This is a genomic window from Promicromonospora soli, assembly GCF_014653785.1.
GTDB classification, from domain to species: domain Bacteria; phylum Actinomycetota; class Actinomycetes; order Actinomycetales; family Cellulomonadaceae; genus Promicromonospora; species Promicromonospora soli.
Genome location: NZ_BNAS01000005.1, coordinates 187,090 through 240,166 on the forward strand (window position 1 = coordinate 187,090; position 53,077 = coordinate 240,166).

The window sequence follows — 53,077 nt, forward strand, 5'->3', positions numbered from 1 at the left end:
ATGGTGACCCGAGCCTCTGACACACCGCCGTTCAACGAGGAGTACCCATGCCGTTCGCCGACGAGCTCATCAGTGACAGCACGGCCACCGCCCTGACCGAGGCTGTGCGGGCCGCTGCCCCGGACGTGGTCCTGCGCGCGCTACCGGAGACGGTCGGCCGGCTCGGCGACCTCTCGTTGCGCGAGCGGGCGGACCTCCTGCGTGACGCGCTGCTCGCCGACCTGCCGGGCTCGTACGAGGACCTCGCCCTCGTGGTCCGGACGGCACGCGCCGGCGCGGCGCCGTTCGGCGGCTGGCTGATCTGGCCGGTCACCAGCGCCGTCGCAGCCCGGGCCGTCGAGGAGAACACGGATGCGGCCTTCGACGACGCCATGGCGCTACTGGCCGATCTCACCGGCCGCCTCTCCGCCGAGTTCGCGATTCGCACGCTCCTGCGGCACGACCTGGATCGCGCCATCGGCGCGGTCGCGGCCTGGGCCGGCTCCGACGACGTCGACGTACGCCGCCTGGCCAGCGAGGGCACCCGCCCGTACCTGCCCTGGGCCGTCCGGGTGCCGGAGATCCTGGCCCGTCCCGACGTGACGGTGCCCGTCCTCGACGCCCTGTACCGGGACGAGAGCGACTACGTGCGCCGGTCGGTCGCGAACCACCTCAACGACCTCAGCCGCGACCACCCGGAGCTCGTTGTCGCGACGGCCGGGCGCTGGCTCGCGGATCCAGCCACGACGACGCCGGGCCTCGTCCGGCACGCGCTCCGGACGCTCATCAAGCGCGGGCACCCGGGCGCCCTCGAGCTGCTCGGGTTCGGCCCCGCCTCCCTCGAGATCGACGGCCCGGTGCTCGGCGCCGCCCGGGTACCGTTCGGCGGCACCGTCCGGTTCACGGCAGCGGTCCGCAATGTCAGCGCCGAGCAGGCCCGGCTGTCCATCGACTACGTGGTGCACCACCGGAAGGCGAACGGCTCGCAGACCGCCAAGACGTTCAAGCTGACGACCCGGACGCTCGCGCCGGGTGAGCAGCTCCAGATCAGCCGCGAGCACTCGTTCCGGCCGATCACCACGCGCCGCTACTACCCGGGCCCGCACGCCGTCACGCTGCAGATCAACGGCGTGGCCACGGACCGGGCGACGTTCGAGCTGGACGCGCCGACCGGCGTCTGACGGAGAAACCCGGCCTGTCAGCGCAGCGACGTCCGCACGATGCCGGCGACCACCTCGGCGAGGTCCGCCGGGATCGGGGTGTCGCCGCCCAGGTACCGCCGCACGGCGCCATAGGGCAGGTCGACGACGACCAGGAGGATCTCGGTGATCGGCACCGACGTCTCGGCCCGTAGCCGACGCGTCAGCCCCCGGATCGACTGGTTCCAGCGCACGCTCTCGGCCGCCTCCGCCTGGCGAGCCGCGTCAGGCCACGCGTCGGCGTCGAACCGGGACCGGCCCGCGAGCAGCACGTGCGCGTGCGCGGGTTCCGCCTCGCACCACCGCACGGTGTAGGCGGCGAGCGCGGCCGCCGCCTCGACCGGGTCGCCCTCGAACAGCGGGTACGCGTCGCGGTGGTAGCTCTCGATCGCGCGGTTCCACAGGGCGGCGAGCAGCGCCGGACGGTCGGGGAAGCGGTAGTAGAGCGATCCGCTCGGCACACCGGCCTCGCGGATGACCGCCGCCATCGTGACCTTCGCCAGGCCCTCCGCCCCGAGGATCCGGCCCGCCGCGTCGAGGATCGTAGAGGTGTCGTGGGTCGGGCGGGGCATGCGTTGACGGTACTCCAGCACCTGGTTAGAGTCCCGTCTCTAGAGACAAATCTCTACAAACACATCGCAGAGAGGAAGCCCCGATGACGCTGACCCAGGACGAGGTCTACGCGGCGGCGCCGTTCGTCAGGACGCTCGGCATTCGGCTCGACGAGATCGCGCCGGAGGCCGTCGTCGGGCGCCTGCCGTTCGCGCAGCCGCTGTCGACGGTCGGCGGCGGCCTGCACGGCGGGGCCCTGATGGGGCTGGCCGACGGCACGGCCGCCGTCTGCGCCTCGGTCAACGGCGAGCCGGGCGCCCTGCCCGCGACCGTCGACTCCACCACCCACTTCCTGCGTCCCGTCGTGGGGCAGGCCACCGCCACGGCCAGACCGATCACGTCGAGCAGCAGGCAGGTTCTCGTCGAGGTCAAGGTCACCGACGAGTCGGGCGCGCTGTGTGTGCACGTGCTCCAGACCGTGCGGCTGGTCTACCCGGCGTAGTCGGGACCGCGCCCGGGAGGGGTCCCGACACCCGGAGTCACCCGCTGTTCTCCCACGTCACCGTGCACTAGCGTCGTTCCAGCACAGCGCAACGGACGGGCTTGTCAGTCGATGGGGGAGAGCGACAGGTGCACACCGGGCAGATTGTCGGCGGCCGGTACCGGCTTGAGGAGCGACTCGGGGCGGGCGGCCACGGAGAGGTGTGGCGCGCCGCCGACCTGAGGCTGCACGAGCGGCCGGTGGCGCTCAAGCGCACGCGCTACGACGGCGATGACGACGGCGCCGACCGGGTCCGCCGCGAGGCCGAGGTCCTCGCGCGGATCAACCACCCGCACGTGGTCGCCGTGCACGACGTGGTCGACGACGACGGCGAGGTGTGGGTGGTCATGGAGTATGTGGCCGGGCGGCCGCTCTCCGAGTCCGGACGGGTATCGGTCGAGGAGGCCGCGCGCTACGGTGCCCAGCTCGCCGGCGGCCTGGAGGCGGTGCACACACACCGCGTCCTGCACCGAGACGTCAAGCCCGCGAACGTCCTGGTGACGAACGACGGGTTCGCGAAGCTCGCCGACTTCGGCATCTCCCGCCCGCTGCACAACGACGAGACGGTCACCGCCACCGGCGCACTCACCGGAACTCCGGGTTATCTCGCGCCCGAGGTGGCCAAGGGCGGGCGGTTCACCGAGGCCGCCGACGTCTGGTCGCTCGGCGCCACCCTGTACTACACGCTCGAGTGCACTTCGCCGTTCGGCGACGACAACGCGCACGCCCTGCTGTGGAAGACCGTCTCCGAGGAGGTCCAGCCGCCCACGAGGGCCGGCGCCATGGCGCCGGTCTTGCTGCGCATGCTGGCCAAGAAGCCCGGCGACCGGCCGCGGCTCCGGCAGGCGCGGCAGGAGCTGGCGGTGCTGGCCGGCGACCCGACGGCGGGCGTCGGACCGGAGCCGACGAGGCGGACCCGGCGTCCCGGGTGGGCCCCCGCGGCCGGCGCCGCCGTCGTGCTGGTGGCAGTGATAGCCACGGCCGTGTGGTTCTCCCTGGACCGCGGCCAGGCGCAGGGTGACGGGGCGCCCGTCGCGGGCCCGAGCGCGGGCAGCGGCGATGGTGCAACCGGCTCCCCCGCCGGCGCGACCGGGGAGAGCGCCGGCATCGTCGGCGTCCCCGCGACCGCCGACCCGTGCGCTCTCCTGGACGCCGGGGCGCTCGGCGCGTTCGGCCTGACCCGGCTCGACACCGACAACGGCGAGCTGAACCGCTGCGACATCTTCGTGACGGGCGCCGACGGCGCCGTGACCGAGGTGAGCATCAAGATCTGGCACAACAACGAGGAGCCGGCCGAGCCGAACCGGCGGGTCGGCAGGATCACCGTGGTGAACGACGAGAGCGAGCTGCCCGAGGAGTGCAGCCGCGAGCTCTTCCTACCCGGCGGCGACTACAACATCTCGCTCGACGCCGAGCGGCAGTCGGGCGACGTCGACGACCTGTGCGCCCTCGCCGACGCGACCCTGAACCACACCACCGCGGTGCTGGGCGAGGGCGAGATCCCCCGCCGTGAGCAGGTCCCCGCCGCAGGCTCGCTCTACACGCAGAGCGTGTGCGACCTGCTCGCCGGGGAGCCGCTCGAGCGTCTGCCCGGCGTCGACGCAGCCCGCCCCGTCGTCGGGTTCGCCGAGTGGGAGTGCCGGTGGACGACCGACGACGGCAAGGGGCTGCGCGTGCTGTTCCAGCACAGCGACCCCCTCACGGCGGACGACGGCGAGCGCTTCGTCTTCAGCGGGCACGAGGTGTTCAACGAGGGCGACTCGTGGTCCGAGGACTCGTGCCTGGTCTCCGTGGTGAACCGCGTCGCACCCAGCGCCGACGGCGACGACGACACCGTCGCGGAGCTGGTCCGGTTCCAGCTCGAGGCCGGCGGTGACGAGACTGTCGACGAACTCTGCGCTCTCGCCCTGGACATCGTCGAACCGGTGGCCGCCGCGCTACCCGCGACGTCCTGACCGGAAGGCGTCGGGAGGGGTCCCGGGGTTGGCATGCCAGGCTCGCGACGGGAGCACTTGGAGGTCGCCATGACAGACATCCCGCAGATGGAGGGCACGGAACCGCTCTCCGCCAGCCACGCGAGCCTGGCCTTCGGCGTTCCGACGTCGAAGCCGGGCACGATCTACGCCCTCTCCGTGTCCGGCGGCATCCGGCTCGGGGCACGGGAAGAGCGCACCGTGGTGTTCGGGCGCAACCGCCCCGAGGTGCACGTGTGCGTCGGCGAGGACGATCTGCGGATCAGCCGCAACCAGGGCACGGTCACGTTCCGCGAGGGCCAGTGGTGGCTCGCCAACACCGGGCACCGGGCGCTCCAGCTCCCGCGTTCCATGACGCTCTTCCCCGAGGACGATCCCTACCCCGTCGACGCGGGGTACACGCCGGTGTTCGTCAACGGCACGGCGCGACGCCGACACCTCCTCGAGCTGTACGTGGCCGGCGAGGACGGGCGCCTGCCTCGCCCGGCGCCCGACGCCGCGACGCTGCGGGACAAGCCGTGGAAGCTCCGCGCCGACGAGCGGCTGGCGCTGATCTCGCTCGCGCAGAAGTACCTGCTGCACGAGGCCTACCCGCAGCCCTGCACCTGGCAGCAGGTCGCCGTCGACCTCAGCGCGCTGCGGCCGGGCGAGCAGTGGAGCGGCAAGCGCGTCGAGCACCTCGTGTCGGGCGTCCGGCATCGGCTGTCCCGCGCGGGCGTGCCCGGGCTGACCCGCGAGGAGGTCGGGGAGCCGGTGGGCAACATGCTCAACCACAACCTGATCACGGAGCTGCTGCAGACCCGCACCCTGGTGCCGCCGGACGTCCTGCTGCTCGAAGACCTCTGACCCGACCGCTGCCACCGTTGGTCGAGCTTGTCGAGACCCTGGGTCTCGACAAGCTCGACCAACGAGCGCGAGCGCGGCGAACGCTCAGCTCTGGTAGTTCTCGAACATCCCGCGGATCTCCGCGGACGTCACCGACGAGCGCTTCCAGCCGGGTGGGCTGAAGTAGCTCGTGTACGACTCGACCAGGATGCTCGGCGGGCACGGCTCGCCGAACTCGTCCGAGAAGTCCGCGACCTTCCGGCCGGTCCGGACCTCGTAGAGCTGCACGTCGAACCGGCTGGCGTAGAAGCTCACGTCGGACCCGAAGGGGTTCAGGTCGTCCTCGTACAGGCAGGTGTCCTGGTAGCTCCCCTTCCGGGGCCCGTCGACGCACGCCACGAGCACCATGTCGTCCAGGTCGTGCGCCCGCCAGGAGCGCGGGAAGCCGTGCGTGGCCGGGCTGATGCCGAACACCCGCATCGGGTTCGTGCCGCCACCCCGGTACGGCGACGCGTCCCGGTACGGCTGAGGGTTCGAGCAGTACCGGCCGGCGCTCAGCAGGTCCCGGACATTCCGGCGCTGCAGGCCGGTGACCACGTCGTACAGCTCGCCGGAGGCGGCGTCCGCCCTCCGGTCGGTGCGGAAGTCGCGCAGGAACGCCTCGTAGGTGTGGCGTGCCACCTTCAGCCGGCCCGTGGCCGCCAGGGTCCGCGCGCACTCGAGGACGCGCCTCGGCACCTCGCCCGACGCCGCGGCGACCGGCCCGGCCAGCTCCGGCGCCGACCAGTCCTGGCCGTCGACCCACTCGACGACGTCCCGGGCCGCGCAGTCGTCCGGGTCCTCGGCGAGGTCGGCCAGGAAGGCCTCCGCGACGGACTCCACCGGGCCTGCCTGGCTCGGGGTCGTGTCCAGCGTCGTCGTGAGCTGTTCGAAGCCGGCCTCCAGCGCCCGCTCGTCGACCTGGCCGGAGACGTACGCGTCGTCGAGCAGGTACTCGGCCCGTCGGGGCCCTGCCCCCTCCCACAGCGCGCTGGGGTGTTCCATGTAAGTCGCGACGGCCGCGGCGGCCTCCTCCGGCTGCGGCGGGTCCTGCTCGCCGAGCGCGAGCGCGTCGAGCAGGAGCCCGCACGCCTCCAGGTCCGCCGCACCCTCAAGCGCCTTCGAGCCGTAGACCACACGGTCGGTGGGCCCGAGGCGGTCCAGCAGCTTGGTCGCCCGCTCGCAGTCACCCGCAGCGTGGGCGTCGGCGGCGTCGTGCACCGTCTGCGCCGTGCCGACCCGCAGCCCGACGACGGTCGCGGCCAGCGCCACCACGACGGCGCCCGCCACGATGCGCCGGGGCCACGACCGCGTCCGCCCCGGGCCCTCCGTGATGACTGCCGCTGCTCCGACGGCGGCCGCCGGCCCGGCCGCCGAGCGTGCGCGGCGCGCGAGCCACCAAGCGTGCGCGACCATGGCCGCCCACCACACCGCGAGCGCCGTCACCGCCGCGGCCGAACCGGCGGCGGCCGCGAGAACGATGACCAGCAGCGCGGTGCCGGCCAGCGCGAGCAGGGCGAGGCCCCAGCGCCGCAGATATATGTAGCCGAGGCCGAGCAGGGTCGCGTTGCCGAGCAGCACCGCGACCAGGTCGGGTTCGGGCCGTTCGTTCCGTGCGGGGTACGGGCCGTTCTCGGGGTCCATGGGGCGCTCCTTCGGTCGTCAGGTCCGCACCCAGTGGAACGTGGACCGACGGGGACCCCTCCCGGAGGACGACTTGGTTGCGGGCGTGATCGTTGCGCCTAAAACAGGCATGTCATCGCAACGATCACGCCCACAACCAAGGACTCAGACGGCGGCGATCGCCTCCGCGATCGGCGTACCGCCGTTGCCGAAGGCGATGGTGCGCCCGACCGTGCTGTCGTCCGCCAGGACCGCGGCGATCACCCCGGCGACGTCGGCGCGCGAGACGCGGCCGTCGCCGGGGTTCGCCACCTCGATGAGTCCCGTGGGCTCGTCCAGCGTGAGCGGGCCCGGAGCGACGATCGTGTAGTCGAGCCCGGAGGCGCGCAGGTGCTCGTCGGCCGCGGTCTTCGCCTCCGCGTAGGCGAAGAACGAGCTGTCCTCGGGCACGCCGTGGTCCGGCCCCGCGCCGAGGTAGGACACCATCACGTAGCGATCGACACCCGCCGCCTTCGCGGCGTCCATGGAGCGGACGGCGGCATCCCGGTCCACGGCATAGGTGCGCGCCGGGTTGCCGCCGCCTGCGCCCGCCGACCAGACGATGGCGTCATGCCCCTGCACGACGTCGGCGAGCCCGGCGGCGTCGAGGTGCTCGACGTCGGCGATCAACGGGATCGCTCCCGTGGCGGCAACCTCGTCCTGGTGGTCGGGATTGCGGATCACGCTGGTGACGACGTCACCTCGCTCCACGAGCAGGGGCGCGAGCCGGAGCGCGATCTTTCCGTGGCCGCCGATGATCAGGACGCGGGACATGGTGCTTCCTTCCGTCAGGTTCGGCTCCAGGCTATGCCGGACGACGGCGCGACTCCCTCGGCTGTCGCGGAGTGGCTCGATCTGACGGTGGCTGAAAAACGCTCCGCACCGCGGACGGGTGTCCGCGGTGCGGAGCGGGTGCTCCGGCCTACGTCAGTAGGCGGGACCACGCGGAGGCGGCGGCGTCGGAGGCGTCGTCGGGGGCGGCGTCGTAGGAGGCGGCGTCGTAGGCGGCGGCGTCGTCGGAGGCGTCGTCGTGTGCGCACCTGTTGACATCGACGGCGAGGCCGGCGATGCCTCAATCCTGCGCTCCAGCCTCTCCAGCGACCGGTGCGCGACGTCGCGACCACCCAGGCCGTAGGCCAGGGCGGCGGCCAGAGCCGCACCGACGACGATCGAGCCGAACGCCAGGTTGATGATCGAGTCCGCGAGGCCCATGTACTGCAGGCCGATAAACACGAACAAGACGATCGTGGCGTATCGGACGATCGTGGCGGCTGTGCTCGAGCCGATCGCGCGGCTGACGAGGTTGGCCAGGAAGAAGCCCGCGGCGATGATCGCGCCGCCGAACAGGACCCGGCCGGCCAGTCCGAGCACCTCGTTGAGGATGTCGGTGATCTCCCCGAAGCCCAGCAGTTGCGCGGCCATGATCGCGAAGAAGACCATCACCGCGACCTGGGCGATCTTCCCGATGATCGTCGACGGGCTGACGCGACCGGTCGAGACCCCGATATCCCGGGCCGCGCGGTCGGTGCCGATGCCCTGCAGCGTGCTCTCCAGCAGGTCGCCGACGAACTTCGCGATGAGGTAGCCGATAGCGAGGATGATCAGCGCCGCGATGATCGCCGGGATCGCCTCGAGGATCAGCGTGAGCATTTCCGTGGCAGGATCGGAGATCGCCGAGATGCCGAGGACCTGCAGCGCCGCGATGGCCACGACGACGATGATCACAGCGAACACCAGGTTGGCGACGACCGAACCAATGCGGGCGTTGGTCTCGCGGTCCTCGAGCTCGGTGGCGCTTTCCGTGGTGGTGTATTCGCCCGTCACCGGGTCGACAGTGCTCTCTTCGGTCCCTGTTGTCCGGGCGGCTGCGGACCTGGCCCGGCCGAAGACGCGGGCGAAGTTGACGGCCCCGAGGGCGGCCACCAGGATCTGCTTGACAATCTTGGCAATGAGGTAGCCGATGAAGAACACGACCGCCGCACCAATGATGTTCGGCAGATAGTCCATGATCGTCTCGAGCATGCCCTGAAGCGGACCTAGCACCTGTTCGAGCTGGAGCACCTGGAGCACGGCGATCAGGCCGAACAACCAGATCAGGAGCGCGACGATCTGCCCGATCGAGTTCCCGACTGCGCGGCCGTCGGCCCCCTCACGCTGCAGGAATCCGATACGCGCCACCAGTTTGGCGACGGCCCATCGGACCAAGCGGGCGACGATCCACGTGACGACGAGGATCAGGATGACGATGAGTACCGTCCCTAAGATCCCGGCCCAGTCATAATCTTCTGCGATGTCCATCTCGACGTCCTCCCTGGAACGGATCACGGCGCCCGTTCAGGCATCGATGCACAGCGGCACGCCGCACAAGATGGACGTTACCCACGTTTCTCTCGCTCGCTACTTGTAGCGCGAAAGGACGATCTCGATGAATTAACTGGTCAACCCGAATGGGCGCCGCTCACACACGCTGACGCGTCTCCCGCTCCCGGACCAGTTCCTCGACAGCGCTCGGCAAGGTCGACTCGAAGTCGATCAGCTTCACCCAGGTGGGGGTCACGACGATCCGGACCATGCCGTCGTAGAGCGAACGGATCTCCTTCTCCCACTCGACCCGCTGTTCAGCCGTCATCTCGTAGCTCGTATTCATCGTCAGGTACTCGTCCGGGATGCCGTCCACCACGTCCAGCTCCGCCCGACCGCGAATCAGCAGAATCTTGGGCGGGTGCACCTCGGTGTCGATCGTCAGGGCAACCATCGGATTCTCGCGCAGTGACGGAAGCTTCGGAGCGTTCTTCGTCGTGCACATGACGATCTCCGAGCCGTTCCAGACGAACGCGATCGGAACGTTGCGGGGCGTGCCGTCCTTGGCGACATAGGCCAGCCGGGTGATGTCGCGGGCCAGCAGCTCTTGGCTGTGCGGCCGATTCAGGATCTCGGCGATCTCGTTCTGGTTCATGGTGACTCCAGCTGTCGGGGCGGCTCTCCTTGGCCGCTGATAACCCTGGGACGGAGCCGGCGTCACGTTCTCGACATCCGAGACCTGGCGGCTGCGGCGGAGTGCCGGCGCGCCCGGCCCGGCTTACGACTCCAGCTTGGTGATCTCGAACGACATCGCGCGCGACGACGCTGCGGTGACGTGCACGCTGACGAGCCGGTCGGCGTCGGACGTCACGCAGACGTACCTGTCGAGCAGCGTCGCGACCTCGCGAATGCTTTCGTCGAACTGCGTCTGGCTGCTGCATATGTCGTAGGTCGGCTCATCGTCAAGGACCGAGAGCCTGTCGCCGCGGAGGTAGTCGGAGTAACACAGGTCGCCGCCGTCGCCGTAGTCGATGGCCCCCCAGTCGGCCTCTTCGCTGTCGAGGTCGATGCACGTGTAGTTGTTGATAGTGATCTCGCCGTCGGGCGCCGCGGTGGAATCAGAACCCGCGGACGTCTCCGACTCGGCCTGCTTGGCGGAAAGCTCGTCGATCTTCTCGACAAGAGCCTCGTTCTGGGCCTCGAGCGACCTCTTCGACGCCGTGAGGTCCGCCACCTGCTCCTGCAGGTCGGTCGACGTGGGGCTGCCGGACAGCACGGGCACCTCCACCGTCCCGGTGAACAGGCCGATCACCGCTGCCAGAACGACAGCCCCTGCGCCGATCCAGGCAACCCGAAGGCTCGTGGAAGAGTCCGATGACACCGAAGCTGCCCCTAGGTCAGTTTGCACCAATTGTCGCGACCATCTTAGGAGATCGCGCAGGTACCTGGCGCAAACGGCCGGGCGGCGGTTCTCGTCCGGGTTCAGCCCTCGTCGTCGAACCTCGCGCGCGCCCGCTCGACGTCGGGCATGTTCTCGGCGCTCCAGTCGAACAGCGCGTCGATCAGGTCCTGGATGGTCCTGCCGACCTGCGAGATGCGGTACTCGACGGCGATCGGGCGCGAGCTCGTGATCACGCGATCGACCATCCCGTTGCGCTCGAGACGCCGAAGCGTCGCCGTGAGCGACTTCTGCGTCACGACGGGAATCGCTCGACGCAGCTCGTTGAACCGCAGAGGCTGCTCGCACAGCTCCTCGAGCACCTGCAGCGACCACTTGTCCAGCACCTGGTCGAGCAGCTCGCGGTGCTGCGGGGCGATCTGGATGCGCTCTGCGGGCTCCGTGGTATCCGGCATGAAACCTAGTCTAGTTGAAGTTCCCTTCGTACACCACGTATACATGAGATACCTGCTAGCCAACCAGTGAAGGGACCACCCATGGCCGTCCAGCTACTTACCCCCGAGGGCATGCTTCAGCCCGTTCCCTACCACCACGTCTCCATCGGCACGGGCAGCCGCCAGGTGCACGTGGCCGGCCAGATCGCGCGCGACGCCGAGGGGAACCACATCGCGACCGACGACCTCGCCGGCCAGGTGGCACAGGCCCTGCGCAACACGGCGCGCGGCCTCGCCGGCGCCGGCGCGACCTTTTCCGACGTCGTGCGGCTGCGGTTCTTCGTCACGCACTGGAGCCCCGAGAAGATCGACGACTTCATGGCGGGCCTGGCTGCCGTCACCGAGGAGCTCGGGATCCCGCAGCCGCTCCCGCCCGTCTCGCTCATCGGCGTCGACTACCTGTTCGAACCCGACGTGCTCGTCGAGGTCGAGGCGTTCGCGGTCCTGGACTAGGTCTGATGTCCGCTTCCAGAACGCGATCTGGCATGCTCCAGCCGCTGGTTCCATGCCAGATCGCGTGCTGGCTGCGGACCAACCGCCGGCGTCGGTCTCAGACGCTCAGACTTGGAGCACCCTGTCCGCGGCGACGAGCACGTGAGCAACGCTCGGGATGGCCCCGGCCCGAAACGCCTCGAGACCGTCGGCATCCCGGATGAGGACGGTCGGCGTCGAGCGGATGTCGAGCGATTCGGCCAGGTCCGTCTCGTGAGCGACATCGTGCTCGACCACCGTCGCGCCGGGGATCAGGCGCGCGGCCTCCGTGACGACGGCGCGCGCGTGATGGCACGGGCCGCAGAAGGCGGACGTGAACAGCTCGAACTGCACGGTGGACATCCCGCATCCCATCATCTTGACGGCCTAATCAACTTATCCTATGGTTCTTGACCATGACGTCAAGTAACGCGTTCGCGGAGCCGGTCCTCGTGGCCGAAGCCCCGCCGAAGCAGACCCCCGAGACCGTCGACGGCGGCTCGACCACCCCGTCACCGTTCGAGCTCCTCCCCACGGGCGAGGCGTTCGGCGTCTGCGGCCTGGACGGAGAGTGCTCCTGATGGCGGGCGAGGCGTTCGGCCAGGCCGCTGACCGGCTCGTGGTCGATGTGTGGAGCGACGTGATGTGCCCGTTCTGCTACATGGGCGACACCCTCCTGGAGCAGGCGCTGGAGAAGTTCCCGCACGCTTCCGGCGTGGACGTGCGGTACCACAGCTTCCTGCTGATGCCGCAGCTGACCGACGACGACGCCCCGGTCAACCCGGCCGAGCTGCTGTCGGCCAAGCACGGCATGCCGCTCGAGCAGGCGCAGGCGCTGAACGACCAGGTCACCGAGCGCGCCAAGCAGATCGGGCTGGACTACCACTTCGAGCGCGCCCAGGCCGTGAGCACGCGCACCGCGCACCAGCTCAGCCACTTCGCCGCCGCGCAGGGCAAGCAGCACGAGATGGTCCAGAGCCTGTTCAAGGCGTACTTCACCGACGGGCTCAACGTCGCGGACCACCAGGTCCTCGCGGACCTGGCCGCCGACGTCGGCCTGGACCGCGACGCCGCGCTCTCGGCCCTGGCCAGTGACGAGTTCGCCGAGGCCGTCGAGGCGGACCTGGAGCAGGCTCGTCAGTACGGCATCACGGGTGTGCCGTTCTTCGTGTTCGCCGGCAAGTACGCAGTCTCCGGCGCACAGCCGGTCGAGGCCTTCGTGCAGGCCCTGACCAAGAGCTGGGACGAGACCGTCGGATCGGCTGAGACCGTGGGCACCACCGCGGCCGGGGCCGGTCGATGACCTCGGACACACCGCGCCTGCGCGCCGACGCGCAGCGCAACGTCGAGGGCATCCGCCTGGCTGCCCTCGACGTGTTTCGCGCGCACGGGCTGAACAGCCCGCTCGACGAGGTAGCGCGCGCCGCGGGCGTCAGCAAGGGCACCATCTACCACCGCTTCGGGGGTAGGCAGGGGCTGATCGACGCCGTGGTCGAGGATCTTGTCGCCGAACGGATCAAGGGCATCATCACCGAGGTCAGTGCCATCGACGACCCTGTCGAACGGTTCGAGAGCTACCTGCGCCAGATCTGGCTGCTCCAGTACGACGAGCCCGCCGCCAACGACGTCCTGCTGCGCGCCCTGCCCGGCTCCGCACCGCTGGCCGCGCTGTGCGAGCACGCCAACAGGGTCGCCGGCGGCTTCCTCGGCGAGGCCCAGGCCACCGGCAAGATCCGGGACGACCTCACGTCGGAGGACGTCTACCTGCTGATCTGGGAGCGCGGCATCATCGCCCGCGCCTGCGACCAGCAGCACCGCGAGGGCTTCACCCGGAGCTTCGAGCACACCCTGCGCGGCCTGCGCAGCGGCTCGTAGCCGCACCCTCGCGACCTGACCGGACCGATCCAGGGTCAGGCCCGCTCGGCGGCTACGGCCTCGCGGACGGCGGGCGCGATCTCCTGGCCGACGACGCGCAGACCGGCCGGGTCGTCGCCGTCGAGGATGTACGTCGAGAAGCCCTCACTGAGGGTGAGCGTCGTGAGCTGGTCCACCCACTGGGGCACGGCCTGCGGCGTCAGCGGACCCGAGACGTTGGCGATCCGCACCACGTTCGCGGGGTTGCGTCCCGCCGCTGCTGCGGCGTCGTCGATGCGCGCGTTCCCGTCCGTCATCTCCTGCGCGCTCATCCGCCCGATGGACGGCAGCCAGCCGTCGGCGAGAGTGCCGGTGAGGTCGAGCATGCGGGGCCGGTAGGCGCCGAGCCAGATCCCGATGTCGTGGGCCGGGCGGGTACCTGGCTTGGCACCGCGCGCCCAGTAGAACTCGCCCTCGACCCGCGCGGGGCCGCGTCCCCAGGCGGAGTGCATGACGCCGATCGCCTCGCGCGTGGCCTGGACGGCCTGCCGCGGAGCCAGGCGCCTGCCACCCATCGCCTCGATGGCGTCCCAGAAGGCGCCGGCGCCGAGGCCCAGCTCGACACGACCGCCGGTCAGGACGTCGAGCGAGGCCGCCGAACGCGCGAGGACGGCGGGCGGGCGCAACGGCAGGTTGGCCACGTTCGGGACCAGGGAGACGCGTTCGGTGCGCGCGGCGACGTATGACAGGAGCGTCCAGGTGTCGAGGAACCTCCGCTGATACGGGTGGTCCTGGAAGGTCACCAGGTCTAGCCCCGCGCGCTCGGACTCGACGGCGAGCTCCACGGTCCGTTGCGGGTTCTCGTTCGCCGGCGTGATGAACGACCCGAACTTGAGCTCATTTCGGTAGTCCACGCCGGATCACTGTGAGTCGACCAGCGCAGCACGAACCGCGCCGGGCAGGTGCTGGTCGAGGAACTGGGCCATGGACTCCTCCTCGTGCAGGATGTCCGTCAGGCGGAAGGCGACGTCCTCCTCGCCGATCTCCTGACAGGCAACGATGAGGGCTCGATAGCAGGCGATCTCGAACTGCTCGGCCGCAAAGTCGGCGAGGGCGTTCTTGAGCATGGTGTCAGCCATCGGCCGGTTGGCCATGCCCTGCATCGCACCGAACATCTTGGCGAACGCGTCCTTGCTGCCGGACACGTCGCCGCCGAGCGACTCGATGCAGCCGCGCACCGTCTCCGCCTGGCCGCGGGTCTCGTCGATGTGCCGTTCGATGCGGGCCTGCACCTCAGCCTCGCCCTCGGCGTCCTTGGCATGCCGCTGCAGGACCTCTTCCAGGGCCCTCTCCATCGCGTGGGCGTCGTTCAGCCAGTCGATGACCTTCTCGCGAGCTGTCATGTCGAACCTCCGTCGCGCAAGCAGTGCACAAGCCCGTTTCTGGACCTCTTTCCACCGTAGGGAAGGCGCCCCCACTGGCAACCGCGGCGTCGGCTCGGCAGCGGCGACAGGCCCCGACCGGCGGCCACCCAGCGTTCGATTACGGTGGAATCATGCAGCCTGCGACGAACGGACCCACCCGGCCGACCGTCGTCATCGACGTTCTCGGCACCCTGGTCGATCAGACCGGGAGCCTGGAACGGCGCGTCGCCGAGGTGGCCGGGATCGAGGGCGTCGTCGCAGCGGACGTGGCCCGTCGATGGCTCGGGCACGTCGGCGAGCAGGAGCGTGCGATCGTCGAGCGCCGTCGCGCGTTCGCGCCCAGTCACGAGCTGGACGCCGAAGCCCTGGACGTGCTGGTCCGCGAGCGCTTCCTGTCGCCCGACGCCGCCGCCGAGCTCACCGACGCTTCCGAGTGGCTGCTGCCCTGGCCGGACACCGTCGCCGGGCTCGACCTCCTCTCCGCCGATGTCACCGTGCTCGCCCTGTCGAACGCGAGCCGTCGCGTCCTCGCCGGGCTCAGCGCCAATACCGGGATGCGGTGGCACCAGGCGTTCTCCGCCGAGGACGCGGGCACGTACAAGCCGGCTCCGCAGATCTACGCGCTGGCGCTGGCCGGCGCGCCCACGGGCGCGGCCGCACCCTTCATGGTGGCCGCCCACGCCTGGGACCTGCGGGCGGCCGCGGCGGCGGGTTTGCGCACGGCGTACGTGCCTCGCGCCGACGGCGACCCGGCTCGCCCGGACGACAGGTTCGACCTGCAGGCCATGACCCTCCTGGACCTGCACGCGCAGCTGCTCGACCTGATCGAGAGCGTTCAGTAGTCGGAGGCGATGGCCACCCCGGTGCCCACGCTCAGCCGGCCCACGGCGCGCGGAGCTCCTTCCAGTCGACGACCTTCAGCGGGACCGTCAGGACCGGCCGGTGCTGGTGATGGGCCAGGTGGACCGCCACCGATCCCTCGAAGAACTCCGGCATCCGCGCACCGCTGCCGGGCGTTCGCGTGCCGACGACGATGAGCGCGGCGTCGACCGCGCGGGCCAGGTGGGTCAGCGCCCGGTCCGGGCGGCCGGCCAGGTACCGGAACTCCCATGGCACGGTCGACGCGTGCAGCACGCGCGTCAGCTGCTCACGCAGCACGGCCTCGGTGTCGTGCCAGGCATGGTCGACGGCGTCCGGGTCGATCGGGGCGTGGAGCACCGATCCGTCGGGATGCTCCTCGACCGCGTAGCGCGCCGTGTCGGCGAAGGCGAAGTACACCGCAGGCGATCCTGCGGCGCGCGCCCAGTCAGCCGCGGTCAGCGCGACCAGCTCGTGCTGGCCGGGCACCACCCCGGCCACGACCGGATGGCCCGCGAACGGCGTCATCCGGTCGACGGCCGGTTGCGGAACGGATCGGCTGCTCATGACGCACCCGGTGACGGTGGTGGATCCATGATCGCTGCTCTCGGGATCTCGGCGGTTCGAGGGCCCGGTGTCGAGTCTGGCACCGACGCGGTCGCTCGCAACCGTGCCCTCGGCTTAATGCATCTATGCGTATTTGCGTAGTCACGCAGATAAGGACAGGATGGCGGCATGCCGCGCGTCCTGTCTCACCCCGTCTATCGCCGCCTCTTCACCGCCCAGGTCGTGGCCCTGGTTGGTACCGGCCTGGCCACGGTCGCCCTGGGCCTGGTGGCCTACGACCTGAACCCGGCCGCCGCAGGAGGGGTGCTCGGCACAGCACTCGCGATCAAGATGGTTGCCTACGTGGTCGTGGCGCCGCTGGCCGCCGCAGCGGTCGCGCGGCTGCCGCGAAAGTGGGTGCTGATCGGCGCGGACGCTCTGCGCCTCGTGGTGGCCGCCTCGCTCCCGTTCGTCGGCGAGGTCTGGCAGGTGTACGTGCTCATCTTCGTGATGCAGGCGGCCTCGGCGACCTTCACGCCGACGTTCCAGTCGGTGATCCCCGACGTCCTGAAGCGAGAGGACGACTACACCGTCGCCCTCTCCCTGTCGCGACTGGCCTATGACCTCGAGTCGATCCTGTCGCCGATCTTCGCCGCCGCTCTCCTGCTGCTGGTGCCCTCCTCGGCGCTCTTCTTCGGGACGGCGATCGGGTTCGCCGGCTCGGCGCTGCTGGTCGCCGCCACCGTCGTCCCTCGTCGGGGTGGCGAGGACGCCGAGGAGCGGCCACAGCTGCCCTTCGGCAGCCGCGCACGGCGTGGGGCCGAGCTGTTCGTGCGCACCGGTGCGCTGCGACCGGTCCTGCTGCTGAACCTCGCCGTCGCTGCCGCGGGGGCGTTCGTGCTCGTGCAGACCGTGGTGATCGTGCGCACGACCTTCGGACAGAGCGAAGACGTCGTCCCGCTACTCCTGGCCGCAAACGGCCTCGGCTCGATGGCTGCCGCCATCACGCTCCCCCGCGTCCTGCGTCGTGTGCCGGAGCGGCGGGTGATGCTCACCGGCGGCATCGCCCTGACCACCGCCGTCGGGCTCGCGCCGGTCGCGCTCGGCGTCGCACAGTCCGTATGGGGGCTGGTCACGGTGGGTCTGCTCTGGTTCCTGGTCGGCCTGGGCTGGTCGACGGTGGAGACCCCGGTGGGCCGGATCATCCGTCGCAACGTGCCCCCGGCCGACCTGCCCGACGCGTTCGCCGCCCAGTTCTCCCTGTCCCACGCCTGCTGGCTGATCACCTACCCGCTGGCCGGCTGGCTCGGCACGGCTGGCCTGAGCCCCACGGCCCTGATCCTGGCAGGTCTCGCCGGAGCCGCCACGCTCGCCGCCGCCCGCCTGTGGCCCACCGTCGAGACAGCCAAGGACAGCGTGCCGCGAGAAGCCACGGTGGGCTGACCACGATGCGATGATGACTTTCGTGGCAACCACCCAGCGCACCACGCCGCCGGACGCCGACCTCGACCAGGCCGTCGATGTCTTACGGCTCCTCGCCGACCGCACGCGCCTGGCGATCCTCGCCATGCTCAACGGCACGGAGATGTCGGTGACGGCGATCGCCGAAGCCCTCGGCCGCCCCAGCTCGGGAGTCTCACAGCACCTGGCGAAGCTGCGCGCCGGCCGCCTGGTCACCTCCCGGCGGGACGGGACCACCATCTACTACGGGCAGCCGGACGAGCATGTCGCGGCCCTGGTCACAGGCGTCCTGCAGCACACCGAGCACATGATCTACGAGGTCCCGCCGCACCACCGCTGAGCACCTCGCCTGCCGTCGTCGCCGAACCCAGATGCCCCACGCCGCTACAGTCGGGCAGATGTTGCCGCTCGGGTTGTCCATGCTGTGGGAGTCGGTGGAGCCGGACGTCGCGCTCCGGGAACGATTCGGGTTCGACAGCTTCGGGATGGTCACGGACTGGACCGCGACGGTGCTCGGTGAGACATGGGGGATCACTGGACCGGGTAGTCCTGGCGGGTCCGTCGGGCGCGCTGTCCGTCACCGTGCTGCCGGAGCTGACCGGGGACTGGTTGGACGTGGCGAACCGTGCTGCGGTCCGGTTGGCGGGAGCCAGTCTGGCGGAACTGCACCGGGCGCTCGGCGCTAGCCATCACGACGCGTCGCCGATGTCAGCGCGAGCGAAGGGGTTGACCGAGCGGATCGATGACTGGCTGGCGGACGAAGACCGCGGACTGGCGCCAGCGGCGTCGCGCCGGCTCAAGGACCTGCTGTCCCGATCGCCTGAGCTCGATGACGAGCCTTAATGGGTGCACAACGACTTCCGGGCAGCCAACATCCTGATGCGAGACTCGAAGGTCGTCGGTGTCCTCGATTTCGACGACGTGGTGGTCGAGCACCGCGTGCACGACCTGGCCAAGGCCTGCGTCTATCTGGGCACGCGGTTCACCAAGTGGCAGCCGACGCCGATGGGGGTACGGCGGACGCTGCGCGCCGGATACGAGTCGGTGCGGCCGCTCGGTCCCGCCGAGGCGCGATGGTTCGAGATCCTTCTGCTGTGGCAAGGCCTTCAGGCGATCCCGGGTGAGTACGACCCCGCCGGGTGGGCATCAGCGCTGCGACGCCGAGGTGTCCCTGAGTTCCTGTTCTTGTGCGAAGCCGGCGGGCCCGCGGAAGCCACCAGAGCTAGCTTGTCGGCGTCGCTGGACCCTGGGTCCGGGTGGTACACGACGAGCATCAGGCCCTCGGCCCCGCCGATGCTCAGTCGTTCTCGGTTCAGGGTCAGCTCCCCGATCTGCCCGTGATCGATCCGGATCGGCCCGCCGCTCTGCCCACGTACCTCATGGCGGGCCCAGAGCTCACGAAACCGGGCGCTTGCCAGTGAAAGCTCTCCGACAAGATCGATGAAGCGGGGATCGTCGATGTCGTTGCCCACCGCCTGCCGCAAGTTTGCGACGAAGCACTCCGTGTAGTCCTCCCAGTCCGGATACAGGGCCTGCTCTGCCGGGTCCAGGAACATGTCTCTCAGCTGATTGCCCCCCACGGCGAGGCCGGGATCGAGCGCTCTGGCCAGACCGTTCGAGGCCAAGATGTCGAAGTACCGTCCTTCGATGAATGCGGGCTGGACGAGGGACTCCAAGAGCTTGAGCGCGCCGGGCGGCGGGGTCTCCTCGCGCGGCCGACGGCGACGCTGCGGGGGCACCTCCGCGACCAAGGTCCGCAGGTGAGCGACATGGTCGTCGTCGAGGTGTAGCACGCGAGCGATCGACTCGAGGACCTGCACGGACGGGTTGCGATCACGGCCCCGCTCCAACCGCAGGTAGTAGTCGGCGCTGATGCCAGCGAGCATGGCTACCTCCTCGCGCCGCAGCCCGGGCACACGCCGCACCCCCACGTCGGGAATGCCCGCCTGCTGAGGCGTCACGAGCTCGCGCCTCGCTCGCAGGTACGCGCCGAGGGCATTCGTCGTCGCGCTCACGAGGCCGACCCAAGGCCCGGCACGTCAGACAGAGGGGGCCCTGTCACACCCCAGGCTCGAGAGGACTCTGGCTGAGGGAAGTAGCCGCGCATAGCGTTCCTAACGGCCTGCTCGGGCCGCATATTTCGAGAGGGGAACGCATGACGGTCACACTGATCACCGGCGCCAACAAGGGCATCGGCTTCGAGACAGCCAAGCAGCTTCTGGAGCTGGGGCACGTCGTCTACATCGGTGCGCGTGACGTCGAGCGGGGTGAGAAGGCTGCGGCAGCACTTGGCGCACGGTTCGTGCAGCTCGATGTGACCGACGACGAATCGGTCACCGGGGCGCTGGCGACAATCAGCTCGGCCGAGGGCCGGCTCGACGTTCTGGTGCACAACGCGGGCATCCTCGAGAACGGAGTCATCGACGGTCCCACGGCTCTGCGAGTGTTCGACACCAACGCGGTGGGAATCGTGCGCGTCACGGAAGCCGCGCTCCCCCTGCTGCGCAAGTCCTCGAACCCCACGGTGGTGACCGTATCGAGCAGCGCAGGGTCGTTCTGGGCAGTGAACAACCCCGACCGGCCGGAATTCCAACTGCCGGTTGCGCTCTACTCCGCGTCCAAGTCGGCAGCCACCATGCTGACGGTCCAGTACGCCAAGGCCGAGCCGGGCATCAAGTTCAATGCACTGGAGCCCGGTGCCACCGCAACCGACATGACCGCGGCCTTCGGGATCGGCAGATCGGCGGAGGAGAGCGCACGAACTGTCGTGCGCCTGGCAACTCTCGAGGCGGACGGTCCGACGGGAACCTTCCAGGACGAAGCCGGGGAGCTGCCCTGGTAGCGACGCGGAACGTCCTACGCTGGCACCATGGCGTTGGCTGTGTGCCTGCTGTTCGACGGGCCGACCGAGCGGGTCCTGCGACGGCTGTGGCAGCGGCTCGAGGCCGACGGCGTGCCCACGCTCGCCACGCACACGCACGGTCAGCACGTACCGCATCTGTCCCTGGCGGTGCTGCGTTCCTGGGACCTGGACAAGGTGCGCGCCGCCGTTGAGGCGCTGCCCGACGCCGGCCCGACCACCGTCCGGTTCGACGCCATCGCGGCGTTCCGGCGCGGCCGGATGAACCTGGTCCCAGCGGTGACGAGCACGCTCGTGGCGCGCCAGGAGCAGGTCGTCGAGGCACTCGGCGCGACCGAGGACGAGCTGCACAAGCACTACGTCCCGGGTGTCTGGACGCCGCACGTCACCGTGGCGACGCGTGTGCGGCTGGAGAAGACGCCACTGGTGCTCGAGGCGGCCTACGAGATCCTCCCGCTGACCGGCACGATGACGCGGGCCGCGCTCGTGGACGCCGGCACCGGCACCGTGCACCTGCTGGCGAACGTCCCGTGACGCGTGGAGTCGCTCGCGAACAAAACCGGTGACGCCGGCAGCCACCCCTCGCGATACTGACCGGCATGGAAAAGGTCGAGGTCGTCGTCGCCCATCAGGCGTGCGCGACCCTGCGTGTCGGCGACGTGTTCCTGAAGATCGACGGCGACCAGACGCGCACCGACGTCGAGGTCGAGGCGATGGCCATGGTGCCGATCCCGACCCCAGAGGTCCTCTGGCGCAAGCCGCCCGTGCTCGCGCTCGCCGCCCTCCCCGGGACGGCGCTCGGCCGCCTCGGCGAGCCGTCGCCCGCCTCGCCGTCGGCGTGGGCCGCTGCTGGCGCCGTCGTGCGGAAGCTCCACGACGCTCCGCTGCCGCCCTGGCCCGGCCGGAGCGTCGACGAGCTCGCCTCGGAGCTCGACGCCGAGTGCGAGTGGCTCGTCACGAACGGCGTGCTTCCGACCGACCTGGTCGGGCGCAACCGCCAGATCGCCCAGGCCGCGCTCCGGCCCTGGGACCCGGTGTTCATACACGGCGACCTGCAGGTCGCCCACGTGTTCGTGGACGACGACGAGGTCACCGGTGTGATCGACTGGTCCGAGGCGAGCCAGGGCGACGCCCTGTTCGACCTCGCCATCTTGACGCTCGGGCACGAGGAGCGCCTCGGCGACGTCCTCGCCGGCTACGGCACCGATGTCGACCGAGACGTGATCCGCGCGTGGTGGTCGTTGCGGAGCCTGCTGGCCATCCGCTGGCTGGTCGAGCACGGCTTCGACCCGGCCGCACCGGGCTGCGAGATCGACGTGCTGAGAGCCCGGATGTAAGGAGCCGGAGCTCCCGCCCTGCGGGGTGGTCCCCACAGGGCGGGACCGACCTACCGCGGCGTCGGCGCCCCGACGTGCACGTCGATGTCAGTCATCGACGCCCAGCTCCAGCGCCACCGTCACATAGGAGTGGGCCGGCAGGTCGAGCTCCAGGCCGCGCGGGTGCCTGCGGATACCGTCCAGCTTCCGCGGCGCCACGGCCTCCGGCTGCTCGGGCGTGTTGTGGCTGTTCAGCTCTGCCGCCGTCAGGACCTGCGCCGAGAAGCCCGTGACATCGCGACCCCGCAGGTCGAGCACCACCGTTCGCGCCTCCGCGGCGTCGAGGTTGGACAGCGAGACGTGCGCCGTCGCCCCCTTGGTGGACGCCGACGCCGACAGCAGCGACATGTCCTTCCCCTCGACCGTGCGCGACGCCTCGGGTGCGATCACGTGCGCGGCGAGCGACCTGGCGTCGTGGTGCGGGGTGTTCATCGCGAAGACGTGGTACGTCGGGGTGAGCACGAGCGCCCCGCTGTCCGGGTCGGTGAGGATCATCGCCTGCAGGACGTTCACGGTCTGGGCGATGTTGGCCATGACGACGCGGTCCGCGTGCCGGTGGAACGCGTCGAAGTGCAGGCTGGCGACGAGGGCGTCGCGCAGGGTGTTCTGCTGGTACAGGAAGCCCGGGTTGGTACCGGGCTCGGCGTTCCACCACGTGCCCCACTCGTCGACAACGAGGCCCACGCGCTTGCCCGGGTCGTGGCGGTCCATGACCTGCCCGTGGCGGGTGAGCAGCTCGTTCATGTGCGCGGCGCGGGCCAGGGCGATGTACCACTCGTCCTCGGTGAAGGTGGTGGCGTCGCCCTTGTCCCCCCACGATCCGGTCATCGTGTAGTAGTGCAGCGAGATCCCCTGGAACGGCCCCGCCGGCCCGTCGCCCGCCTCCAGCTTGTCGAACGACTTCATCAGGACCTCGGTCCAGTTGTAGTCGTGGTCCGAGGCGCCCGCCGCGATGCGGTACACCTCGTTGTCCGCGTGCTTGCGCACGTACGTCGAGTACTGGCGCGCCAGGGACGCGAACTGCTCCACGCGCATGCTCCCACCGCAACCCCACGCTTCGTTGCCGATGCCGAAGAACGGCACCTTCCACGGCTCGTCCCGCCCGTTCTGACGGCGCAGCACCGCCATCGGCGAGTCGTCGGCGCGCGTGAGGTACTCGATCCACTCGCTCATCTCCTGCACCGAGCCGGAACCCACGTTGCCGCTGATGTAGGCATCCGTGCCCAGCAGCTCGCACAGGGCCATGAACTCGTGCGTGCCGAAGGAGTTGTCCTCGACGACGTCGCCCCAGTGGGAGTTCACCATCCGCGGGCGCTCCTCGCGCGGGCCGATGCCGTCGCGCCAGTGGTAGTCGTCGGCAAAGCAGCCGCCGGGCCAGCGCAGGTTCGGAATCTGGAGGGCTCGCAGTGCCTCGACGACGTCGGAGCGGATGCCGCCCACGTTCGGGATCGGTGAGTCCTCCCCGACCCAGAAACCGCCATAGATGCAGCGGCCCAGATGCTCGGCAAAGTGACCGTAGATGTGCCGGCTGATCGTGGGGCCCGGCAGGTCGAGGTCGATCACGACGCGAGGAGATTCGGTGGGCATAGGGAAGTCCTTCCAACAGCTCGGGGTTGATGCGTGGATTCGGGTGGGCGTGACTGACCGCGCGAGCGAGGTCACGGACCTCGGTGTCTCCATGACTCGCCTACGCGGATGTATCGTTTCCTCACGACCCCAGCGTCTCGCCCTAACTCAGTTGTTCTCTGGGGATCGGCGCAGAGGTAACGATTCCCCACGCCCGTTCAAGTGTCAAGAAGGTACAGATGAGTACCAGGAAGACCTCGTCCGCGTCACGCGTCGTGACGATCGGCGACGTGGCACGCGCGGCGCAGGTGTCTACGACGACCGTCTCGAAGGTGATCAACGGACTCCCCCGGGTCGGAGCAGAGACACGCCAGCGCGTGCTGGAAGTAGTCGCCGAGCTCGGGTACCAGGTGAATCCAACGGCACGCAACCTGCGAGCAGGCCGCACCGACGCCATCGGCCTCCTGGTGCCTGAGCTCGATCGTCCCTACTTCGGCCAGCTCGCAACCCGTCTCGCAAACGCCCTGGAGCCCACGGGCAGGCAGCTCGTCGTCCAGCGCTCCGGGGTGAGCCGGGCCGACGAGCTGGCGGCGGCGTCGTTCGCCCGCCTGCGCATGTACGACGGCGTGATCATCAGCGTCGTCGGGCTCAACCCCTCAGACCTGGAGCAGCTCAACTTCCAGACGCCGGTCGTGCTCGTGGGCGAGCGCCCGCTGCCCCGCACGTTCGACCACGTGATGATGGACAACGTCGAAGGCGCGGCCACGGCAACGGCACACCTGCTCGAACGCGGATCGCGGCGCATCGTCATGCTGGGCGGGCGGGATGGCACCACGGAGCAGGACATGCCGACCCTTCGCACGCTCGGCTACTACAAGGCTCACGCCCGCCTGGGCGTGCCGCTGGACGCGCGGCTCGTCGCCGCGGTACTGCCCATGGACATGGCGACGGGATACGCCGCGGTGCGGAGCCTCGTCGACGCCGGAGTCACGTTCGACGGCATCGTCGCCGTCACCGACGTCGTCGCGATCGGCGCGCTGCGTGCCCTCGCCGACCTGGGGATTCGCGTGCCCGCGGAGGTGCAGGTCGTCGGGTTCGACAACATCGACGAGACCGAGTTCAGCACGCCGCGGCTCACCACGATCGACCCGGGCAACGAGCAGATCGCCGGCACGGTGCTCCAGTTCTTGGAGACTCGGATGGCCGAGCACTCGGCCGGCCTGCCCCGAACGTCGTCCAAGCCGACTGCCGAGGTGACGATCCCCGCCCGGCTCGTGATCCGGGAATCGACGCGTCGCGCCTAGCGCGCCGCCCGGCGCCGCGGGCACCGGTCAGGCTCAGATCGTCGACCGGGCGGCGCGCCGGTAGTCGCGTGGCGCGACGCCGGTGCGCTCCCGGAACCGTTTCGCGAAGTGGTACTCGTCGGCGAAACCCAGGCTCGCGGCGATGGCCGCGTGGGTCATGTCGGTCATGCGCAGCAGCGCTCGAGCCGCCTCGATGCGCCGGTCGAGCCGGAACGCGGCAGGCGGGCGCCGACCGCCGCCCGGAACTGCTTGCGGAAGGTCTCGTAGGGCAGGCCCGCGGACGCGGCGACATCCCGGAGGTCGAGGTCAGCCCCGAGATCGCCGGCCAGCCGATCCCGCGCCAGTCCGATCCCGCGCGTCACCGGCTCGACGTCGGGCCGCTCGCCTCGCACGTCGACGAGGAGCGCGGCGAGCTCCAGGAGCTCCCTGCGCCGCGCCGTCGTGCCGCCGGGTCGCACGCGGTCGGCGAGCTCGGCCACACGGTCACGCCACGGCTTCAGAGGGGCGACCCGACGGATCGGGTCGCGGGCATCGAGCACGCCTTCGACGGCGAGCGCGTCGAACAATGGGCCGTCGAACACGAGAAAGATCTCGCTCCAGGTGCCGCCGGGCGGGGGTCCGTACCAGTGCGGCCACCCGGGCGACACGGTGACGACGTCCCCGGGCGCGATCGGGCGAGAGCCGGTCTCGTCGTCGACATACGAGCCGGCACCGGCGTGCACGAGAACGAGCGCATAGCTCTCGAGGACCCTGCGCGGACGAGGAACGAATGCGGGACCGTTCTCGACGAACCCCGTCGTCCGCACCCGCCCGAGCCGCGTCCCGACCTCGTCCTGCGAGCTGATCCGCACCACACTGCTCATCTGACCATTTTAGACAAGAGCTTCCCATCACGGACCTGCCCCGACGCCGGAGCCCGGCCTAGCGTCGACCCCATGGAAACCATCACAGACAAGGCATCGTCGATCGTCACCGAGGCCCAGGCCCGGCAGTACCGGGAGGAAGGCTGGTTCGTCCTCGAGCGGGTGCTCCCCGAGGACCAGCTCGAGCTCCTCCGCGGTCTCGCCCAGACCGCCATGGACCGGGCGGACGCCGAGATGGACGCCGCCGCCGTCGACATGTTGGGGCTCAACCATCGCGGACGCCGCTACTTCGTCTCCGGGCTGGCCGAGCAGGAGCCGTCGTTGCGCTCGTTCCTCTTCGGAGACCTGATGGCCGACATCTGTCGAGCCACGCTGGGGCCGGACGTGTTCCAGTTCGTCGAGCAGTTCGTGATCAAGGCCGCCGACAAGAACAGCGCGTTCTCGTGGCACCAGGACAGCGGCTTCGTCCACGAGGATCACGAGCCTTATCTCACCTGCTGGATCGCGCTCGACGACGTCACCGAGGAGAACGGCAGCGTGTACCTGCTCCCGTACTCCCGGGCGGGCGTCCGGTCGTACGTCAAGCACTTCCACGACGAGGCCACCAACGACAAGGTCGGCTACTTCGGGGACGACCCGGGCACGCCCCTGGTCGTTCCGGCGGGGAGCATCGCCTGCTTCTCGAGCGTCGTCTTCCATCGCAGCGGCCCCAACCTGACCCAGGATCTGCGCCGCGTCTACCTGGCTCAGTACTCCTCTGAAGTGATCCGGACCAAGGACGGAACGCAGGCCTGGGAGGGCCCCGAGGAGTTTCTCCGGAACGGGGAGCGCGTCTGATCGCCGTGCACCAGCCCCGATAGGCTGTCGGCATGGTCAGCGACGCGCTCCCGTCCCGAGCGGCCCGGCCGCGCGGCGTGTACGCGAAGACTCCGCAGCGGCAGCGCGAGATCGTCGAGGCGGCCGCGGCGGTGTTCGCGGCGCGCGGTTACTCCGGCGGGTCGCTTCGTCAGGTCGCGAAGGACATCGGCGTGAGCGTCACCAGCGTGATGCACCACTTCTCGTCCAAGGAGCTGTTGCTGGAAGCGGTCCTGGAGCACGCCGACTCGGAGGCGATCCGCGAGATCGACCTCGACCCGGCGCGCGACGGGCTGCGGGTGACGATCGTGCGGCTCGCGGAGACCGGGCAGGAGCATCCCAACCTGCTGCGGCTGCTCGCTGTGCTGAGCTCCGAAGCGTCCGCCGTCGAGCACCCGGCGCACGAGTGGTTCGTCGAGCGGTACCAGCGCGTGGTGGAGGGTATGGCCGGCTGGATCGATGCGGACCCGACTCTCGACCTGGCCCCGGACAACGCCCGGGTACTGGCGCGACGGATCGTCGCCCTGTGGGACGGCCTCCAGCTGCAGTGGCTGTTGCGTCCCGACTTCGACCTGGTCGCCGAGCTGGATGCCGCGGTGGCGGCGCTGGTCGATCAGGCTCGCCGGGCCGAGCTGCCGCACTGAACGTGCGTCCGCGCGGCAGCTCGGTCGCGTCTCAGGCGAGCCGGTAGACCTCGCACGTGGACACTCCGCTGTGCTCCAAGGACATCGGGATCGGGAAGACCTCTGACTGCTGCTGGGCGAGCGCAGGGTGCAGCCACGCCGTCCCGCCCGCGGTCTCGTCACCGTTGAGACGGCGCAGCACCGGCCGCTCGCCGTCGTCGCCTGAAGGCGTGCGCGGGTGCTCGAGCACGGACAGCAGCCCGATCTGATCCGTGCCCGCTGGGTCGCGGAAGCTGAGGCTGAATCCGCGGCCGGCGGCCAGGAATCGTGTCGCGCTCAGGCGGATCAAGACGCCGAAGGCGCCCTGGGCGGGAGGGGCGACCTCGCCGAAGGGGACGAGGCGCGTCGCGCGCAGCTGGATGTCGCCGAAGTCGAGGACGGCGTGCGCGTCGGAGTCGGCTGTCGACGGTATGTGGAAACCGCGACGCTCCCGACCCGGGCGAAGATCGGGGTCGACGGCGGCGAGCAGCTCGAACCCGTCGCGCAGGTGGGTGGCCTCCTGCTCGGTGATGGAGTCGATGCCGAACGGCGCGACGCCGATCGCCCGGTGCTGTCCGACAGCGACGAACGCGTCGCCCACGCCCTGGGCGTCGCGGCGCATCTCGGGGATGAACAACCCGGTCGACGCCGCGCCGTAAGTCGTGCAGATGGCCGAGAAGTCGCCGAAGTAGATGTCCGGCACGATCAGGTCCAGATGCGGGGCGAGGGACCGCCACAGCGGAAGCATGCCGGCGACCGGGCCGCCGCTGGGGTAGGTGCCGGGGCGCTGCCCTCCGGCGAGCGCGAACCCGGGTAGGTCGATCTCGCTGTCGAGCCAGGTGTTCGTGAAGAACGGCAGGGCGGTGTGAGCCCGGCCGGCGCGCGCGACGGCATCGATGTAGGTCGCGAAGCCCCATGTCATGAAGTGCTCGTCGGCGTCGAGCCCGTCGCCGAACGCCGACACCCAGTCGCGGTGCCGCCCGGTGACGCCGGCGGCCTCGAGCACGCCTGCGGGCGGCGGGGCAGCGAACAGCGCCTGGGCGTGCGGGTCGTGGTCGCGCGAGCAGCCCAGCAGCCCGGGCTCGTTCTCCACCTGGACCATGAGGACCGTCCTGTCCTGCGCGTCGATCTCCTCGATGCGTTGGACCATCGCCGCGAAGGCACGGGCGTCCGCCTCACGCGACGCCACGCTGAACGGCGAAAGGGTGCCGGTCCGTGCCCCGTTCTCGTCGAGGCATCGCGGAAACCGGTCGGGGTCGGTCTTCACCCACGCGGGCGCGTAGGACGACGCGCCGTTCTTGTACGCCCCGAACCACAGCACGATCAGGCGCAGGCCGGCCTCACGGGCCGCGGCAACGAGCTGGTCGACCGCCGCCAGCTCGAAGTGCCCCTCCACGGGCTCGAAGGCATCCCAGGACACGGGAGCCAGGACCGTGTTCGCACCGACGGCGGCGGCCGCCCTGAAGGACGACCCGGCCGCCTCGGGCGTCGAGGCAGCGGAGTTGTGCACCTCTCCCCCACGGACCAGATAGCGCTGCCCGTCCACGACGAGCTGGGCCGTGCCGTCGTCGTATCGCAGGAACGGGGTGGTTGCGGTGCGGCTCGTGGCCCCGACTGCGACGGGCACTGCGGGCATCGTTGCGCCTTCCTCTCGCGAATGTTCTCGAAAATGTAGCAGGTGTACGGATTTGTGTTCTACGCTGCGACGGCAAGCCCCGGTCGATGCGAAGGAGCACCCTGTGACCACCCAACCCGACGCCGTGCTGTCCGCCACGACGGCTCCTGCCGACTCAGCCCTGCCGCACAAGCTGGGACGGCTGGGACCCCTGCTGTTCCTGGCGCACGCCGGCTGGATGCTTCCGTTCGCAGCCGCCGGCACGCTCGTGCAGGCCCTGATGACCGATCTGGACCCCGTGCGCAAGGTCGCGCTCTACGCGACGCTCGCCGCGGCCGGATCCCTGACGAGCATGATCGCCACGATCGTGTTCGGCGCACTCTCCGACCGCACCCGGTCGCGGTTCGGCAAGCGGAACCCCTGGATCGCATCAGGGGCGTTCCTGCTTGCTATCGCCTCGACGCTCATGTCGCTGACCAGCAGCTTCCCGCTGCTCGTCGTCCTGTGGATGGTCGTTCAGGTCGGCCTCGCCGTCGTGCTCGCCCCGCTGTTCGCGGTACTGCCCGACCGGGTGGCACAGCACAACTTCGGCAAGGCCTCGGCACTCATCGGCGCCGGCCAGCTCGTCGCCCAGAGCCTCGGCGGCGTCGTCGCCGGCTCTCTCGTGACCGTCCCTCGCGAGGGCTTGCGCTGGCTGCCCTGGCTGATCGCGGTGGTCATGGTCGTGTTCGTCCTGCTGTCCCCCGAGCGCGACAACCGTGACGAGCCCGGCGACAAGCTGTCGGTGCGGGCGCTGCTGCGCTCGTTCGTCCCGCCGAAGGACCGCGACTTCCTGCTGGCCCTGGCCGGGCGGTTCTTGCTGCTGCTGTCCTTCATGATGATCCTGCTGTACCAGCTCTACCTGCTCACCGACTACATCGGCCTGAGCCTGGAACGTGCCGGCGGCGTCATCGCCGTCGGCGGCGTCATCATGGCAGTCGCGTCCGGCGCGGCGACCCTGCTGTCCGGCCCGCTGTCCGACCGGCTCGGCCGACGCAAGGCCATCGTCATGACCGCCTCGGTCATCTTCGCCCTCGCGGCTCTTCCGCTCACTCTGTCGGCGCAGGTCAGCTCGTTCTACGCGTTCCTGGCCATCGGCGGATTCGCCTACGGCATCTACATCGCGGTCGACCAGGCGCTGCTCGCAGAGGTGCTGCCCAGCGCCGACGAGCACGCCAAGGACCTCGGCATCCTCAACATCGCGAACACCCTTCCCCAGGTGCTCGCTCCCGTCATCGCCGGCGTCCTGGTCTCCAGCCTCGGCTACCAGCCCGTGTTCATCATCGCGATCATCCTGGCGATCGTCTCCGCCGCTGTCCTCAAGCCGATTCAGCGCGCACGCTGACCAGCCGTGAATCCGGTTCCCTCAGTTCCGCCCGGCGCCGGGCCGGGTCTGGGGGACCATGCTGCGGTCCCCGAGGGTGACCATCGCGTGTATCGGTGCGGTGCTGGCGCGCAGGAGCGCCGCAAGGCCGCGGCGGCCCTGCCTGCGGGCGAGCTCCGGACCAAGGGTGAGCATCAGGGCGGTGAGAGCCGGCATCGGACGGCCGAAGAGCGTGATCTCCTCGATGCGCGCCTCGTCGTCGAATCGCAGCAGCTGCGCCTCCTCGAACGGCTGGGTCCCGACTCGTGCCCGGTAGACCAGCGCGTACGTGTCGCTCTGGCCGGTCTCGGTGTGGAAGCGGATGTCCTCGACTGCGGTGAACGCCGCTTCCAGGAAGTCGCGGAGCTGGTCAGCCCCCTCGAGGCGGAACTGGTCAGTCAGCGGCGAGCTGAGGACGACGTCCGGGCTCAGGCAGGCGACCGCGGCGTCGGCGTCTGCGCTCTCCGCGGCGGCGCGCCAGCGGGCGACGGTAGCGGCGGCGGACAGTGAGGTGTCTGGCACGGGCATCTCCCGGTATGAACGACGCGTTGGACGGTTTGCGGGCGGGCGGATCAGCCGGCCAGCTGGTTCATCTTGCGGATCTGGCTGTCGAAGGCCCAGGCAGGAACGAAGCGGCGCAGGATGCTGGCGCGTCCGGCCAGGGTGCCGGCGGTGTAGCGCAGGTTCGGCTTCGGGTCGGTTGCCGCCGCGACGATCACCTTGGCGACGACGGCAGGGTCGTCGCCGTCCTTGATCGCCGCCGCCATCACGCGGCCGAAGGTCTGCCGCTGCTGCGCGTACACCTGCAGCGGCATGTCGGGCTGGGTGCTGTTGGCCTCGAATCCGGTCCTGGTGTAGGCGGGTTCGACGAGCACCGCCCGGATGCCGTACTCCCGGACCTCGTGGTCCAGGGACTGGGTGTAGCCCTCGATCGCATGCTTGGAGGCGCCGTAGACCGCCATGAATGGCGCCGGGATGAATCCCTGTACGGACGAGAGGTTGATGATGCGGCCGCGTCCCTGGGCTCGCATGTGCGGCAGGACCTCCCTCACCATGCGCATGACTCCGAAGACGTTGATGTCGAAGACCGCCTGGGCCTGCGCGACGGAGCTCTCCTCGGCCGCGCCGATCGAGCCGATGCCGGCGTTGTTTACGAGGACGTCGATCCGCCCGAACCGCTCGATCACCTCCTTGACCGAGGCGGTGGCCGACGTGTCGCTGGCCACGTCGAGGTCGAGGAACGCCACCCCGTCCAGCGGGGTGACTCGCGAGGTGTCGCGGCTGGTGCCGACCACGTCGAAACCTGCTTTGACCAGCCCGAGCGCGGCTTCCTTCCCGATGCCGGAGGACGCACCTGTCACAAGTGCCACCGGGCGAGCTGTCGTCATCATGAACTCCTGAACTCAAGAAGAAGGCACTGTGTTGTGATTTCCTACCGACTGGCCGCAACCGTAGACCCTGTGAGTTGGAAATGGCAACACACCGGCCTAGGGTGAGGTGATGAGCGATTCAGACCCACGCACCGAAATCGGCATGGCCGAGATGCCCTTGGCGGTCCGCCCCTGCTCGCTGGCCGCCGCTCTGGACGTCCTCGGCGAGCGGTGGTCGCTCCTGGCACTGCGCGAGATCGGCTACGGGGTGCACCGCTTCGCCCGGATCGCCGGCTACACAGGGGCGTCCCGCGACATCCTCGCCGACCGGCTCCGCAAGCTCGAGGCGGCCGGCGTCATCGAACGGCGGCAGTACAGCGAGCACCCGCCCCGCTACGAGTACCACTTCACCGAGGCCGGCCGGGAGCTGTTCCCGGCCATGCTCGCTCTGTCCCAGTGGGGCGACCGGTGGGCGGTGGAAGCTCCAGCCGTCACCCGCACACATACCTGTGGCCGGCCGGTCCAGGTCGACCTGCACTGCCACCACTGCGGCCGGCCGGTCACCCGCGACACGGTCCACGTCGAACCTGTCAACGCCTGACGACTCCGGACGACGTCGGACGACGCTTGGCGCGAGTGAAGACCATGTCGACCACAGCCGTCACCCGGGGGCACTGCTACCACCAATCCCAGGAGACGGTCGCCGTGAAGCGGGCCCTGATGGATGCCTGTGACCGCAAGATTCTGCTCGTCGACCACACCAAGTTTGCCAAGCGCGGGCTCTTCCAGCTGGCACCGCTCAAGGCCTTCGATCTCGTCCTGGTCGACGACGGAATCCAAGGGGCACAGCTCGAGGTGCTTCAGGCATCCGGCGTCGAGACCCTCGTTGTCAGCCAGGCGCAGTCAAGCCCAATAGCTGAAGAACCGTAGACGACGAGTGCGCTGCTCTACGCTGCCGGCGTGACGTCCTTCGAGCACCTCCCCATGGTCCGCAACGACCACGACGCCATGGCGCAGGCCTACGCCGCGTTCATCGGGGACGCGTTCACAGGCAGCCCCCTGAATCATGTACTGGTCCAGGCCTTCGCCGACCTGGTCCAGCAGGCCGGCGGCGGGACCGTGGCCGACGTCGGTTGCGGGCCTGGGCACGTGACCGCTTACCTGCGAGACCGGGGCGTCGACGCCTTCGGCATAGACCTCTCGCCCCGGCTGGTGGCGGCGGCCCGCGAAGCCAACCCGGGCATCCGGTTCGACGTCGGCGACATGGGCGCGCTCGACGTCGCGACAGGCAGCCTCGCCGGGGTGCTGGCGAACTACTCGATCATCCACACGCCGCCGGACGTGCTGCCCGCGATGCTCGGCGGGCTAAGCCGCGTCCTGGCTCCTGGCGGCCATCTACTGGTGTCGTTCCAGGCGCTGGCCGACGCTGAGGGAACGGCTGAGGCCTTCGACCACAAGGTCTCCCCCGCCTGGCGGTACTCGGCTGACCATGTCATCAGTCTGCTCGGGCAGACCGGTGTCGACGAGGTCGCCCGCCTTACGATCGCGCCGCGCGAGGACTCGGTGCGTGGCTTCCTACAGGCGCACGTCCTGACGCGCAAGGCGCCCGCCTGAGGCTCACTGGTCAACGACCAGCACAGCACGCCGGGCCACGGTGCAGGCATGGTGTGGCCACGAGTCCGCCGCGACGACGAATCGGTACCTGCACTTCCTCGGCATCGGAGCCGATGTGGCGCCGGTCTGGAATGCCTCAACGACGGAACCGAGCACCCCGGGAGCACCCGAGACGCGGAGGACGCCTCCTGAGTAACGAAGAAACCCCGCTTGACCGGAGCGTTTGCCCTGGTCAAGCGGGGCTCCTATCGGTGGAGCTAGGGGGATTCGAACCCCCGACCTTCTCATTGCGAAGACGGCCCAGGGTCTCCCGTGGCGAATCTTCCGCGTCATTCCGCGTGCATGCGGTGCGTCCAGCCCGGCCCCGTGCGGCGGCGGGGGCCGCCGGGGGCCGACAAGCTCGCCAGTAACGCCGCCGGACTAGATGCCCGACCCGCCGCCGGACGTGTTGGTCCACCGGGCGTGGTATTCGTTCAGCGAGTACCTCTTCTGCTGACCGCTGGTGGAGGTGATCTCGAGGCCGAACTGCATCGTGTCGAAGTCGGTGTTGACCAGGAGGCCTTCCGACGCGGCCCATTCCCAGACCGCCAGGGCATCCACGGTGCCGCTATTGCGTTGTGAGGCAGGGATGAGCTGCAAGACGTTCCAGCCGGGGTTCGCCTGCCAGACCTCCGCATAGCGGATGCCGCCGATCGTCACGTTGGACCTGACCTTCGTCCCCCAGCCGCCTGCCTTTGGGTACCAGCTCGTGAAGACCATGACCTCGTCCTGGTTGCCGGTGGACCAGATGTCGGTCGTCCAGTTCCACCAGTCTCCGCTGCTGGTGGGGGCCGACGAAGTGTTGTACGTGAACGTCGCCGACTTCATCTCGGCCAGGGGGGTGTGCGGCCTGACCGAGGTGTTCGGGTACGACTTGATGCCGCCGCCGGTCTGGGTCGAGTCGACGTACCACGAGTTCACGCTGTTGACGTGCAGGCACTGCGAGTCGTTGCCCTGGTTGCCCCACACGTTGTTGTAGATCGTCCAGCTGCCTTTGGTGTACTCCCCGAACGAGTTGCACGAGGAGTAGACCGCGGCCTGCGCCGGAGGCGCGTCCGGCGTTCCTGTGCTGGGCGACGGGGCCCCACTGACACCGCGGCCGTCTTCGCCGTCGCTTGAGCCTCGGCTGCTGCTGCCCGCCTCGGCCTCGGCGGCTGCCTCCGCCTCGGCGGCCTCAGCCGCGGCGGTGTCCGAGGGGCTGGGGCTCGGGCTCGGGCTGGGGCTCGGGCTGGCCGTCGCGGACGCGCTGGCGCTGGCGCTCGCCTCCGGCGACGAGCTGATCAGGGGGCCGTCAAACCTGGGATCGACCGACGCGTCGCTGCCGGCGATGTTGCCGGCGATGGTCGGCGCGAGAGCGGCGGCGCCACCGAGGACGACCGCGAGGCCGACGACGACCGGCACGAGCCACCGGGGACGCAGGCGGCTCAGGAATGATGCCATGGGGTCTTTTTCCCTCTCGTGAGGCGAAGAGGGGGCCGGAAGGACGCGCCGCCCTCGGCTTTAGGCCAGACCTTGCACGGTTGCTGCGCAGGTCGTCAAGACTTCAAAAGCCCGGCGGCTGCGTCGCTATGTCCTCGACCTTGCGCAGTATGGAGTCGTACACGCTCGACCGGGCCCTGCCAGGTATAGACGAACGGCCCGCCCAGGAAACCCTGGGTGCGGCCTGCCGCCCCCTGCTCTGGTTCCGCACCTCGCATTGCGTGCGCGAACCGCTGGCGCGCACGTCGTCGGACCGCTGTAGAGCCGCGTCCAGCATCCGCTGAACATCAGGCCGTTGTCGTGAACCCGGGTTCTGGTGCCATCCCGCAACGGTTCGCGGTGCGAGGCCGAGGTGTGTGTTCGGCGAACTCGTCGCCGGCTCACGATCTACGGCACACCGCTGCGTGCCTCTGGCTCGCCCATCGCGTCGACCTGGCCACAGTGCAGGCATGGTGCGACCACAAGTCCGCCGCGACGACGGACCGATACCTGCATTTCCTCGGAACCGTGCCGATGTCGCGGGCCTGGAGCGCCTGAACGACGGTCGGGGGAACCTCGGGGGAACCCACGACGCGGAGGACGCCTCCCAGGCAACGAAGCCGCGCCGCAGTCACCCCTGTCGGCCTGCATTATCCGGACACGCTCCTAGGAGACACCCGCCCGAGCAGCGTGATCGCACGTTCCCGCATCTCGACCTTGCGGACTTTGCCTGTGACGGTCATGGGGAACTGATCGACCAGCTGGACATACCGCGGAATCTTGTAGTGGGCCAGATGGCCCTGGCAGTACCGCTTGACGTCCTGAGCGGTCAGCGGCGCGGCCCCGGAGCGCATGATGATCAGGCCATCAGTTCCTCGCCGCACTTGGCGTCGGGGACGCCGATGACCTGGACGTCGACGACGTCGGGGTGGGAATGGAGTTCCCTTCTCGTGATGCGCGCGCTACGGCTTGAGGTCGAGGTGTCGGCGTAGCGCCGTGGTGAACTCGTCGACCCGTGCCAGCTGTTCCGGGGAGAGCGCCTCGACGAAGAGCTCGTGCACGTCACGCAGGTGCGGCACCGAGCCGGTCCGGAACGATTCCGCACCGAGGTCGGTCAGCCGCACGTCGATGCCGTGGACGTCGTCCGGGCACGGAGCCCGGTGTACGAGCCTGCGCTTCTCCATCCGTCCCAGGTGGTGGGACAGGCGACTGCGCTGCCAGCCGATGAGTTCGGCCAGCTCGGAGGAACGCAACGTCCTCCGGTCCGCCTCGCTCAGTGCGAGCAGCACCCGATAGTCGGCGGAGGACAAAGACGAATCGCTCTGAAGGCGTCCGTCCAGGATGGCCCGCAGTGTTTCGGCGGTCTCGATGTAGTTGCGCCAGATGCGCAGCTCCTCGCGCGTGGGCATCTCGCGGCGCTTGCCGTGAGCCATGGCACCTCCCGGGATTGACATGTCAACTCCTCATGGTACAGGGTTGACACGTCAATCCCAATCAGGGTGAGACCTACCTCCGACTCGCTGTCGGATTCTGTGAGAAAGAAGAATGAAATGAAGCTCTCCACGTCCATCGTCGGCGGTGTCCTCGCCGGCACCTTGGCGCTCGGCCTCGCCGCCGTCACCACCGCGTCCGCCACCGAGACGAACACCCCCGCCACGACTGAGGTCGCGGTCTCGGCATCCGACCGGGTCTTCCCCTCGACACTGTCCCTGCCCGACGGCTCGGTCCCGGAGGGAATCGCGATCAGCGGCATCCACGCGTACGTCACCTCCTTCGCCGACGGCACCGTCTACAAGCTCAACCTGGCCACCGGCAGGTACAAGGTGCTCAGCCCGGCCACCGGTACCGGCGCGGTCGGCATCATGCTCCATGACGGACGCCTGTTCGTCGCCGGCGGCACCGCGGGCACGGTGCGGGTGCTCGACCCGGGCAGCGGCGAAGAGCTGGCCAGCTACACCGTCGGCACCACCGGCCAGACCTTCATCAACGACTTCACCGTGCTCGACGGCGTCGTCTACGCCACCGACACGTTCAGCCCCGTCCTCCACAAGCTCCCGCTCGGGGAGAACGGTGAGCTGCCCGCGGCGGACCAGGTCGAGACCATCGCCCTGGACGGCATCACCTACAGCGAGGGCTTCAACGTCAACGGCATCACCACCACCCCCGACGGTGAGGCTCTCCTGCTCGTCCAGACGAACACCGGCCTGCTCTACCGAGTCGAGGAGAGCACCGGCGCTGCTGACCAGGTCGACGTCGGCGAGGCCGACCTGACCTGGGGCGACGGGATGCTGCTCGAGGGCAACACGCTCTACGTCGTGCGGAACTTCCCCAACACCGTCGCGGTGCTCGAGCTGGACGACACCGGCACCACCGCCGCCCTGACCGACGAGCTGACCGACCCGCGCTTCGACACCCCCACGACCATCGCCCGGTTCAAGGACAGCTTCTACCTGCCCAACGCCCGGTTCACGGCCGAGGACCCCTCGAGCGCCAACTTCTTCGTCACCGCCATCCCCGACGCGTCCTGATCCGCCGCTATCGCAGCAGGGACGCTGGGCGGGGCGAGAACCCGGGTCCGCACGGACCCTCAGATTCCCGCCCCGCCCAGCAGAGTGCGCCAGCACGGATCCTGAGCAAGGCGTCACTCGCGTCGCGGCGTCGTTCCCATCTTGTGGGCGGAGATCTGACTCGCTCCGCACACCTTGCGCCGGCCCCGGGAGTACCCGAGGCGCGGAGGACGCTTCCTAGGCACTTCCTCGGCACCCGGGCCACCGGTCGCCGAATGCGGGAGCGGCTGGGGGTACCTTGATCCACAGCGTTCGACCTCCGACACGAAACACCTGCTGCCGCTCGCTCACAGTGACGACGAACTGGTACCTGCAACGAAGAAACCCCGCCTGACCGGAGCGTTTGCCCTGGTCAGACGAGGTTTCTACCGGTGGAGCTAGGGGGATTCGAACCCCCGACCTTCTCATTGCGAAGACGGCCCAGGGCCTCACGTGGCGAATCTCCCGCGTCATTACGCGTGCATGTGGTGCGTCCAACCCTTCCGCATGCGGTGGCGGGGGCCATCGGGAGGCCGCGCTTGAGGTTCGAAAGGGCATGCCAGTGCAGGCTGCCGCTGGGACCCGTCAGCTCTACCGAATTCGCGGGATGGGTTTGCCACCGCCACCGCGTTTACGGATAAAAGAGCAATTGAGGAATCAGCCGAGCAAACGAATCGACACCCCACAGAATAGGACCTAGCAAAGCGGCTTCACCCAAAGGATGAAGCCGCTTCGACGGCGTTATCTGATGAACACAGGAAGAAGGCTGTATACACCAGGAATGATGGCGGGAAAAATCATGAGGAGCGACCATGCTACGAGCACCGAGGCCCCAGCGAGGACCCACGGAAACCGCCTACCGAACAGCGCAGTCAGAACGGCCACCAAAGCGGTGATCAATGGAGCGTAAAACGCGGCAATGAAAGCGAATGCCAGTCCGGCCGCCAGCGCCGGAGTGATTTTTACAGACTTTTCCTCGTTGCTCATTCTCTCCATAACTCCCCTCAAAGCAAGCGATCACTGGCGGGCCACAAGCATTAACCGCGCCGCCAGTGATCTCAGTCTTGGCGATTCTAACGTTAGTGCGCTTTAACCAGCCGCATCACCGTTCCACGAGAAGTACGCCGACCCGTTGCCGTGCATGTAGATGTCGATGCGCGGGTAGAAGTGCACAGGCACCCCCGCGGGTGTCCAAGTCGCATGCCACTGCAACTTGCTGTAGTAGCCAGAGTTAGCGATGGAGTTCCAGTTGTAGTAGCTCTTGTTGTGGCTGTAGACCGAGACGTCGGTATAGAGCGAGGCGTCCAATACGCTCTGGCTCGCACTGGGACTCGTGACCTTCCCGGTAACTTTGCTCCAGCACCAGGAGACCGAATGCTTGAGCCTGTAGTAGCCGTCGTACTGTGCGACGTCGTAGGCAGACCTGCACCCGGTGGAACCTGTCGGCGCTGGCATCGTGTAGTTGCCGGCCGCAAGGATCGTAAATTCGCCGGGAGCTGGCTCGTCGCTCGAACTCGGCTCCATAAGGGCTTCCACAGAAACCGGCATGGTGACCCGGTGAGTATCCACCAGTTTGCCGCCGACAGTGTAGTCCTTGATAACCATCTCGATCGACGGCTCGGCAGCTTCGTCGGCAACGCCTGCGGCAAGTCCGCCGCTAGCGGGTGTGGCGGACACCGGACCCGCACCCCACAGCAATCCAGCGATCAGCACTGGCGTCACCAGCACTGCCCTCTTTGAGATTTTCATAACGCTCCGTCGGTTCTGTGACTATTGTCCGAACTGCGTGGGCAGTCTGCCAGACCGTCATGGCACGTGGCTCCGGATTCGTTACGAACGTGGGTGAACTTTGGAGGGCCAGGACAGGATCGGCTCCTCGGGATCGATCTTTCAGGCCACCTCTCCCACCTACTCGACACAGCGAACGGGGTAGCGCATGTAGCGGATCGAGCCGCTACCAGTAGCGCGGGCGCTACCGCACCCGCTACCCCCGGGAGCCGCTAGATTCCAACGATCCTCACCAGGGGTAGCGGAAGTAGCGGCCTCCAGCCACAGGTCCTCGATATCGCCGAAACCCGGGTTCTGGCGCTCCGCGGGTAGACGTTACCCGCGCTACCGCTACCTCGTCAGCCGACTTTCGTCGTGAGGTAGTCCTGCACTGCTGGCGCGAAGCCGTAGGGCACGTAGTCGGAGAACTTGTCCGGCGTTGCCCAGACGATGTCTGCGAGCTCTTCGGTGTCAGCGACGTACGCCTCGCCGCTGACGACGTCGCACGCGACGTAGCCCATGAGGCGACCGGTGTTCGGGTGCACGCGCTCCCCCAGCACCTTCACGGCCTCGACGGTGAGCCCGGCCTCTTCGGCCGTCTCGCGGACGGCCGCCTGTTCAAATGTCTCGCCCTGCTCGACGGCGCCAGCCGGGAACTGCCACGAAAGCGAACCCTCGGAAACGCGACGCTGGACCAGGAGCAACTTCCCGTCCTGGACGATGATCGCCGCCGCGATGGCGGGCTTCGCTTCGGTCACTGCCTCAGACATGCGTGCCTCCCAGCACTTCGAGGATCGGCGGGTAGATATTGCTCTCCGGAACGAACTTGCCGAGGTCCGCCACGGCTACCCATGCGACGCTGGCGTTCTCCACGACGTCGCGATTCTCCGCCTCACCGGCGAGGTAGTCACAGTGGAAATATTCGCAGTACACGCCCGTGTGCGGGTGCACGCGGGCTCCGATCTGCTCGCGGACGGAGCAGTGAACGGCGGTCTCGACGTAGGTCTCACGTACCGCGGCATCGGCCGGCGACGCTCCGGGTTTCACGATGCCCGCGGGGAACTGCCAGCGGAGCGCGCCGTCGTCGCGACGCTGGACCAGGAGCACGGAGTCGTCACGCTGGACCACAGCCAGGGCGACGGTGAGCCGCTGCGGCTCGCTGTAGAGCCCCGTCCAGCATCCTCTGAACGTCTGGCCGCTGTCGGGTCGCCGGGTTCTGGTGCCAGCCCGCGACGGTTCGCGGTGCGAGGCCGAGGTGTTCGGCGAACTCTTCGTTGGACATGCGTAGCGCGGATTGGAGCCGGGCGGCTCGCTCGCCGTTCCACGCATCAATCACAGTCAATGCAATCACCCCCTGAATCGGTTGCACCGGCACTGCATCGGGACTGCATCGGGGCGTCATCGATCGCCCACCCGAACAGCGGTTCGCTGGTCACATGCGAAACGACCTACGCGGACCGAGCATCTTCGAGAGCCTGCACCCGCGCTTCGAGCGCGGCGACGCGCTCCGCGAGGCTCTCGTCTCCAGCCGACGCCGTGCGCTGTTCGGCAGTGGCGACGAAGACGCCCTTGCCCTGCTGTCCGATGACGTAGCCCTCCGCCTTGAGCGCACTGAGCGCGTCCCGGACGACCGTGCTGGAGACGCCGTGCTCCGCCTGGAGCGCGGCCGACGAGGGCAGTTGCGCACCCTCGGAGAGTTCACCGCTGACGATGCGGCGTCGGAGTTCTCCGGCCAGACGACGACCGGCGGGTTCGCTCGTGAGGTTCGTGTTCATCAGGGCACCGCCTCCTTATGCACTAAGTACAGCACACCCCACCTGCGACTTCACGGAAGTTCACTCGTAACACTTGACGCACTATGTGCACTAGGTGCACTGTGGAGACACGGGCCGAGGCAAAGGGTCGCGGCCGGAACGACGAACCTCAGGAGGTCATCATGTCTGTGACGACGACGGAGAACACCACGGTCGGAGCGCAGGAGCCCGGACGCTGGTCGACGTCATGATCGACGCCGCGGCCCTGGTGGGCCGCATCGGTCGTGACCGCGTGCTCGAGGTGCACACGCACGTGCACGACGTGATCGTCACCCTCAACAGCGGCGTGGACGCCTGGGACCTGGCCAACGAGCTCGGGCTGCCGGGCGTGGACCTGGTCGAAGACGCCAGCATGAACGAGCTGCAGCGCACGGCCTGGGGACACGACGTCGTGCCCGGCCTGTCGTACGTCGCGCTCATGGGTGACGCACTGCCCGGCGACGCCGAGCTCTACGCCGAACTGACCGGCAACCACGACGCGGGCGCCGGACTTCGCGTCGTCGGGCCGAACGCATGACGCGGCCGGGCTACTACTCCGGTCGCTCGCGCCGCCCGAGCCCCGTCCGTCCGCCAGCTCGCGCGGACCGGTCCGGCTGGCGGGGACAGACGGACAGACGGACCGGACCAGCGGACCGGGCCGGACAGACGGACACACGAACCGGACAGACCCCCGGACCGGACACAGACGTCATCCGGCCGGACAGTACGAAGACTGCCCGGCCGGACACGCGGACAGACGGCTCCTGCCAGAGCCCACTGTCCGGACAGACCGCACACGAATCCAACCGCCAGGAAGGGTCACGATGAACAGCCCAAACCCAGTGAACACCACGGGTGACAGCCACGTCACGCCGGACACGTCCGGCCGGACAGAGGGCGGCGCGGCACCTGCCGTGTCCACCCCGGACACGTCCGGACCACGGGAACGGAAGTCCGCCGCTGCGGTCCTGGTCGAGCTGGCCATGGACCGGTACGGCTTCGGCTGCACCCCGGACGGGGAGCCGTTCGCCGTCCCGACGTCGGGCGGCAAGATCGTCCGGATCCTCCGTGGCGGACGCTCGTCACTGCGGTCCGAACTCGCGCAGATCTACCAGAAGCAGACCGGCCTCATCGCCGGACAGCAGGCTCTCTCGGACGCGCTGCTCGTGATCGAGGGAACCGCCCGGCAGACCGAGCCGGTAGCCGTGCACCTGCGAGTCGCCGAGCACGCCGGCGCAACCTGGATCGACCTAGGCGACGCTGCCGAACGGGTCGTGCGCGTCGACTCACGAGGCTGGACCATGGCTGACGACGTGCCAGTCCTGTTCCGCCGCACCGCGCTCACCGCCGCGCTCCCCGCTCCCGAGCCGGGCGGCACGCTGGAGGATCTGTGGGCGCTGCTCAACGTCACCGCGTCGGACCGGCCGCTCGTGCTCGCGTGGCTCGTCGCCGCTCTGGGCTGGGAGAACATCCCGCACCCGATGCTCGCGCTGCTCGGTGAGCAAGGCACCGGGAAGTCGTCGGCAACGAAGAGCTTGGTGCAGCTCGTGGACCCGTCTCCGGTGCCGCTGCGCAAGCCGCCACGGGACGCCACAGGTTGGGTGACGGCTGCGGCCGGTTCGTGGGTCGTCGGCCTGGACAACATCTCGGACATCCCCGGCTGGCTGTCCGACTCCCTTTGCCGGGCGGTGACCGGTGACGGCGACGTGCGTCGCGAGCTGTACAGCGATGACGGGCTCGCCGTGTTCTCGTTCCGCCGCGCCATCGTCATGAACGGCATCGACGTCGGTGCCATGGCACCCGACCTCGCGGACCGATCCATCGTCGTCAACCTCGATCGGATCACCGAGACGCAGCGCCGCCCAGAGTCGCAGCTCGTCGCCGCATGGGAAGGAGCATGGCCGCGTGTGTTCGGTGCGCTGCTCTCGCAGGTCCAGGCGTGCAAGGCCCGGATTCCTTCCGTCCGGCTCGACTCCATGCCACGCATGGCCGACTTCGCCATGGTGCTTGCAGCGCTGGACCAGGTGAACGGGACGGCTGGTCTCTCGTCGTACAGGGACCAGGCGAACACGCTCGCGCGCGACGCCGTGACGTCGGACCCGTTCCTCGCCGCCCTGGCCCAGCACGTCACGCGCGCATGGGAGGGGACTGCCGCCGCGCTGCTCGATCTGGTCCAGCCCGAGGGCATCCCGCCGCGCACCTGGCCCAAGAGCGCCCGGGGCGTGACCGGTGTGCTCAAGCGCACCGCGCCCGCGCTCCGCTCCGCCGGCTGGGGCGTGGATGACCTCGGCACCGCGAACAAGAGCGGCGTCAACCTCTGGAGACTCACGCCACCCAGAGATGCCCCGGAATCATCCCCGCCTATCCCCGCTACCCCGTCTTCGCAGGTCACAGCCCTGCACATGGCGGGGAAAGGCGGGGTAGAGCGGGTTATCGATCCCGGCAGGCGGGATAACGGCGGGGAACGATACCCCGCCCTCAGAGTCGTTAACCCGCCTTACCCCGCCACCTCCGACGCTCTGACCTGCGAAGACGGGGTAGCGGGGATAGGCGGGGATCAATACGGGGCATCTCCGGTCGGCACCTGTCCCGACTGCGGAGAGTCCCTGTCCGGCCCTGGCTCCACCACCCGATGCCGCCCCAACCACACCACCGACGACGCCGAGGAGAACACCCATGTCTCGTGAGACCAACACCGCCGTCGCCAAGCTGACGACGCTCATCCCGGCTGACGAGTTCCTGACGACCGAGGAAGTAGCCGCATGGCTCAAGGTCGCACCATCCACGGTCTGCCGGTGGCGGCTCGCTGGCAAGGGTCCGCGCGTCGTGTGGCTCTCCCCGTCGCTCCCCCGCTACCGCCGGAACGACATCGTGCTGTGGCTCGAAAGGAGCGCCGCGTGAGCATCGTCAAGGAGAACGGCCGGTTCCGCGCCCGCCTCAAGTCCGGCCGTCAGAACATCGCGTCCAAGACGTTCGACACCCGCCGCGAGGCCAAGGCGTGGCTCGACCGGGAACGGGCCGCCCTCGCGGGCGGCCTGGACCCCAGAGCAGGCAAGGAGCCTGTGAAGTCGGCTCTGGACCGTTGGCTGACGATCCGCAAGACGACCGTCGCGAAGAAGACCTACGGCGCCGACGTGGACCTCAGGCGGCTCATCCCGACGAGCATGCAGAACGTGCACCTGTCGGCAGTCTCGGAACGGGAGGTGGCGCGCTCGTTCGAGAAGCTGCTCGCTGGCGGCCTGGCCGAGTCGTCTGTAGTGCGGTACCGCGCCAGCCTGTCCGTCTTCTTCTCCTGGTGCGTCCGAGAGAAACTGCTCGCACGGAACCCCGTCGCCGGGGTCAAGGTCCCCAAGGGCTCGGACGAGGTGGACGAGATGCACCCGTTCACGGAGAACGAGCTCGAAGCCGCGCACCTGGTCTGGAAGATGAAGGACGAGCGGCTGGCGGACATCCTGCTCGTGCTGGGTTGGACCGGCCTCCGCTGGGGCGAGGCCCGCGCGATGCAGGTCGCGTCTCTCATGGAGATTCCGACCGCTGCGCTCATGGTCCGCCGGAGCCAGCCCGAGGGCTCCCCCGTGAAGGCCACCAAGGGCCGGAGCATGCGCCGCGTGCCGCTGGGGAATCGCGTGCTGCCGATCGTCCGTGAACTGGCGCGTGGCAAGGCACCCCATGACCTGCTGTTCACGACGTCAGGTGGAGCGCAGCTCTGGCGCTCGTCGTCGCTGCGACTGCTCGACTGGACGAGACTCGATGACCACGGGAACAACGTCGGGACCGGCCGTGGCCGGCGCCTCCACGACCTACGGCACACAGCCGCGTGCCTCTGGCTGGCACGGCGCATCGACCCCGGAACGGTGCAGGCGTGGTGCGGCCACGAGTCCATCGCGACCACGAACCGGTACCTGCACTACCTCGGTACCGGAGCGGACAAGGCGGGCCTGGATCGGCTCAACGAAGGGGTCTCCGACGACGCGGGGGCCGCCGGGGGGCCGCGCACGGAGGAAGACGCCTCCTAAGCAACGAAGAAACCCCGCTCGACCGGAGCATCTGCCCTGGTCAAGCGGGGTTTCCGTCTGTGGAGCTAGGGGGATTCGAACCCCCGACCTTCTCATTGCGAACGAGACGCGCTACCAACTGCGCCATAGCCCCTCGGACTGCAGAAGACTAGCATCTCACCTCCCGTGATCCGCAACTTGATGCGGTGTCGCGCGGGTCACGAACGCATGACCCGCGCGACCCCCACCAGCAGCGTCACCCGGCAGCCCGGCGTCGCGCCAGGATCTCCTCGAGCGGCGTGCCCAGCGTCTCGGACTTCATGCGCGGCGGCTCGCCCCGCATCAGCTCGTCCTCGGCGATCGCGTCGTCCCTGGCCGACGCCGCTGCATCCGCCGAGCCCGCACCCGAACCACCCTGACGCCCCGACCCGCCCGAAGACGCCGTCGGCCCCTTGGCGGGCGACTGCGCGGGCGGAAGTGCCACAGGCTGACGCTGCGGTGCCGCGGGCTTGGTCACGTAGGTGGGCAGCGGTACGGGAACCGGGTCCCAGGCACGTCCGGTCGGCGGCTCGTCCCGCTTCGCGGGCTTCTCGCCCTCGTCGTCGGAAACTGCCTCGGCCTCGACCTGCACCTCGATCACCTTGGGCTTCGCCGGGCCGTCGAGGATCTCGTCGAGCACGTTCTTGCCCCCGACCCGCGGGATCGCCTGCGTCTCCGTGTCCGAGCCGCGGGCCGCCAGGCCCACGACCTGCGCGCGGTTCCGCGGAGCGTACGGGCCGCCGTTCGCGAGGGCACGCTGCTGCGTGGCACGCTGCCGGGCGTCCCTGACCGCGGCCGTCCACCTGGCATCAGCCCGCCGCGCGGCGCGGGCCGCGCGCCGACCCAGGAACAGCACGAACAGCAGCATGGCCGACGCCGTGACGGCCGGCCCCCAGTGGAGCCTGTCGAACCCGACAAGCGTCCAGGCAGCGACGCTGCACAGCAGCAGGAAGATCGACACGATGAACCGACGGCGCGCCCGAGCGGCCCGCCGCGCACGCCGCTCGACCCGGCGGATGCGCTCCGCCGTCAGCGGGCGGCCCCGGACCATGATCTGGAGCGGGCGGCCCTGCTTCGGGATCGGGCGGGCGACGCGCGGCACACCCTGCGCGGTAACGCGTGGCTTGCCGTCGGTGACCATCGCCCCTCCTCTCCTACCGGAGCCGCTCATCGCGACGATGCGCAGCCCTCCCGAAAACCGGTCCATCACTCGTGCGTCGGCAAGCTCCGCCCGATGGCGCACCAGACTTGGCATCCAGTAGCCCAGCCACAGGACGGACAGCGCTACGGCTGTGAGTCCCGCGGTCGATTCCACGGCACGACGTTAGGCGAGCATCGGCACAGCCCCCCGCACCACGCACGGCGTGTCCCCGCTGTCATGGCGCGTCCCGCAGGCGCTGCCAGCGCGCCAGCAGCCCCTCGGGCACCTCCTCGGTGGTGATCGCGAAGGAGCGGTGGTCGCGCCACTGGCCCTGGATGTGCAGGAAGCGTTCGCGCACACCCTCGTCCCGCAGGCCGAGCTTCTCCACGACACGCAGGCTCGGCTTGTTCTCGGGCCGGATGTTGATCTCGATCCGGTGCAGCCCCAGGAAGAAGGCGTAGTCCGTGGCCATCGCCACGCCCGTGGGGATCACTCCCCGCCCGGCCACGCTCTGGCTGACCCAGTAACCGATGCTCGCTGAGCACATCGACCCCCAGGTGATGGACGCGACCGTCAGCTGGCCCACGAGGGCGCCGTCGAGCTCCACGCCGAACGGCAGGGAGGTCCCGGCGCGGGCCTGCGCCGAGAGGGAACGCACGTACTCGCCGAACGTCGAGGCGATGTATCGGTTCGCACCGGGCGACGTCGCCTCCCAGCGCTCCAGCCATGCCGCGTTCTCGGCGCGGAGCCGGGACCAGTCGGTCGCATCCCGCCGCCGGAGCGGGCGCAGAACTACTGTCCCGGCCGGCGTGTCGTCACGCAGTGTCACCGGCCATGGCTTGGCCACCGTCCACCCCTTACCAATCTTTCCCGTCGCGCCTTCTGGCGCGTCCGACTTGCTCGACGGCATCATCCTTAGCCCCTTGCCACGTCCCATGACGAATCCCGGCGTTGGAGAGGGTCTACCACGCTCGGTGGTCCTGGACCCGTCGAGCAGGCGCTCGGTCATGTTCTCGCCTTCTTCGTGCGCTGTTCGTAACAATCTTGTCTCGGAGTCTTGGCACAATAGCGGTCATGAGCGGCATCTCTCTCCCGACGCCACAGCCATACCCCGTCCAACCCGGCATGGAGACAGGTGACGCCAAGGAGGAGCTCCGGCGCGCGATCCGCGCGCGTCGCGGCCATCGAACCGCCCGGCAGAGGGCCCAGGCCGCCGAGGCGTTCGCCGACGTCATCGAGTCGATCCCCGAGGTGCGCGACGCCGGGTGCGTCGCCGCGTACGCCGCCCGCAGCGCCGAACCCGGCATGCAGCCGCTCCTGGACCGCCTCGCGGGCCGCGGCGTCCGTGTGCTGCTCCCGGTGCTCGGGGCCGGCCTGGCCCGGGACTGGGCCGACTACACCGGTCCGGACGACCTCCTGGAGCGCGCGCCCGGCCGCCCGCCCGAGCCCGGCGGCCCCACCCTGGGCGCCGATGCCATCAAGCTGGCCGACGTCGTCCTGGCGCCCGCCCTCGCCGTCGACACCCGCGGGGTGCGGCTCGGCCAGGGCGGCGGCTGGTACGACCGCGCGCTCACCCACCTGCGCCCGCGCGCGAAGGTGGTCGCCGTCGTCTTCCCGGAAGAGGTGTACGACGCCGCGGACCACCCGCTGCCGCTCGAGGAGCACGACATCCTCGTGCACGCCGTGGCGACCACCACGGAGTGGCGCTGGCTCGGCTGACGGGTAGTCGAGCTTCCTGTAGCGGGTCGAGCCCGTTCTGTAGCGGGTCGAGCCTGTCGAGACCGGTCTCGACAGGCTCCGCAGCCCCCGTCACGGCGTGAGGATCAGTTCGTCCTCCTGCGCGGCGTCGACCGCCTCGGTGCTGAACGGCCACGGGAAGGTCTCCCCCGCCGCCCACGCACCGAGCTGGTCGTCGTAGTGCTCGGAGGCCGGATGCGCTGACGTGCCGGTCACGACGACCCAGGTGGAGGCATCGAGGTCCGCGAGGTCGACGACCATGCGCATCGACGGGCCGCCCGTGACATCGAAGCTGCCGCTGGCCGCGTCCCACGCCGTGGCGTTCACGATCGACGGGCCACCCCCGACCTTGACCGGCGCCGGGTTCATGTACGCGGCGATCGGAGCCGGGATCCCGGACCCGCCCAGCACCAGGTGCTCCAGCCTGAGCTGGTGCAGGGTGCCCCACTCCCAGTCGCCGGTGTCCTTGCCGAGCTCGACGGTGAGGTCCTGGCGCGCGCTGAGCAGTGCCTCCTTCAGCACCTGGTCGCGGCTCTCCACGACGGCGACGGTGGACTGGTCGTCCCAGAACTCGTCGTTCGGGTTGTCGAGCATGCCCTGGACAACGGCGAGCCAGCGGCTGCCGCCGTCGGGCCACATGGACTGCGGCAGCTCGTCGTTGAAGGTGGCCTCCAGGAGGTTGCGCCACACTGCCGCGAAGTAGGCCGCGGCGGCGGAGTCGGCGTCCATGGAACGGCTGTCCCAGTCGGCCAGCAGGACCTGGCCGTCCGACTCGTAGCCGGCCGGAAGCTCGACCTTGAGCAGCACGGGCACCAGCCTCTCGGCGAACACGCTCCACTGGTCCATCTGGATCTCGGACATGTCGGCGGCCGTGAGCTTGCTGCCCTCCGCGATCTGCTCGCTCAGCAGGGTGCGGATGCGCTCCGACCGGTACCCGTAGTCCCAGTCACGCGTGATGAACGGCCCGGAGCCCGCCGGCAGCACCGCCTGGTTCGCCGCGACGATGAAGCCTTCCTTGGGGTCCACGACGCCCGGCATCTGCTCCGGGGCCACGTAGCCGGTCCAGTCGTAGCGGGCGTCCCAGCCTGGGCGCGGCCACGTGCCGTCGGACTCCACAGCACCGGGGACGCTGGCCCGCACCGGGATCTTTCCCGGCGCCTGGTACCCGATGTGCCCGTCCGTCGTGGCGAACACGATGTTCTGCGACGGGACCTCGAACCTCGAGGCCGCCTTCTTCATGTCCTCGGGGGTCTTCGCACGGTTCATCTCGAACACGGCGTCGGCGGAGTGGCCGGGCTCGAGCGCCGTCCACTGCAGCGAGATCTCGTACTGGCCCAGCTCGGTGCCGGTCTCGGTGGGCGAGTTGCGCACCGCCTCCATCTCCGCCTCGTTCATGACCGACGAGACGATCGGGCCGTGCACGGTCCGACGGACCTCCAGGTCGATCGGGCTGCCGCCGTCGACCCGGATCACCTCGGTCTCCTTCTCCATGGGAACCCACTTGTCCGCGCCGCGCAGGTAGGTGTCGTTGCGGACGCGCTCGATGAAGAAGTCGGTGACGTCGGCGCCCATGTTGGTCAAGCCCCAGGAGACGTCGGCGTTGTGCCCGATGATCACGCCGGGGAAGCCGGAGAAGGAGAACCCCGACACGTCGAAGGGGCACTCCGGACCCACCTGGGTGCAGTGCAGGCCCACCTGCGCCCAGACGCCGGGAGCGGCGAGGTCGAGGTGCGGGTCGTTGGCCAGCAGCGGCTTCCCCGACTCCGTGTACTGACCTGACACCGCCCACGAGTTCGAGCCCGTGGCCGCACCGCGCGCGATCTGCACGGGCACGGCATCAAGGGCCCGCTGTGCCGAGTCCAGGGCGTCGGAGAGTTCCGGGCTCTTGTACACGTCCCCGCTGGCCGACGCCGTCTGGGTCGCCGGGGTCTGCTGCGTCCCCGCCGGTACGCCCGCCTCGGCAGGGTCGAGGATCGGCGCATTGCCGGTGCCCGAGTACGCCGGGAACAGCTCCGCGACCCGCGACGCGTCCCCGAGGGTGCTGTAGGCCAGGGCCCGGTCGAGCTCGTCGTTGTAGTTGCCGCGCAGGTCCCAGGCCATGGCCTTGAGCCAGGCGAGCGAGTCGATCGGGTCCCACGGCTCCGGCTCGTTCACCTCGACGCTGACGTCGAGCACCGTGTACTCGACGGCCGTCTCGGCGGGGCTGCGGTCAGCGAGATAGGCGTTCACGCCGTCGGCGTAGGACTGGAGGTACTGCCGGGTCGTGTCGTCGAGGATGTTGAACTCCTCCTCCGCGACGTGCCGCCAGCCGAACGTGCGGGTGACCATGTCGGCCTGGATCGCGTCCGGGTTGTTGCCCACGAGCTCGGCCAGCCGGCCGGCGGTCACGTGGCGGCGGTAGTCCATCTCGAAGAAGCGGTCCTGCGCGTGCACATAGCCCTGCGCGCGGAACAGGTCCTCGGCGGAGTCGGCGTAGATCTGCGGTACGCCCTGGGCGTCGCGGCTCACGCGCACGTCCGAGCTGAGTCCCTCGACCTGCACCGTCCCGGAATGCTCCGGGAGCGGACGCCGAGCGGTGAGCCAGCCGAAGGTCGTCAGTGCGACCAGCACCAGCACCAGGATGACGGCGGTGCCGACCAGGAACTGGCGAACACGGGACGTGCGGGTCCGACGGGGCTTTGCGGGTCCCGCACTTTCGGGGGTGGCTGTTTCAGCGGGCTCTAAGGGCTCGGCGGAAGTGGTCGCGGACACGCAGTGGAGACTACCGCCCGCCCCTGGGCTTGAGTGAACGCCCTTCGGTGAACAGCCTCGGGAGATCCTGGGACTATCCCCCGCCGCCCGACCGTTACTATTGGCACTCGGAAACCCCGAGTGCCAGGCACGGTCCCGGTGAGCGCGCGATGCCCCGGCCGGCCTGACGTCCAAGAGGAGAGCACGTGCCCACCTACGCGTACCGGTGTGCCGACTGCGGCCACGCGTTCGACATCCACCAGGAGTTCAGCGACGAGTCGCTGACCCTCTGCCCCGAGTGCGAGGGCCGGCTGCGAAAGGTGTTCAGCTCCGTGGGCGTCACCTTCAAGGGGTCCGGTTTCTACCGCACCGACTCGCGCAGCACGTCGACGAGCAGCACAGTGAAGCCCGGCAAGTCGGAGTCGTCTTCGGACTCGTCGTCGTCGGGTTCGTCGAGCAGCACGTCCTCGGACAGCTCGGGTTCCTCGTCGTCGGGAACCTCGAGCACGTCGGGTTCCTCGAGCTCTTCGGGTTCCTCGTCATCGAGCACGTCGAAGGCCGCCTCCGCCTGATCTCGGGCGCGCCCGAGTTCGGTCGGGCGCTGGCCGGGCGGCGGTGAGTTTCGGTCCTTTGGTGGCCCCGGCCGCGGCCCCGGCGAACTCGGTCACTTGGTGGCCCCGGCGCGCTGAAATCGGTCACTTGCTGGCCCCGGCATGCTGAGTTCGGTCCCTTGGTAGCCCGGCCGCGCTGGGTTCGGTCCGTTGCTTCGAGATCGGTCCATCGATGGACCGATCTCGAGGCAACGGGCCGATCTCGCGCGAAACGCAGACACAACGGACCGAAGTCGCACGCGCCGCGAGCGGCACCTTGCTGGGTGCTCGTCTCTGAAGGCGGCGCCTTGCATGAGGCCGACCGACCTATCGCCCACAGCGCTCATCCCCGAGGCCCCTCCCTCCGCCCGCCGGCAACTATCTCTTCGCCGGTTGCACCGACCCGGTCGACGCGCTTCCAACGGCGCGAGCCCGACCACAGGCGGCGTCTTCCCGCCGTCGTGCACAGGTTGCCCGACGGCGGCCCCGCAGGCCCGCCTGGCTGCATAACGTGCCGGCATGGGACTTCTCGACACGATCGCCGAGCCGGCCGCGCGCCACGGTTCGCCGCCGGGCTCCGGCGCGCCCACGCCATGGGGCCGGACGAACAGAACGCCGCCGCCCGCGGGGTCGCGCACGGCGCTCACCGCACTCCTGCCCCGGCAGGGCCGGCCTCGTTCGGCCGCGCTCCGCCGGGTGCGGCGCGTCGCGTGGCGCTGGCGCTTCGCACTCGCCGCCGCAGTGTTCGGCCTCGCGATCGCCCTGACGGTGCACCTCCTGCGCCCGCCGCCGCCCCCGACCGTCGACGTCGCGGTCACCGCGCGTCCCATCGCGGCCGGCACCGAGCTCGGCCGGGACGACGTCGTCCTGCGCGCGATCGCCGCCGACCTCGCCCCGCCCGGCGCCGTGCACTCGGTGCGGGACCTGCTGGGCCGCGCGGCCGTCGTCGGGCTGCCGGCGGGAGCGCCGTTGCACACCACCCTCGTCTCCGACGGCGGTGTCTCTGCCGCGGCCCCCCGCGGCACGGTAGTGGTCCCGGTTCGCCTGTCCGACGACGCGGTCGCCGCCCTGCTGCGCCCCGGCGACCGGGTGGACCTGCTCGCGGGAACGACGTCGGGCAGCGAGCCGGGGGCTGCTCCACCCCAGTACCTCGCCCGGAGTGCGCTGGTCCTGCCCGTCCCGGCGGAGCGCGAGCCGGAGGGATCGGGCGGGCTGCTAGGTCCGGTGTCGGACGGCGACCGGCCCGTCACGCTGGTCGCGGTGAGCCCGCGGGACGCCCCGGAGCTGTCGTCGGTCTCCGGCTGGGGATCGGTGACGGCGGTGCTGGTGCCGTAGGAATTCGGCGGGGAAGGTTCGGGCATACTGGCGACCGGCGCTGCCAATTCGGCCGAATGTCCTGTTCGACGTGCGAAATGCCCTGGGCAATCGCAGAATCCTGCCCGGGCCGGTCCCGGCAGCCCGCGACCATTCGGAACAACTTCAGGGGACCCCAACGATGTTTCAGGGCTTCAAGGAATTCATCACGCGCGGCAACGTGCTCGACCTCGCGGTCGCTGTCGTCGTCGGCGCTGCGTTTTCCGGAGTGATCGACGGCCTGGTCAAGGGCTTCATCATGCCGCTCATCGGGTGGCTCATCGGCGCTCCCAACTTTTCCGGTATCAGGTTCAGCGTCCCGAACTGGCAGGGCGGGTCCACGGTGTTCCCGATCGGCCTGTTCATCCAAGGCCTGATCATGTTCCTGCTGATCGCGGGTGCGATCTACTTCTTCGTGATTGTTCCCGTGAGGCGGCTCTCGGCGCTGCGCAAGCGCGCGGACGAGCCCACCGTCGAGGAGTCCCTCGCCGAGGACGTCGTCCTGCTCACCGAGATCCGCGACCTGCTGCGCGCCCAGGCCGGCGTGCGGGCCGACTCGCAGTCGAGCTGAGCTCCTCCGTCGCCCTTCGCGGGCGGCGATCGGCAAAAGGTCAGGTGACCGGCAGTTCGGGCTGCCAGTCACCTGGTCTTCTACCGACCCCTGACGTCTCGGCGATGATGCGGCACGCGGTCTCGACAGGCTCGACCACCGAGCCGTCAGCCCCAGTGCGGCGGGACATCCCGCCTGAGCTGCTCGTCGTTGGAGCTGTGACCCGCGTCGGGTGCGGCTCCGCCGTCGGATCCCTCGCCCCAGCCGGCCGGGC

The 53,077-nt window shown here is 69.5% G+C and carries 60 protein-coding genes, 1 tRNA gene and 3 pseudogenes (1 of these 64 cut by a window edge); 32 read left to right on the plus strand and 32 right to left on the minus strand.

Annotation, left to right across the window (positions count from 1 at the left end; translation table 11 throughout):
* The first annotated feature begins 47 nt into the window (after positions 1 to 47).
* On the plus strand, positions 48 to 1,160 hold the full coding sequence (locus IE250_RS16970) for a DNA alkylation repair protein (protein ID WP_189670479.1): 1,113 nt from the start codon (positions 48 to 50) through the stop codon (positions 1,158 to 1,160).
* Between the two features lie 17 nt (positions 1,161 to 1,177).
* Here the strand turns inward: IE250_RS16970 and IE250_RS16975 are convergent, their stop codons facing one another.
* Positions 1,178 to 1,750: a TetR/AcrR family transcriptional regulator gene (locus tag IE250_RS16975; protein ID WP_189670480.1), complete on the minus strand. Its 573-nt coding sequence runs from the start codon at positions 1,748 to 1,750 to the stop codon at positions 1,178 to 1,180.
* 83 nt (positions 1,751 to 1,833) lie between these two features.
* On the opposite strand from IE250_RS16975, the gene IE250_RS16980 reads away from it, so the two are divergent.
* From IE250_RS16980 to IE250_RS16990, 3 genes are all read left to right on the plus strand, one after another.
* Positions 1,834 to 2,232 (plus strand): PaaI family thioesterase, encoded by a 399-nt coding sequence (locus IE250_RS16980; RefSeq protein WP_189670481.1) that lies wholly within the window; start codon positions 1,834 to 1,836, stop codon positions 2,230 to 2,232.
* Positions 2,233 to 2,360: 128 nt separating this feature from the next.
* Positions 2,361 to 4,226 (plus strand): serine/threonine-protein kinase, encoded by a 1,866-nt coding sequence (locus IE250_RS16985; protein ID WP_189670482.1) that lies wholly within the window; start codon positions 2,361 to 2,363, stop codon positions 4,224 to 4,226.
* A gap of 69 nt (positions 4,227 to 4,295) precedes the next feature.
* Positions 4,296 to 5,090, plus strand: a complete 795-nt coding sequence (locus tag IE250_RS16990; protein ID WP_229872539.1) for a hypothetical protein — start codon at positions 4,296 to 4,298, stop codon at positions 5,088 to 5,090.
* 84 nt (positions 5,091 to 5,174) lie between these two features.
* Here IE250_RS16990 and IE250_RS16995 read toward each other — a convergent pair whose 3' ends face one another.
* The 6 genes from IE250_RS16995 to IE250_RS17020 form a co-directional block, all read right to left on the minus strand.
* Entirely contained in the window at positions 5,175 to 6,752 is a 1,578-nt protein-coding gene (locus IE250_RS16995; RefSeq protein ID WP_189670483.1) for a hypothetical protein, read from the minus strand.
* A 144-nt stretch (positions 6,753 to 6,896) separates the two neighbouring features.
* Positions 6,897 to 7,544, minus strand: a complete 648-nt coding sequence (locus IE250_RS17000) for an SDR family oxidoreductase (RefSeq protein WP_189670484.1) — start codon at positions 7,542 to 7,544, stop codon at positions 6,897 to 6,899.
* 153 nt (positions 7,545 to 7,697) lie between these two features.
* Positions 7,698 to 9,068: a mechanosensitive ion channel gene (locus IE250_RS17005; protein WP_189670485.1), complete on the minus strand. Its 1,371-nt coding sequence runs from the start codon at positions 9,066 to 9,068 to the stop codon at positions 7,698 to 7,700.
* Between the two features lie 160 nt (positions 9,069 to 9,228).
* Positions 9,229 to 9,726: a pyridoxamine 5'-phosphate oxidase family protein gene (locus IE250_RS17010; protein ID WP_189670486.1), complete on the minus strand. Its 498-nt coding sequence runs from the start codon at positions 9,724 to 9,726 to the stop codon at positions 9,229 to 9,231.
* A gap of 123 nt (positions 9,727 to 9,849) precedes the next feature.
* Positions 9,850 to 10,452 (minus strand): hypothetical protein, encoded by a 603-nt coding sequence (locus IE250_RS17015; RefSeq protein ID WP_189670487.1) that lies wholly within the window; start codon positions 10,450 to 10,452, stop codon positions 9,850 to 9,852.
* 101 nt (positions 10,453 to 10,553) lie between these two features.
* Positions 10,554 to 10,925: a winged helix-turn-helix transcriptional regulator gene (locus tag IE250_RS17020; protein ID WP_189670488.1), complete on the minus strand. Its 372-nt coding sequence runs from the start codon at positions 10,923 to 10,925 to the stop codon at positions 10,554 to 10,556.
* A gap of 111 nt (positions 10,926 to 11,036) precedes the next feature.
* Here IE250_RS17020 and IE250_RS17025 point away from each other — a divergent pair, with 111 nt between their 5' ends.
* On the plus strand, positions 11,037 to 11,417 hold the full coding sequence (locus IE250_RS17025; protein WP_229872540.1) for a RidA family protein: 381 nt from the start codon (positions 11,037 to 11,039) through the stop codon (positions 11,415 to 11,417).
* A gap of 105 nt (positions 11,418 to 11,522) precedes the next feature.
* On the opposite strand, the gene IE250_RS17030 is transcribed toward IE250_RS17025, so the two are convergent.
* Positions 11,523 to 11,798 (minus strand): thioredoxin family protein, encoded by a 276-nt coding sequence (locus IE250_RS17030; RefSeq protein ID WP_229872541.1) that lies wholly within the window; start codon positions 11,796 to 11,798, stop codon positions 11,523 to 11,525.
* A 53-nt stretch (positions 11,799 to 11,851) separates the two neighbouring features.
* On the opposite strand from IE250_RS17030, the gene IE250_RS17035 reads away from it, so the two are divergent.
* From IE250_RS17035 to IE250_RS17045, 3 genes are read left to right on the plus strand one after another with little or no spacing between them, the layout of a single operon-like run.
* Positions 11,852 to 12,016 carry a hypothetical protein gene (locus tag IE250_RS17035; RefSeq protein WP_189670490.1) on the plus strand — a complete coding sequence of 55 codons (165 nt, stop codon included), beginning with the start codon at positions 11,852 to 11,854 and terminating at the stop codon, positions 12,014 to 12,016.
* Positions 12,016 to 12,738: a DsbA family oxidoreductase gene (locus tag IE250_RS17040; RefSeq protein ID WP_189670491.1), complete on the plus strand. Its 723-nt coding sequence runs from the start codon at positions 12,016 to 12,018 to the stop codon at positions 12,736 to 12,738. The genes IE250_RS17035 and IE250_RS17040 overlap by 1 nt, the downstream gene beginning before the upstream one ends.
* Positions 12,735 to 13,310 carry a TetR/AcrR family transcriptional regulator gene (locus tag IE250_RS17045; RefSeq protein WP_189670492.1) on the plus strand — a complete coding sequence of 192 codons (576 nt, stop codon included), beginning with the start codon at positions 12,735 to 12,737 and terminating at the stop codon, positions 13,308 to 13,310. The genes IE250_RS17040 and IE250_RS17045 overlap by 4 nt, the downstream gene beginning before the upstream one ends.
* 35 nt (positions 13,311 to 13,345) lie before the next feature.
* Here the strand turns inward: IE250_RS17045 and IE250_RS17050 are convergent, their stop codons facing one another.
* On the minus strand, positions 13,346 to 14,203 hold the full coding sequence (locus IE250_RS17050) for an LLM class flavin-dependent oxidoreductase (protein ID WP_189670493.1): 858 nt from the start codon (positions 14,201 to 14,203) through the stop codon (positions 13,346 to 13,348).
* A 6-nt stretch (positions 14,204 to 14,209) separates the two neighbouring features.
* On the minus strand, positions 14,210 to 14,692 hold the full coding sequence (locus IE250_RS17055) for a ferritin-like domain-containing protein (protein WP_189670494.1): 483 nt from the start codon (positions 14,690 to 14,692) through the stop codon (positions 14,210 to 14,212).
* A gap of 152 nt (positions 14,693 to 14,844) precedes the next feature.
* On the opposite strand from IE250_RS17055, the gene IE250_RS17060 reads away from it, so the two are divergent.
* Entirely contained in the window at positions 14,845 to 15,555 is a 711-nt protein-coding gene (locus IE250_RS17060) for a haloacid dehalogenase type II (protein WP_189670495.1), read from the plus strand.
* Positions 15,556 to 15,586: 31 nt separating this feature from the next.
* On the opposite strand, the gene IE250_RS17065 is transcribed toward IE250_RS17060, so the two are convergent.
* Entirely contained in the window at positions 15,587 to 16,138 is a 552-nt protein-coding gene (locus IE250_RS17065; RefSeq protein WP_189670496.1) for a universal stress protein, read from the minus strand.
* A 168-nt stretch (positions 16,139 to 16,306) separates the two neighbouring features.
* Here IE250_RS17065 and IE250_RS17070 point away from each other — a divergent pair, with 168 nt between their 5' ends.
* From IE250_RS17070 to IE250_RS25070, 3 genes and pseudogenes are all read left to right on the plus strand, one after another.
* A complete protein-coding gene (locus IE250_RS17070) occupies positions 16,307 to 17,560 on the plus strand; it encodes an MFS transporter (protein WP_189670497.1) in 1,254 nt (417 codons plus the stop codon).
* Between the two features lie 13 nt (positions 17,561 to 17,573).
* The gene (locus tag IE250_RS17075; RefSeq protein WP_189670498.1) at positions 17,574 to 17,918 is read left to right on the plus strand and encodes an ArsR/SmtB family transcription factor; all 345 of its coding nucleotides are present in this window, start codon (positions 17,574 to 17,576) and stop codon (positions 17,916 to 17,918) included.
* Positions 17,919 to 18,424: 506 nt separating this feature from the next.
* Positions 18,425 to 18,622 (plus strand): annotated as a pseudogene (locus IE250_RS25070) (phosphotransferase); the annotation flags it as partial.
* 62 nt (positions 18,623 to 18,684) lie between these two features.
* Here the strand turns inward: IE250_RS25070 and IE250_RS17085 are convergent.
* A complete protein-coding gene (locus IE250_RS17085) occupies positions 18,685 to 19,593 on the minus strand; it encodes a helix-turn-helix domain-containing protein (RefSeq protein ID WP_189670499.1) in 909 nt (302 codons plus the stop codon).
* 140 nt (positions 19,594 to 19,733) lie between these two features.
* On the opposite strand from IE250_RS17085, the gene IE250_RS17090 reads away from it, so the two are divergent.
* From IE250_RS17090 to IE250_RS17100, 3 genes are all read left to right on the plus strand, one after another.
* A complete protein-coding gene (locus IE250_RS17090; protein WP_189670500.1) occupies positions 19,734 to 20,420 on the plus strand; it encodes an SDR family NAD(P)-dependent oxidoreductase in 687 nt (228 codons plus the stop codon).
* Between the two features lie 27 nt (positions 20,421 to 20,447).
* Positions 20,448 to 20,972: a 2'-5' RNA ligase family protein gene (locus tag IE250_RS17095; protein WP_189670501.1), complete on the plus strand. Its 525-nt coding sequence runs from the start codon at positions 20,448 to 20,450 to the stop codon at positions 20,970 to 20,972.
* A gap of 65 nt (positions 20,973 to 21,037) precedes the next feature.
* A complete protein-coding gene (locus tag IE250_RS17100) occupies positions 21,038 to 21,775 on the plus strand; it encodes a phosphotransferase family protein (protein WP_189670502.1) in 738 nt (245 codons plus the stop codon).
* 87 nt (positions 21,776 to 21,862) lie between these two features.
* Here IE250_RS17100 and IE250_RS17105 read toward each other — a convergent pair whose 3' ends face one another.
* Positions 21,863 to 23,401, minus strand: coding sequence for an alpha-N-arabinofuranosidase (locus tag IE250_RS17105; RefSeq protein WP_229872542.1), 1,539 nt, complete (start codon positions 23,399 to 23,401; stop codon positions 21,863 to 21,865).
* Positions 23,402 to 23,619: 218 nt separating this feature from the next.
* Here IE250_RS17105 and IE250_RS17110 point away from each other — a divergent pair, with 218 nt between their 5' ends.
* The gene (locus IE250_RS17110; RefSeq protein ID WP_189670504.1) at positions 23,620 to 24,684 is read left to right on the plus strand and encodes a LacI family DNA-binding transcriptional regulator; all 1,065 of its coding nucleotides are present in this window, start codon (positions 23,620 to 23,622) and stop codon (positions 24,682 to 24,684) included.
* Positions 24,685 to 24,717: 33 nt separating this feature from the next.
* Here IE250_RS17110 and IE250_RS17115 read toward each other — a convergent pair whose 3' ends face one another.
* Together IE250_RS17115 and IE250_RS17120 are read right to left on the minus strand one after the other, a co-directional pair.
* On the minus strand, positions 24,718 to 24,852 hold the full coding sequence (locus IE250_RS17115) for a helix-turn-helix domain-containing protein (protein ID WP_229872543.1): 135 nt from the start codon (positions 24,850 to 24,852) through the stop codon (positions 24,718 to 24,720).
* Positions 24,849 to 25,547 carry an AraC family ligand binding domain-containing protein gene (locus IE250_RS17120; RefSeq protein WP_189670505.1) on the minus strand — a complete coding sequence of 233 codons (699 nt, stop codon included), beginning with the start codon at positions 25,545 to 25,547 and terminating at the stop codon, positions 24,849 to 24,851. The genes IE250_RS17115 and IE250_RS17120 overlap by 4 nt, the downstream gene beginning before the upstream one ends.
* A 72-nt stretch (positions 25,548 to 25,619) precedes the next feature.
* Here IE250_RS17120 and IE250_RS17125 point away from each other — a divergent pair, with 72 nt between their 5' ends.
* Complete coding sequence (locus IE250_RS17125) at positions 25,620 to 26,384, plus strand: phytanoyl-CoA dioxygenase family protein (RefSeq protein ID WP_189670506.1); 765 nt, start codon at positions 25,620 to 25,622, stop codon at positions 26,382 to 26,384.
* 32 nt (positions 26,385 to 26,416) lie between these two features.
* A complete protein-coding gene (locus IE250_RS17130) occupies positions 26,417 to 27,046 on the plus strand; it encodes a TetR/AcrR family transcriptional regulator (protein ID WP_189670507.1) in 630 nt (209 codons plus the stop codon).
* A 31-nt stretch (positions 27,047 to 27,077) separates the two neighbouring features.
* Here IE250_RS17130 and IE250_RS17135 read toward each other — a convergent pair whose 3' ends face one another.
* Positions 27,078 to 28,700, minus strand: a complete 1,623-nt coding sequence (locus IE250_RS17135) for a DUF5597 domain-containing protein (RefSeq protein ID WP_189670508.1) — start codon at positions 28,698 to 28,700, stop codon at positions 27,078 to 27,080.
* Between the two features lie 103 nt (positions 28,701 to 28,803).
* Between IE250_RS17135 and IE250_RS17140 the strand changes: the two genes are divergently transcribed.
* A complete protein-coding gene (locus IE250_RS17140; protein ID WP_229872544.1) occupies positions 28,804 to 30,063 on the plus strand; it encodes an MFS transporter in 1,260 nt (419 codons plus the stop codon).
* 21 nt (positions 30,064 to 30,084) lie between these two features.
* On the opposite strand, the gene IE250_RS17145 is transcribed toward IE250_RS17140, so the two are convergent.
* Together IE250_RS17145 and IE250_RS17150 are read right to left on the minus strand one after the other, a co-directional pair.
* Positions 30,085 to 30,603 (minus strand): nuclear transport factor 2 family protein, encoded by a 519-nt coding sequence (locus tag IE250_RS17145; protein WP_189670509.1) that lies wholly within the window; start codon positions 30,601 to 30,603, stop codon positions 30,085 to 30,087.
* 50 nt (positions 30,604 to 30,653) lie between these two features.
* Positions 30,654 to 31,469 (minus strand): oxidoreductase, encoded by an 816-nt coding sequence (locus IE250_RS17150; protein WP_189670510.1) that lies wholly within the window; start codon positions 31,467 to 31,469, stop codon positions 30,654 to 30,656.
* Between the two features lie 112 nt (positions 31,470 to 31,581).
* Between IE250_RS17150 and IE250_RS17155 the strand changes: the two genes are divergently transcribed.
* Genes IE250_RS17155 through IE250_RS17165 form a run of 3 tightly spaced genes read left to right on the plus strand, consistent with a single transcriptional unit; the run spans position 31,582 to position 33,065 of the window.
* On the plus strand, positions 31,582 to 32,052 hold the full coding sequence (locus tag IE250_RS17155; RefSeq protein ID WP_229872545.1) for a winged helix-turn-helix transcriptional regulator: 471 nt from the start codon (positions 31,582 to 31,584) through the stop codon (positions 32,050 to 32,052).
* Positions 32,053 to 32,096: 44 nt separating this feature from the next.
* The gene (locus tag IE250_RS17160; RefSeq protein ID WP_189670707.1) at positions 32,097 to 32,381 is read left to right on the plus strand and encodes a DeoR/GlpR family DNA-binding transcription regulator; all 285 of its coding nucleotides are present in this window, start codon (positions 32,097 to 32,099) and stop codon (positions 32,379 to 32,381) included.
* 30 nt (positions 32,382 to 32,411) lie between these two features.
* On the plus strand, positions 32,412 to 33,065 hold the full coding sequence (locus IE250_RS17165; RefSeq protein ID WP_189670511.1) for a class I SAM-dependent DNA methyltransferase: 654 nt from the start codon (positions 32,412 to 32,414) through the stop codon (positions 33,063 to 33,065).
* Positions 33,066 to 33,485: 420 nt separating this feature from the next.
* Here the strand turns inward: IE250_RS17165 and IE250_RS17170 are convergent, their stop codons facing one another.
* Positions 33,486 to 34,544: a glycoside hydrolase family 12 protein gene (locus IE250_RS17170; protein WP_189670512.1), complete on the minus strand. Its 1,059-nt coding sequence runs from the start codon at positions 34,542 to 34,544 to the stop codon at positions 33,486 to 33,488.
* Positions 34,545 to 34,937: 393 nt separating this feature from the next.
* Between IE250_RS17170 and IE250_RS25075 the strand changes: the two genes are divergently transcribed.
* Positions 34,938 to 35,120, plus strand: a complete 183-nt coding sequence (locus tag IE250_RS25075; protein WP_373301713.1) for a tyrosine-type recombinase/integrase — start codon at positions 34,938 to 34,940, stop codon at positions 35,118 to 35,120.
* 92 nt (positions 35,121 to 35,212) lie between these two features.
* Here IE250_RS25075 and IE250_RS17180 read toward each other — a convergent pair.
* Positions 35,213 to 35,502 (minus strand): annotated as a pseudogene (locus IE250_RS17180) (AMP-binding enzyme); the annotation flags it as partial.
* Between the two features lie 22 nt (positions 35,503 to 35,524).
* Positions 35,525 to 36,016, minus strand: a complete 492-nt coding sequence (locus IE250_RS17185; protein WP_229872546.1) for a MarR family winged helix-turn-helix transcriptional regulator — start codon at positions 36,014 to 36,016, stop codon at positions 35,525 to 35,527.
* Positions 36,017 to 36,112: 96 nt separating this feature from the next.
* On the opposite strand from IE250_RS17185, the gene IE250_RS17190 reads away from it, so the two are divergent.
* The gene (locus tag IE250_RS17190) at positions 36,113 to 37,090 is read left to right on the plus strand and encodes an SMP-30/gluconolactonase/LRE family protein (protein WP_189670513.1); all 978 of its coding nucleotides are present in this window, start codon (positions 36,113 to 36,115) and stop codon (positions 37,088 to 37,090) included.
* A gap of 759 nt (positions 37,091 to 37,849) precedes the next feature.
* On the opposite strand, the gene IE250_RS17195 is transcribed toward IE250_RS17190, so the two are convergent.
* From IE250_RS17195 to IE250_RS17215, 5 genes are all read right to left on the minus strand, one after another.
* Positions 37,850 to 38,095, minus strand: coding sequence for a hypothetical protein (locus tag IE250_RS17195; RefSeq protein WP_189670514.1), 246 nt, complete (start codon positions 38,093 to 38,095; stop codon positions 37,850 to 37,852).
* 102 nt (positions 38,096 to 38,197) lie between these two features.
* A complete protein-coding gene (locus IE250_RS17200; RefSeq protein WP_189670515.1) occupies positions 38,198 to 38,857 on the minus strand; it encodes a hypothetical protein in 660 nt (219 codons plus the stop codon).
* A 377-nt stretch (positions 38,858 to 39,234) separates the two neighbouring features.
* Positions 39,235 to 39,645: an NUDIX hydrolase gene (locus tag IE250_RS17205; RefSeq protein ID WP_189670516.1), complete on the minus strand. Its 411-nt coding sequence runs from the start codon at positions 39,643 to 39,645 to the stop codon at positions 39,235 to 39,237.
* Positions 39,638 to 40,204 carry an NUDIX hydrolase gene (locus IE250_RS24895; protein ID WP_268247840.1) on the minus strand — a complete coding sequence of 189 codons (567 nt, stop codon included), beginning with the start codon at positions 40,202 to 40,204 and terminating at the stop codon, positions 39,638 to 39,640. The genes IE250_RS17205 and IE250_RS24895 overlap by 8 nt, the downstream gene beginning before the upstream one ends.
* A gap of 119 nt (positions 40,205 to 40,323) precedes the next feature.
* The gene (locus IE250_RS17215) at positions 40,324 to 40,650 is read right to left on the minus strand and encodes a winged helix-turn-helix domain-containing protein (RefSeq protein ID WP_189670517.1); all 327 of its coding nucleotides are present in this window, start codon (positions 40,648 to 40,650) and stop codon (positions 40,324 to 40,326) included.
* A gap of 226 nt (positions 40,651 to 40,876) precedes the next feature.
* On the opposite strand from IE250_RS17215, the gene IE250_RS17220 reads away from it, so the two are divergent.
* The 4 genes from IE250_RS17220 to IE250_RS17235 all read left to right on the plus strand — a co-directional run bounded on the left by IE250_RS17220 (position 40,877) and on the right by IE250_RS17235 (position 44,684).
* Positions 40,877 to 41,206 (plus strand): hypothetical protein, encoded by a 330-nt coding sequence (locus IE250_RS17220; RefSeq protein WP_189670518.1) that lies wholly within the window; start codon positions 40,877 to 40,879, stop codon positions 41,204 to 41,206.
* A 286-nt stretch (positions 41,207 to 41,492) separates the two neighbouring features.
* On the plus strand, positions 41,493 to 43,355 hold the full coding sequence (locus IE250_RS17225) for an AICE element replication initiation protein (RefSeq protein WP_189670519.1): 1,863 nt from the start codon (positions 41,493 to 41,495) through the stop codon (positions 43,353 to 43,355).
* Positions 43,345 to 43,569 carry a helix-turn-helix transcriptional regulator gene (locus IE250_RS17230; RefSeq protein ID WP_189670520.1) on the plus strand — a complete coding sequence of 75 codons (225 nt, stop codon included), beginning with the start codon at positions 43,345 to 43,347 and terminating at the stop codon, positions 43,567 to 43,569. The genes IE250_RS17225 and IE250_RS17230 overlap by 11 nt, the downstream gene beginning before the upstream one ends.
* Positions 43,566 to 44,684: a tyrosine-type recombinase/integrase gene (locus tag IE250_RS17235; RefSeq protein ID WP_189670521.1), complete on the plus strand. Its 1,119-nt coding sequence runs from the start codon at positions 43,566 to 43,568 to the stop codon at positions 44,682 to 44,684. Before IE250_RS17230 ends, IE250_RS17235 begins: the two co-directional genes overlap by 4 nt.
* A gap of 60 nt (positions 44,685 to 44,744) precedes the next feature.
* Here IE250_RS17235 and IE250_RS17240 read toward each other — a convergent pair.
* The 3 genes from IE250_RS17240 to IE250_RS17250 form a co-directional block, all read right to left on the minus strand.
* A tRNA-Ala gene (locus IE250_RS17240) sits at positions 44,745 to 44,817 on the minus strand.
* A gap of 102 nt (positions 44,818 to 44,919) precedes the next feature.
* Entirely contained in the window at positions 44,920 to 46,017 is a 1,098-nt protein-coding gene (locus IE250_RS17245) for a hypothetical protein (protein WP_189670522.1), read from the minus strand.
* A gap of 61 nt (positions 46,018 to 46,078) precedes the next feature.
* The gene (locus IE250_RS17250) at positions 46,079 to 46,690 is read right to left on the minus strand and encodes a GNAT family N-acetyltransferase (RefSeq protein WP_189670523.1); all 612 of its coding nucleotides are present in this window, start codon (positions 46,688 to 46,690) and stop codon (positions 46,079 to 46,081) included.
* Positions 46,691 to 46,917: 227 nt separating this feature from the next.
* Between IE250_RS17250 and IE250_RS17255 the strand changes: the two genes are divergently transcribed.
* A complete protein-coding gene (locus tag IE250_RS17255; RefSeq protein WP_229872548.1) occupies positions 46,918 to 47,562 on the plus strand; it encodes a 5-formyltetrahydrofolate cyclo-ligase in 645 nt (214 codons plus the stop codon).
* Positions 47,563 to 47,652: 90 nt separating this feature from the next.
* On the opposite strand, the gene IE250_RS17260 is transcribed toward IE250_RS17255, so the two are convergent.
* A complete protein-coding gene (locus tag IE250_RS17260) occupies positions 47,653 to 50,196 on the minus strand; it encodes a penicillin acylase family protein (RefSeq protein WP_189670710.1) in 2,544 nt (847 codons plus the stop codon).
* Positions 50,197 to 50,516: 320 nt separating this feature from the next.
* On the opposite strand from IE250_RS17260, the pseudogene IE250_RS24980 reads away from it, so the two are divergent.
* Positions 50,517 to 50,657 (plus strand): annotated as a pseudogene (locus IE250_RS24980) (FmdB family zinc ribbon protein); the annotation flags it as partial.
* A 14-nt stretch (positions 50,658 to 50,671) separates the two neighbouring features.
* Here the strand turns inward: IE250_RS24980 and IE250_RS24985 are convergent.
* Positions 50,672 to 50,860 (minus strand): hypothetical protein, encoded by a 189-nt coding sequence (locus tag IE250_RS24985; RefSeq protein WP_308434162.1) that lies wholly within the window; start codon positions 50,858 to 50,860, stop codon positions 50,672 to 50,674.
* Positions 50,861 to 51,419: 559 nt separating this feature from the next.
* Between IE250_RS24985 and IE250_RS17270 the strand changes: the two genes are divergently transcribed.
* Entirely contained in the window at positions 51,420 to 52,235 is an 816-nt protein-coding gene (locus IE250_RS17270) for an RcpC/CpaB family pilus assembly protein (protein ID WP_189670525.1), read from the plus strand.
* 160 nt (positions 52,236 to 52,395) lie between these two features.
* On the plus strand, positions 52,396 to 52,824 hold the full coding sequence (mscL, locus tag IE250_RS17275) for a large conductance mechanosensitive channel protein MscL (RefSeq protein ID WP_189670526.1): 429 nt from the start codon (positions 52,396 to 52,398) through the stop codon (positions 52,822 to 52,824).
* Positions 52,825 to 52,970: 146 nt separating this feature from the next.
* Here mscL and IE250_RS17280 read toward each other — a convergent pair whose 3' ends face one another.
* On the minus strand, positions 52,971 to 53,077 hold the final stretch of the coding sequence (locus IE250_RS17280) for a hypothetical protein (RefSeq protein ID WP_189670737.1). It continues 130 nt past the right edge of the window; only the last 107 of its 237 coding nucleotides appear in the window; its start codon lies off the right edge, out of view; its stop codon occupies positions 52,971 to 52,973.

Excerpts from the sequence above, each read along its gene's own strand:
- IE250_RS16970 (WP_189670479.1), top strand. The coding sequence starts at position 48 with ATGCCGTTCGCCGACGAGCTCATCAGTGACAGCACGGCCACCGCCCTG.
- IE250_RS16975 (WP_189670480.1), bottom strand. The coding sequence starts at position 1,750 with ATGCCCCGCCCGACCCACGACACCTCTACGATCCTCGACGCGGCGGGC.
- IE250_RS16980 (WP_189670481.1), top strand. The coding sequence starts at position 1,834 with ATGACGCTGACCCAGGACGAGGTCTACGCGGCGGCGCCGTTCGTCAGG.
- IE250_RS16990 (WP_229872539.1), top strand. The coding sequence starts at position 4,296 with ATGACAGACATCCCGCAGATGGAGGGCACGGAACCGCTCTCCGCCAGC.
- IE250_RS16995 (WP_189670483.1), bottom strand. The coding sequence starts at position 6,752 with ATGGACCCCGAGAACGGCCCGTACCCCGCACGGAACGAACGGCCCGAA.
- IE250_RS17000 (WP_189670484.1), bottom strand. The coding sequence starts at position 7,544 with ATGTCCCGCGTCCTGATCATCGGCGGCCACGGAAAGATCGCGCTCCGG.
- IE250_RS17005 (WP_189670485.1), bottom strand. The coding sequence starts at position 9,068 with ATGGACATCGCAGAAGATTATGACTGGGCCGGGATCTTAGGGACGGTA.
- IE250_RS17010 (WP_189670486.1), bottom strand. The coding sequence starts at position 9,726 with ATGAACCAGAACGAGATCGCCGAGATCCTGAATCGGCCGCACAGCCAA.
- IE250_RS17020 (WP_189670488.1), bottom strand. The coding sequence starts at position 10,925 with ATGCCGGATACCACGGAGCCCGCAGAGCGCATCCAGATCGCCCCGCAG.
- IE250_RS17025 (WP_229872540.1), top strand. The coding sequence starts at position 11,037 with ATGCTTCAGCCCGTTCCCTACCACCACGTCTCCATCGGCACGGGCAGC.
- IE250_RS17030 (WP_229872541.1), bottom strand. The coding sequence starts at position 11,798 with ATGTCCACCGTGCAGTTCGAGCTGTTCACGTCCGCCTTCTGCGGCCCG.
- IE250_RS17035 (WP_189670490.1), top strand. The coding sequence starts at position 11,852 with ATGACGTCAAGTAACGCGTTCGCGGAGCCGGTCCTCGTGGCCGAAGCC.
- IE250_RS17040 (WP_189670491.1), top strand. The coding sequence starts at position 12,016 with ATGGCGGGCGAGGCGTTCGGCCAGGCCGCTGACCGGCTCGTGGTCGAT.
- IE250_RS17045 (WP_189670492.1), top strand. The coding sequence starts at position 12,735 with ATGACCTCGGACACACCGCGCCTGCGCGCCGACGCGCAGCGCAACGTC.
- IE250_RS17055 (WP_189670494.1), bottom strand. The coding sequence starts at position 14,692 with ATGACAGCTCGCGAGAAGGTCATCGACTGGCTGAACGACGCCCACGCG.
- IE250_RS17060 (WP_189670495.1), top strand. The coding sequence starts at position 14,845 with ATGCAGCCTGCGACGAACGGACCCACCCGGCCGACCGTCGTCATCGAC.
- IE250_RS17065 (WP_189670496.1), bottom strand. The coding sequence starts at position 16,138 with ATGAGCAGCCGATCCGTTCCGCAACCGGCCGTCGACCGGATGACGCCG.
- IE250_RS17070 (WP_189670497.1), top strand. The coding sequence starts at position 16,307 with ATGCCGCGCGTCCTGTCTCACCCCGTCTATCGCCGCCTCTTCACCGCC.
- IE250_RS17075 (WP_189670498.1), top strand. The coding sequence starts at position 17,574 with ATGACTTTCGTGGCAACCACCCAGCGCACCACGCCGCCGGACGCCGAC.
- IE250_RS17090 (WP_189670500.1), top strand. The coding sequence starts at position 19,734 with ATGACGGTCACACTGATCACCGGCGCCAACAAGGGCATCGGCTTCGAG.
- IE250_RS17095 (WP_189670501.1), top strand. The coding sequence starts at position 20,448 with ATGGCGTTGGCTGTGTGCCTGCTGTTCGACGGGCCGACCGAGCGGGTC.
- IE250_RS17100 (WP_189670502.1), top strand. The coding sequence starts at position 21,038 with ATGGAAAAGGTCGAGGTCGTCGTCGCCCATCAGGCGTGCGCGACCCTG.
- IE250_RS17105 (WP_229872542.1), bottom strand. The coding sequence starts at position 23,401 with ATGCCCACCGAATCTCCTCGCGTCGTGATCGACCTCGACCTGCCGGGC.
- IE250_RS17110 (WP_189670504.1), top strand. The coding sequence starts at position 23,620 with ATGAGTACCAGGAAGACCTCGTCCGCGTCACGCGTCGTGACGATCGGC.
- IE250_RS17115 (WP_229872543.1), bottom strand. The coding sequence starts at position 24,852 with ATGACCGACATGACCCACGCGGCCATCGCCGCGAGCCTGGGTTTCGCC.
- IE250_RS17120 (WP_189670505.1), bottom strand. The coding sequence starts at position 25,547 with ATGAGCAGTGTGGTGCGGATCAGCTCGCAGGACGAGGTCGGGACGCGG.
- IE250_RS17125 (WP_189670506.1), top strand. The coding sequence starts at position 25,620 with ATGGAAACCATCACAGACAAGGCATCGTCGATCGTCACCGAGGCCCAG.
- IE250_RS17130 (WP_189670507.1), top strand. The coding sequence starts at position 26,417 with ATGGTCAGCGACGCGCTCCCGTCCCGAGCGGCCCGGCCGCGCGGCGTG.
- IE250_RS17135 (WP_189670508.1), bottom strand. The coding sequence starts at position 28,700 with ATGCCCGCAGTGCCCGTCGCAGTCGGGGCCACGAGCCGCACCGCAACC.
- IE250_RS17150 (WP_189670510.1), bottom strand. The coding sequence starts at position 31,469 with ATGACGACAGCTCGCCCGGTGGCACTTGTGACAGGTGCGTCCTCCGGC.
- IE250_RS17155 (WP_229872545.1), top strand. The coding sequence starts at position 31,582 with ATGAGCGATTCAGACCCACGCACCGAAATCGGCATGGCCGAGATGCCC.
- IE250_RS17160 (WP_189670707.1), top strand. The coding sequence starts at position 32,097 with ATGTCGACCACAGCCGTCACCCGGGGGCACTGCTACCACCAATCCCAG.
- IE250_RS17170 (WP_189670512.1), bottom strand. The coding sequence starts at position 34,544 with ATGGCATCATTCCTGAGCCGCCTGCGTCCCCGGTGGCTCGTGCCGGTC.
- IE250_RS17185 (WP_229872546.1), bottom strand. The coding sequence starts at position 36,016 with ATGTCAATCCCGGGAGGTGCCATGGCTCACGGCAAGCGCCGCGAGATG.
- IE250_RS17190 (WP_189670513.1), top strand. The coding sequence starts at position 36,113 with ATGAAGCTCTCCACGTCCATCGTCGGCGGTGTCCTCGCCGGCACCTTG.
- IE250_RS17195 (WP_189670514.1), bottom strand. The coding sequence starts at position 38,095 with ATGAGCAACGAGGAAAAGTCTGTAAAAATCACTCCGGCGCTGGCGGCC.
- IE250_RS17200 (WP_189670515.1), bottom strand. The coding sequence starts at position 38,857 with ATGAAAATCTCAAAGAGGGCAGTGCTGGTGACGCCAGTGCTGATCGCT.
- IE250_RS17205 (WP_189670516.1), bottom strand. The coding sequence starts at position 39,645 with ATGTCTGAGGCAGTGACCGAAGCGAAGCCCGCCATCGCGGCGGCGATC.
- IE250_RS24895 (WP_268247840.1), bottom strand. The coding sequence starts at position 40,204 with ATGCGTGGAACGGCGAGCGAGCCGCCCGGCTCCAATCCGCGCTACGCA.
- IE250_RS17215 (WP_189670517.1), bottom strand. The coding sequence starts at position 40,650 with ATGAACACGAACCTCACGAGCGAACCCGCCGGTCGTCGTCTGGCCGGA.
- IE250_RS17220 (WP_189670518.1), top strand. The coding sequence starts at position 40,877 with ATGATCGACGCCGCGGCCCTGGTGGGCCGCATCGGTCGTGACCGCGTG.
- IE250_RS17225 (WP_189670519.1), top strand. The coding sequence starts at position 41,493 with ATGAACAGCCCAAACCCAGTGAACACCACGGGTGACAGCCACGTCACG.
- IE250_RS17230 (WP_189670520.1), top strand. The coding sequence starts at position 43,345 with ATGTCTCGTGAGACCAACACCGCCGTCGCCAAGCTGACGACGCTCATC.
- IE250_RS17255 (WP_229872548.1), top strand. The coding sequence starts at position 46,918 with ATGAGCGGCATCTCTCTCCCGACGCCACAGCCATACCCCGTCCAACCC.
- IE250_RS17270 (WP_189670525.1), top strand. The coding sequence starts at position 51,420 with ATGGGACTTCTCGACACGATCGCCGAGCCGGCCGCGCGCCACGGTTCG.
- mscL (WP_189670526.1), top strand. The coding sequence starts at position 52,396 with ATGTTTCAGGGCTTCAAGGAATTCATCACGCGCGGCAACGTGCTCGAC.